A 57,671-nucleotide genomic window follows, 5' to 3' on the forward strand; every position below is an offset into this window, starting at 1 on the left:
CCCTTAGTGTGCCAGCACACCCACAACCACCACGGAATACCAACGAAAAACCCACCTCAAAACCCAGACCCCACCAAAGTGTCACGAGTCAGGAGACAATGGTGTAGAGGCCGGGGCCGGGCGCCGCATGGGCATCCGACCCCATGAGCGGGCCATCGCCCGGCCCCGCGAAGAAGAAGACGACGCAGCCCGGCGAACTGTCATCCGGGTCGGTCACCACCGCTCACCGCTAATAACCGACGGCGGCCTGACACTCCTCCTGTTCGCCTCGTCCTACTCTCGGGGGCATGCGCCCGGCAGGCACCCGCCCCAAGCCGGCCCGCACGAGCCCGGTCGGCAGAAGGCGGAGAGGATGAGGAGCTGATGACCGACCATCGTCGCAGCGGCCATGTCGAACCACCCGCGCCCGGGGAGGCGAGCCGTGAGCGCACTGCGCTCATCGGGTTGCTCGACTCCGGGGTCACCGCGATCACCGATGGGGGCGGTCTCGTCTCCGCGGTCCTCGATCCCATATCCGGCACCGACGTCGTAGCGCGCTTCTTCGTGGGCGTCTATGAGCGCCAGCCCGATCTTGTCGTCCGAGAAAAGCGGGTCAACGGCCAGCCGGACATGAGACCGGTACTCATCAGCCCCTGTCATCCTTGGACACTTTGAGGCACGAAGGCCGAGACCGGGGCGCTCTCACCCCACCGGCACATCGCGTCGAGGACCGGCTGCAGCTGCCGTCCGAGATCGGTGAGCTCGTAGACGACGCGCGGCGGAACCTCGGGGTAGGCCATTCGGGTCACAATGCCGCGGGACTCGAACAGCCGGAGCCGGTTGGTCAGTGTGTGGGCGCTGATTCCCGGCAGGGCGTCGCGCAGCTCTCCGAAGCGCTGCGGCCCGTGCAGGAGCTCGCGCACGATTAGCGTCGCCCACGGCCCGTCGAACAGCAGCAGGAACCGGGCCACCCCGCACTCCGGAAGATCGGTGTCACTCACAATCAGGATCCTACCCCATTAGTGCAGTTGACGTAACTGATGCTATTTATGCACTAATGGAGTCATGGCGTACATCGTTCACGGCGCAACAGGCGCCCAAGGCTCTCCCGTCCTGTCCGCACTGGCCGCCGCGGGCGCACCGGTCGTGGCGGCGGTCCGCAATCCCGATGCCGTTCCCGACGGCGTCCCCGCGCTGGCGGTCGACCTGGCTTCCGCGGACTCCCTCGTCCCGGCCTATGAGGGTGCCGACGGCGTGTTCGTCCACCTGCCCATGGGGCCGCCCGAGGCTGCGGGCGCCCAGGCGCGGGCCGTCGTCGAGGCGGTCACCCGGGCCCGGCCCGGTCGCGCGGTGGTCTCCGCCAGCGGGCAGGTCGTCGACCAGCCGGACTCGTCTCTGATGGCGGCTGCGGACAGCCCCATTATGATGCTCATCCGCGGGCTTGCGGACAGCGGCGTCCCCACCGCCGTCGTCGCCCCGCGCCTGTACCTGGAGAACCTGCTCCTGCCCGTCGTCGTCGGCCCCGCATGTGAGGAGGGTGTTCTGCGCTATCCGCTGCCCGCCTCCTTCCCGGTCTCGTGGAGCTCACATCTGGACGTCGCCGACGTCGTTGTCCGCCTGCTCACCGAGGCCTCCGCCATCGGCGGCGCGGGTGCGGCCGGTACAACCGGCACTGCCGGCACGGTCTCGGTCGGGCACCTGCCGGGACTGACGGGCCCGGATCTCGCCGCTGCCTTCTCCACCCGCCTGGGATGCGACGTCCGCTTCGAGGCTATTGCACCCGAGGAGTTCGGCGAGCTCATCGCACCGCTCTTCGGTGCGGCGGCCGCGTCGGTGGTGGAGTTCTATCGGGCCCTCGGAGCGCAGGCCGGGTGCGTCATTGACCGGGGCACCAGCGCCCAGCGGCTCCTGGGGCTCAGCCCGCATCCGGTCGAGCGGTGGCTCGCAGACATGTCGGTCTGAGGCTGGGCGGGCGCAGTCGCGCGGGACGACGGCGACGCCTGCGCAGGAGGCTGCGATACTCCAACGACCTTCAGAAAAAAGGGTGCTCCCGCGCCCGCACAATCAGCTCCGATCACGTGCGGGCAGCGGGACCATGGTCATGTGCAAGGAGGAGCCTGAGGGCGGGTGTCCGTCAGAATGACATGAGTTCTCTCGCCTGTCACACACCTCGGAGCGACCCTTGCAACCATGCGGTTGTCTGCCTGCAACCCAACGACGCGGACGACCCCGCACAGCGGCACCGCGCACCGGGCCCGCTCGGGTGCGCGACGAGCCACGGCAGCACCGTACGGGCTGATGCCGCACCCGCTGAGCCTCAGCGGGCACCGCCGTCGGCGCCCCCGTCCTCACCCCGCCGCAGCCGGGCCTCGACGCGCTCGACCTTGGCCGTCATCTGGCCCGTCCGGCCAGGCCGGATGTCGGCCTTGAGGACGAGCGCCACGCGCGGGCTCACCTGCGCCACCGCCTCGCAGGCGGCCTTGACCACCGCCATGCACTCGTCCCACTCGCCCTCAAGGGTGGTGAACATCGAGGTGGTCTCATTGGGCAGGCCGGAGTCGCGCACAACGCGCACGGCGCGCGCCACCGCCTCGGAGACCGAGCCGTCGGGGTCGTCGGTCGTGGCGGGGGACACGGAGAAGGCAACAAGCATGCAGCCAGGCTAGCGCGGCCCGCCTCCGCGCGGCGCTGCGGCTCGCCCCGCCCGACGACGTCCGCCGCTCTTGCCTTCGAGCGCGCTCGAAGCCCTACGGTCGCCCCATGAGCCCCATGAACGATGTCGACGACGCCCGCCTCCGCGCGGCGCTGCGGCTCGCCCCGCCCGACGACGTCGGCCCGTCGGACCCGGCCGGCGCCGCAGGTTCCCCGCACGCGACCACTCCCGACGGCGGCCCGGCCGACGAAGGCGCCGACTGGGACATCACCACGACGGCCCGCCACCTCGGCGTCAGCACGCACACCCTGCGCTACTACGAGCGGATCGGGCTCGTGCGGGTGGGCCGTAGAGGCTCCGGGCACCGCCGCTACGACGCCGCTGCTGTGCGCCGCCTGGTGTTCCTGACCCGGATGCGGACATCCGGTATGCCGATCCGCGACCTGCGCCGCTACGTGAAGCTGGTCGAGGCCGGCCGGGACACGGCGCCCGAGCGCCTGGCCATACTCACCGGGCACCGAGAGGCCCTGCGCGCCCGGATCGCCGAGCTTCGGCTCGCCCTGGCCGCCACCGAGTACAAGATCGGCGTCTACACCACCAGCATGCGCGACCACGAGGCCGAGCGCGCAGACGACACCAGCACGAAGGAGACCCGCCCATGACCGACAAGACCGCTACCACCACCGGCGCAGTCACCACTCCCGCCCGTCCCCAGCACGACATCGACAGCCCGGAGAACCTCGCCCGTCGCGAGCGCGGCCTGGCCGTCCTGGCCTCGATCGACGGCGACGCGGGCCGCTCCGTCATCGACTCGCTGACCGACGTCAGCCCCGCCTTGTCCCACCACATCGCGGCCTTCGCCTTCGGGGACGTCTACGACCGCCCCGGCCTGGACCCGCGCAGCCGCCAGCTCGTCACCATCGGCGTCCTCACGGCGCTCGGCGGCTGCGAGTCGCAGTTGAGAGTCCATATTGGAGCGGCCCTTAACGTAGGGCTCACCCGCGAGGAGATCATCGAGGCGATTCTCCACTCCTGCGTGTACGCGGGCTTCCCCCGCTCTCTCAACGCGATCTTCGCGGCCCGGGAGGCCTTCGCCGAGCGCGACGACGCCGGCTGACCGTGTCACCCGACCGTCCCACGCTAAGAAGCTGGACCCCTTTCCCAGCACGCCCCGGACGGGCCCACACCTCCATCATCCCCGGCCCGCGACCGCGCGATGCCCACACACCTGCATGAGGCGCGCGGGCCCCACCAGACAGCTCGACCCACCTTGCCGACGATTCGTCCCCGTCATACGATCTGCCGGGTCCCGCAGGAATCAGGGTCCGGTCGTGACCTGGCAGAGGACCGAAGAACCTGAGAAAAAGCAGCAGGATGCCCAGCATGGCAAACCGGATCCCCGACAAGCCCGTGGGCAACTACGGCGTGGACGCGATCCTCGAGGCCGTCGGGCTCAGCCTGGGCGCCCTGGCGCTGCTGTCCGGCACCATCGCCGGTATCGCCTACTCCGCACCTGTCTGGACCTGGTTGCTGACGGGAACGGGCGCCATCACCCTGGGATACTCGGCGATCACCTTCTGGTACGCCACCCTGCGCGGGAAGTTCCTCGTCTGGGCCAGGCTCCTGGACTCCCTGCGCCTGAGGGGTGATGAGACCTGCCTGGACCTGGGCTGTGGTCGCGGGGCCGTCCTGATCGCCACCGCGCTGCGGGTGCCGCACGGCCACATTACGGGGATCGACCTGTGGCGCAGCCGGGACCAGTCGGGCAACTCGGCCGAGGCGACCCGCACGAATACCGAGCTCAACGGCGTGGCCGACCGGGTCACGCTGGAGACCGGCAACACGACCCGGCTCTCCTACGAGGACGCCTCATTCGACCTGGTCACCGCCAGCATCTCCATCCACAACATCCCCAATGCCAAGGGCCGGGGGCGCGCGGTGTCCGAAGCGCTGCGCGTCCTGCGCCCGGGCGGCTGGCTCGTTATCGCGGACCTGGGCAGGACGAAGGAGTACATCGAGGTGCTCAGGAACGCCGGGGTGCCGTTCACCACCACGTCCGCCGACTGGCAGATGCAGTGGGGGATGCTTCCCACCACCCTCATCCAGGCGCAGAAGAGCACCCGCTCCTAAGGAGGCTCCTCGCCACCGGCCCGCCGAGGCTGAAGGCGGCGGTACCGGGCAGACCTGCTCCCTTGCGCAGGTCCGCTGAGGTCGACGTTCTCGCCCGCGCACTCGTCCGGCTGGTTCTTACCCGCGGGGCGCGAGGTGGTGGCTGCGCGAGCCACGAAGTCGAGATCTGATGGACACCCAGTTCGGCCTGAGTGTCTCAGCGTTCCAGGCTCACTGCTCCAGGACGCAGGCGGAGGCGCAGGGAAACAGGGAAAGCGGTGGAGTCCGGGAGGGACCTGCGCCCAAAAGAGGTGGAGCGCGGACGACGGCGCGGCCACAGGCGGTCAATTGACGGATCGGCGTTCCCCACAGAACTGGTGGGGAACGCCAATCTCAGTGAGGCGGCTGACGACGCCGAGGGGTGACGTCGCCGGTTGCCATCAGCCGCTGTCAGCCGCTGCAGGCGATTACTACGGGCGTGCCACGGCTGTGCAGTGGTCTGCCAGCCCAGGGGAGTGGTGGGCCGGGTGCTGGCGGCAGGTGATCGCAAGGGGCGCAGGGGCTGGCTCCTTGTGGTCAGGGCCGGGGCTGCGACGCCTCGGGCGGGCGCCCGCCGGGCTGCCGCGCGTCACCGCGCCCTCGCGGCCGCAGGGGGGCGGGCGCGTGGACCGCGAGGCGGTGCACACCCGCCCGCGCGCGCCCAGGGCCCACCAGGCCACGGCCCCGCCGCAAGAACCCGGCACCACCGCCCACCCGGGGCCAACAGGCCGGGAAAGCAGACGAGCGGCCGATACCGACCTGTACCCGCACCCGGGAAGAGGGCTCGACCCATCTGGCACCCCCTCGGGCCGCGGCACCCCGGCACACCCCCACCCAGCACCGCCCAGCACCTGAAGGACCACGGCACTCGCCCCTCGGCGGGAAGGACCGGGCCGCGCCGGGCGGGCGCCCGAGCAGAAGCCGGCGGACGCGACCCTCAAGGAGCCACAGAGCCCACGCCGATGGTCCACCCCACAAGAAAGAAGACCATCCATTCAGGCCGCAAGTCCACAGGAACAGCAGGCGTAGTCCTGTGTTCCGCATCCGGTCTGCCTACTACTAGTGTCCCGCGCCTTTAATTCGCTCTGATTGTCTGGTAGTGGCTTTGAGGGTCTTCTGGTCGGTCTTAATCTGTTTGAAGGATTCAGGGTTATGGTTACGGGTGATCTCGGCGAAAAGGCGCCTATGCCCGCTTGATCCGCAATGAGCAGGTAGGACCGTGGGGCGCGTGGAAGCGGGGCGGCGCTCGGGAGCAGCGCTCGGAGGCGGGGCATCATGGGGAAGGTCGGCCGGCAGCGCGGCAGACCGCCCGCCCCTGCCGCTGCAGAAAATGATTACCCCACGCACCTTTAAGACGATCAGCGGCTTCGGGCCCGACGGGAATCGGCATGATTCCGCGGTTCCGCAGTTCCGCAGTGCGGGTCGGGCGATGCGGGACGTTAAAAGCGCGTGGGATGATCACTTTCCGGGCCGCAGCGGCATCCGACAGGAGCCTCGGACCGATCTCGACGCGGAACTCGACCGATCTCGGCGACGGAGAAGAAGGCGCGCCCCGGCGACGCCGCCGGCCAGACCGACCCTGGGCGACGCCGCCGGCCAGACCGACCCTGACAGACCCTGACAGACCCTGTCTGCGTCACAGCCCGCGGCGGTAGGTTGACGGGACACCGATGACGAAGGAGAGCTCATGGCCAGCAGGTCAATTCCCACCACTCCCACCACTCCCACCATCACCCTCAGCAACGGCGTCGCGATCCCGCAGATCGGCTACGGGGTCTTCCAGACCCCGCCGGAGGAGACCGAGCACGCGGTGCGCGAGGCCCTCGAGGTCGGCTACCGCCACATCGACACCGCGCAGGCCTACCGCAACGAGGAGGGGGTGGGCGCCGCCGTCGCCGCCTCCGGCCTGCCGCGCGAGGAGGTCTTCCTGACCACCAAGATCTGGATCACCAGTTCCGGGGAGGAGCGCGCGGCCCGCTCCATCGACGACTCCCTGCGCCGCCTGGGCACCGACTACATCGACCTCCTCCTGGTCCACCAGCCCTTCGGCGACTACTACGGCACCTACCGCGCCATGGAGAAGGCCCTGGAGGTCGGAAGGACCCGCGCCATCGGCGTGTCCAACTTCCACCCCGACCGCTTCGTGGACCTGGCCGAGAACGTCGAGGTCGTGCCGGCCGTCAACCAGATGGAGACCCACGTCTTCAACCAGCAGGCGAACAGCCGCACCTGGTACGCCAGGTACGGTACGGCGCTGGAGGCCTGGGGCCCGCTCGCCCAGGGCAGGAACAACATCTTCACCCACCCCGTGCTCTGCGCCATTGGGGACAAGCACGGCAGGACCGCCGCCCAGGTGGCCCTGCGCTACCTGCTGCAGCGCGACGTCATCATCATCCCCAAGTCCGTGCACCGCGAGCGCATGGTCGCCAACCTGGACATCCTCGACTTCCAGCTCGACGACGCCGACCTGGCGGCCATCGCGGCCCTGGACGAGGGCAAGAGCCTGTTCATCGACCACACCGACCCCGAGTCCGTGAAGTTCCTCCTCGGCTATCTGTCGAACTGACCCCCGGCCGACCATTCATTCGCCCGACGACGAGTCCGGGCGGAGGCGCCCGCCCCGCCGGAAGGCCCCGGCCCCCGCCCCGGCGGCGGGGAGGCCCCGGGTCCCGCCCCGCCGGGAAAGCTCACGCCCCACGCCTCACGCCGCCACCAGCACCTGCACCATGACGATCTTGACCACGATCGCCAGCGCGAAGAGCGTGGCGTACCCGGCCTCGACCCGCTCGTCGTCGTGCCTGGACAGGGCGAAGGCGAGGATCGCCGGCTGTCCCACGAGGCCCGCGAGACCCCCGGCTGCCCGCGGCGCGCTCACCCCGGCCCACCGCGCCCCGGCCAGGAGCACGGCGGCACTGACCGCCACAATGAGCGCGGCGAGCCCGCCCACGGCCAGGCCGGTGCGGGAGAAGGCGGCGGCCGCGAAGTCGGGCCCGCTGGCCAGCCCGATGGCGGCCAGGAAGAACAGCAGGCCGAGCTGGCGGATGGTGGCGTTGGCGGCGTGCGCCAGCCCCCAGACGAAGGGGCCGGTGCGGCCGACGCGCCCGAGCACCATGCCCACCACGAGCGGCCCGGCGGCCACCCCGAGCCTGAGGGTGACGCCGCCGGGCAGCGGAATGGCGACGAGCCCCACCAGCACGCCCAGCGCCATGCCCAGCCCCACGGAGAAGGCGTCGATCTGAGCGATGGATCGCTCAGAGTCCCCGAAGTAGTCGGCAGCCCGCTCCAGCTCGTCACTGGGCACGACCGCCAGCACCCGGTCGCCCAGCTCCAGGACGAGGTCCTCGCGGGCGAGCAGGTCCAGGTCGCCGCGCCGCACCCGGGTGATGACGCCCCGGAAGCGGCCGGGCATGTCGAGCTCGGCGATGGTGCGCCCGGCCACGCGCGTGCTGGAGACGGTCAGGCGCCGGTAGTCCACGGCGGTGCGGTCCTTGGCCAGGCACCGCTCCAGGCCCGTGCCCAGCTCGTCCACGGCGGCCTCGACGGCGGCCGGCGCGCCCACGATGACGACCTTGTCCCCGGGCAGCAGCTCCTCACGGGGGTGGACCACCCGGGTGAGGCCGTCGCGCTCCAGGTAGGAGATGCGGATGCGGCCGGCCCTGAAGGCCTCCATCTCGCCCAGGGCGACGCGGCGCAGAATGTGGGCGCTGGTGGCGGTGATGCCGTCGGCCGACGCTGGGCGGGGGTCGCGCCGCCCCGGCCAGTCCCGGTTGATGACGGCGGCGACGATGAGGATGGCGACGGCCACGCCGACCGGGTAGGCCAGCGCGTAGCCGACAGCGGGCTCCTGGGTGCCGGCCGCCTCAATGGCGGCGTCGAGTACGGGGGAGGTGAGCGCCCCGGCGTAAGCGCCGGCGTCCATGGCGGGGGAGATCCCCGTCAGGCGGGAGTAGAGGGCCCCGGCGCCGCCGGCCGCCACGAGCGCGGCCGCGCACAGGCTCATGAGTGGCAGCTGGCGGCGCAGGTCGCGGAAGAAGGTGTTGCCCGCGCCAATGCCGACCGTGTAGCAGAACAGGCCGAGCCCCAGGCTGCGCAGCAGGGTCAGGTCGGCCCCCAGCCGCGGGTCGAGCGCCCCGACGGCGAGCCCGACGAAGAGCGCGCCGGCGGCCCCGAAGCGGATGGGGCCGAAGGGGATCTGCCCGACGGCGGTCCCCAGCCCGATGACGAGGAAGACGGTGAGCAGCGGGGCGGCGGCGAGGATGTCGACGACGGGGCGCAGGAGGTCGGGCACGCCCCCAGGCTAGACGACGCCGAGATCGGTCGAGTTCCGCGTCGAGATCGGTTAGCAACCGATCTCGACGAAGCCCCGCGTTCCGTAGCCCGCTACAAGCCCCACTACAATGGGCTGGTGAATGACGCGCACAGCACCCCCGGCGCCCCCGCTCGCCCCGTTTTCGACGACGGCGCAGCCGGGGCCGCCGACCCGGACCGGGAGAACCTCACCTGGGACCTCTTCGGCGCCGCCGAGCGCGAGCTGTCCGCCCAGATCGTCGCCTCCGGCTGGATCCCCGACCTCATTATCGCCATCGCCCGAGGCGGCCTCATCCCCGCCGGCGCCATCGGGTACGCCATCGGGGTCAAGGCCATGGGCGCCATTAACGTCGAGTTCTACACCGACGTCGGCCGGACCCTCGACGAGCCCATTATCCTGCCCCCGCTCATGGACGCCTCCGGGCTGCCCGGCAAGAAGGTCCTCGTCATCGACGACGTCGCCGACTCCGGCAAGACCCTCCGCATGGTCATGGAGATGCTCAGCCACCAGGGGCTGGACCTGGGCGGGCGGACCGTGAGCGTCGATGCGCGCAGTGCCGTCGTCTACCGCAAGCCGCGCTCCATGTTCGAGCCGGACTACTGCTGGCGAGTGACCGACAGGTGGATCAACTTCCCCTGGTCGGTGCTGCCGGTCATCACTCCCGCTCCGGCCCCCGCCTCGGAGGGGAGGCGCCCCGACGACGGCGCCCCCGCCTGAGGCCGTCCCCGCGTCTCAGCGGGACTGGGGCCGCGCGCCGACGCCGGCCTCCTCGTCCCCCTTGTCCAGGACCCTTGAGTCTGGCTTTGTACCACACCGACGCTCTACCCTGGAAGGCGGCACGGCGGATCGCGTCGTGCATCCCCACACTCAGCGACGAGAAGTGACCCTTCTATGGACACCCAAGAACAGACAGAGCTCCCCTCGTACACACCCGAGGAGGAGCGCCTCATTATTCGCAACAAGAACGGCGTTCCCGTCGGCATCAGGCCCCACCACAAGTGGACGCCCAAGAGCATCGCCGTCTGGGCCGTCGTCACGGCCCTGGGCGTGCTGGGCTGGTGGATGCTGGCGGTCGTCCGCGGCGAGAGCGTCAACACCATATGGTTCGTCGTCACCGCGATCTGCACCTACGCCATCGGCTACCGCTTCTACGGGCTCTACATCCAGCGCACGATCATGCGGCCCGACGACTCCAACGCCACCCCGGCCGAGCGCATCAACAACGGCCGCGACTTCGATCCCACCCACCGCGTGGTCCTCTACGGCCACCACTTCGCGGCCATCGCCGGCGCGGGTCCGCTCGTGGGCCCCGTGCTCGCCGCCCAGATGGGCTACCTGCCCGGCACCCTGTGGATCATTATCGGCGTGGTCGTGGCCGGAGCCGTCCAGGACATGCTCGTCCTGTTCTTCTCCATGCGCCGCGGCGGACGATCGCTCGGCCAGATGGCCACCGACGAGATCGGCAAGGTCGGCGGCATCGTCGCCACCGTCGTCGTCTTCGTCATGCTCATGATCGTCCTGGCCGTCCTGGCCATGGTCTGCGTCAACGCCCTGGCCGCCTCCCCCTGGGGCGTGTTCTCCGTGGGCTGCACCATCCCGATCGCCGTGTGCATGGGCCTGTGGCTGCGCTTCGTCCAGCCCGGCAGGATCACCCAGGTCTCGATCGTCGGCTTCACCATTCTCATCGGCGTCATTATCGGCGGCCGCTGGGTGGCCCAGTCCTCCTTCGGCCACTACCTGCACCTGTCGCCCACCACGCTGGTGTGGGCCATGATCATCTACGGCTTCCTCGCCGCCGTCCTGCCCGTGTGGGTGCTGCTGACCCCGCGCGACTACCTGTCCACCTTCATGAAGGTCGGCACCATCGTCGTCCTGGCCGCCGGCATCCTGATCGTGCGCCCCGTCGTCGAGATGGCCGCCGTCACCGAGTTCGCCGCCAACACCGACGGCCCGGTCTTCGCCGGGAAGCTCTTCCCCTTCCTGTTCATCACCATCGCCTGCGGCGCCCTGTCCGGCATGCACGCCATGGTCTCCTCAGGCACGAGCCCCAAGATGATCCAGAAGGAGACCCAGGCCCGCATGATCGGCTACGGCGGCATGCTCATGGAGTCCTTCGTGGCCATTATGGCCCTGGCCGCCGCCGTCTCCCTGAGCCCCGGCATCTACTTCTCCATGAACACCCCCGTTGACACGCTGAGCAACCTCGCCGGCCCCGACGTCGTGGCCTCCACGCCCTGCGACCCCTCCAACGACCCCGAGTATCACTGCGAGGACCTGGCCGCGGCGGCCGTGGAGAACCTGGGCGTCACCGACGCCCACGGCAACAGGATGAACCCCCGGTGGGACTCCTGGGACGAGGACGGCAACCCGAAGACCTACACCGGCGCCGAGGCCCTCAAGCAGCTCGCCAGCGACGTCGGCGAGCCCAACGTGGTCGCCCGCACCGGCGGCGCCCCCACCCTGTCGGTGGGCATGGCCCACATCCTCCACCAGATCGGCGGCGGCCGCACCATGATGGGCTTCTGGTACCACTTCGCCATCATGTTCGAGGCCCTGTTCATCCTCTCCGCCGTCGACGCCGTCACCCGCGTGGCCCGCTTCCAGCTCTCCGACGCGCTCGGCAACGCCTTCCCGCGCTTCAAGGACCCCTCCTGGCACGTGGGCGCCTGGGTCACTACCGCCGTCGTCGTGGCCGCCTGGGGCTCTCTGCTGCTCATGGGCGTAACCGACCCGCGCGGCGGGATCAAGACCCTCTATCCGCTGTTCGGCATCGCCAATCAGCTCATCGCCGCAGTGGCCCTGCTGGTGGTCACCGTCATGGTGGTGCGCAAGGGCTATACGAAGTGGGCGTGGATCCCCTTGATCCCACTGGCCTTCGACACGGCGGTGACCTTCGTGGCCTCCTGGCAGAAGATCTTCTCCCACGACTCGCAGGTGGGCTACTTCCAGCAGCACCGCAACGCCCTGGCCAAGCTGGACACGCTCTCCGACCCGGCGGCCATCGACGTCCAGCGGGCGATCGTCCGCAACACCATGATCCAGGGGACGCTGTCGATCATCTTCCTCGTCCTGGTCGCCTTCGTCATGGTCTGCGCCCTGGTGCGCGTCATCCGGACGATCCGCTCCGGCGACACGACGACCTCGGAGGACCCGTACCAGGAGTCGAACTTCTACGCCCCGGAGACCATGATCGCCTCCAAGCTCCAGAAGAAGCTCGTCGCGGAGTACGAGAAGGTCGGCGACCCCGACCTCATCCCGGGCCGCTCGCACGCCCCCGCGGACAGTGCGAGCAGCTGAGGGCCGCGTGGGCAACCCGCTGGAAGATCGGCCGCGCCGATCGACGACGGCGAGTGCGGCGCCGGGCCGGGGCGCTCCCGGCCCGGCGCCCGGGGCCGCACAGCCCGGCCCGGCCTTCGCGCAGCCCGGCTCGACGGCGGGCGCCCTCAGCGGCGCCGGCCTGTCCACCGGGTTCGCGCGCCTGCGCGCCGGCCTGGCCCGCGCCCGCTGCCTGTGGCGCGACTTCACCGGCGAGTCGGCCTACGACCGCTATGTCGAGCGGCACCGGCGCAACCACCCCGACCACGAGCCAATGAGCGAGCGCCAGTGGTGGCGGGCGCGGGCGGAGCACGACGAGCGCAGCGTCTCCACGGGCTGCTGCTGAGCGACGCGCTCCCGCCCTCGGCGTCCCGCCCGTCCTCTCCCGCGCCCCCTTTCGCCGAGATCGGTTCACTTCCGCGTCGAGATCGGTCGTATTCCGGCTCGAGATCGGTTCGATGTGTTGGCCAGCTGGTGGTCTGGCGCGTCCTGGGCGTGCTGCGCTGTCCGGCCCGTGGCGTGGTGGGCCGTGGAGTCATGCCGTTCTCTACGGGCTCGGTGCCGTCTGGCGTCTCGGAATGTGCGTGGGTGATCGCTTGTGGTGCCCTGATGCCGGTCGTCGGGGCGACCGGCACCGGGGCGGCTGGGCCCTGTCGCGGAGGTCGTCGGGGCCGGGGGTCGGGGGTCGTCGCCGGTGGCGTGTGCGGTGGCCTGGCCGAAAGGAGGGGGCCGCACGTGGGAGCGGGGGAGGGGGAGCCCACCCGGGGCGAGCGCGAGTCTTCCGCGTGCGTCCCCGCCCGAGCACCCTCCCGGCCGAACCCGACCACGAGCCCACGGCCGCGAGCCGGCGCCTGGACGGAATTGCGTGGCCGAGCGGCGCTGCGCGGCGGACAAGGACGACGCCGTCAGGCTCCCGGGCCCGGCAGGTGCACCGGCCGCCGCCGAGCCCGCAGGCCGGGTGCGACGCCAGTGAAACCGAATCGATCTCGACACGGAGCTCGACCGATCTCGACGAGGGGGGCCGCGGACGCCCGGCGCCCCGGAATCGAGCGTCTACCGAGCGCGTCGGTCCAGGAGCATCTCCAGGGCGTTGCCCACGTGGTCGGAGACCATCTGCCAGTCGTGGTCGGCCTCGTCGTCGGGCTCGTAGACGACGGTGACTCCGCGCTCGGCCGCCAGGCCGGCGAGAAGCGGCGTGTCCTCGACGTCGACGTCCGGGGACTGCCCGCCGACCGTGAGGTAGAAGCGCAGCCCCTTCCTGACCTCGAAGTACGGATCGGCCAGGTAGTCGGCGGGCGACTGCTGCGCGTACTCGTCGTCGTCGGCGAGCAGGGGCGCGGCGTCCGGGCCCGGCTCGCCGTAGTCGGCCATGGCCGCGGCGGAGGAGAACATGTCCTGGTGCTGGAAGAGGAGGTTGGTGGCGCAGAACGCCCCCATGGAGAAGCCCATGAGAACACGGTGGTCGGCGTCCGCGTATGTGCGATACGTCTCATCGACCCAGGGGACGACGTGCTTTGTGAGATAGGTGTCGATGAGTGGGCCGCCGGTGGTGGAGTCCAGGCAGCGCGTGTCGGACACCTCGGGGGTCGAGATCTCCGGGGAGACGGCGATGACCGGCGGGATCGTGCCGTCGTTAATCAGCTGGTCGAGGCGGTCGGCCAGGGAGGCCCCGACGAACCAGTCCGACGACTGCCCGGGGGTGCCGTGGAGCAGGTAGACGACCGGATAGCGGGTCGAGGACCGAGGGTCATAGGTAGGCGGCGTGTAGACGAACGTCATGGAGTCCGCCGTCCCCAGATCTGCATCGCCATCGACCGCCACAGCGGCCACGGAGCCCGCGTCCACGCCGTTGCCGGTCACGACCACGCTCTGAGCGATCGCCTCCTGGGCTGCCATGGGATCGGTCACGGACGTGTGGTCCTGAAGCAGGACGGAGACGATGCCCGAACCCCGCGGACCCCCAGTGTTCAGGGCATCGCCCTGGACGCCCACGCTCCACGCGCACAGCACCAGGAGAAGAATGCCCACCGCACTGTAGACGCGGCGTCTGCTGACGAATCGCTTCTGACTCACCCGACAATTGTCCGCCTACTGGACCCGACGGCGGTTGTGTGTCCTGCCACGTCCGCATGTTGACCAATAGCAGTACTCGTCCGGCTAGCCTCCCGACCATGACCCGCTTCCGCACCATCTGCCGCGTCGCCGCGGGGTTCTACCTCGTGGTCGTCCTGTTCGCCGTGCTATGGGACTCCGGCGCCCAGATCGCCATGCTCAAGGAGTCGCTGGGTCCGTGGTTCCTCGACGCCGTCGGCAAGGACATCGTCCTCAACCTGGTCATGCTCGCGCCCCTGACCTTCCTCGCCCACCTGGGCTGGCCGCGCGTCGCCTGGTGGCAGTGGGCCCTGGCCGGCTGCGCCGTCGGCGTCGGCGCCGAGCTCGCCCAGTGGGCGCTGCCCTTCCTGACCAGGCGACCGGCCTGGGCCAATATCGCCGAGAACGCCGTCGGCGCCTGGACCGGCGCCCTCGCCGCCCACGCCCTGTGGTGCCTCCGACGCCGTCCACCGGTCGGGACGCAGAGCACCCGCCCACGTCCGGGGCTAGGCGGGCGGACCGGGCTCATCCGCGGATCGCGCCCGGAGCGCCCCGAGTGCGGCGCCGCGTAGCTCGGGCGGGCAGCGGTTGGTCGGCGGGCGCGTACCCGACGGCGGCGGGGCTGCGCGGCCCGGACGGGCAGCGGACCGATCTCGAGCCGGAAGCGGACCGATCTCGGCGCGGAACTCAACCGATCTCGGCGTCGGGCGCGCACCCGCGACGTGCCCGCCCGCGCAGCGGGCCCGCGCCACGCGGCACGGAGCGGCAGGCCGCAGCGCACCCGCGCAGCACGGCGAAGGGCCCGGGCCGCCGAATCGTCGTCGGCGGGCTCCGGGCCCTTCGTTCTTCGTGCGCGGGGGGGGACTCGAACCCCCATGATCGTGAGATCACACGGACCTGAACCGTGCGCGTCTACCAATTCCGCCACTCGCGCGAGAAGCGAGGACGACGATAGCCGCCCTGAGGTCCCGGCGTCCACTTCGTGTCACCGATCATCGGGTGAGACCGCTCACCCTCGCCCGTCGTCGGCTCCCGATATGGCGCCCGCCTGGGACATTTCCTATGGTTACAACACAACCACGGCTGGCACTACCCGCCCTAGGGGCCACAGCCGTTACGATGGGCGTGGCTCGCCTGGCGCCACCGTACCGCCCGGCATCACGGCCACCGCGGTCACCTCGGACCGCGCCGAGCACACGGGGAGGTAGTCCATGGGCATCCTGGACAAGTTCGAGAAGGGCGTCGAGAACGTCACCAGTCGCGCCATGTCTCGTTTCTCGGACGATGTCGAGCCCATCGAGATCGCCTCGAAGCTGCGCGAGACAATGGACAAGCGCGCCGCTTCCTTCGCCCGCGACCGATCCGTGGTTCCCAATGTCTTCCGCATTCACCTGGCGCCCAGCGACGTCTCCCGCATCGAGGGCTGGGGGATGGACGAGATGATCCGCCAGATGGAGGAGGTGGCCACCAGCCACGCCTCCGAGCAGGGCTACTCCTTCGTCGGCCCGGTCAAGGTCACCTTCACCCCCGACGGCGCCCTGACGGCCCCCGCCATTGAGATCGAGTCCTCGACACGCCGGGGAGGCGCCGCCCCGGCGGCGTCCGCCAGTGCGACGCCGAGCCACCCGATCCTCGACATCGACGGGCAGAGATACCTGCTGACGGGCCCCGTCACCGTGATCGGCCGAGGCTCGGAGGCCGACATCATCGTTGACGACTCCGGCGTCTCCCGCCGGCACCTTGAGATTCGTCTCACACAGGGTCACGCCATCGCCACCGACCTGGGCTCGACCAACGGCACCTTCGTCGAGGGGCACCGCGTGGACGCCGCCACTCTCCTGGACGGCAACACGCTCACGGTCGGCCGCACCCGGATCATGTTCTGGGACGGCTCTCAGAGCGCCGAGGCAGGCGTGTGAGCGAGCTCGCCTTCACCATCGCACGACTGGGCTTCCTGGTCCTGCTGTGGATCTTCGTCCTCTTCGTCGTCCGCACTCTGCGCCGCGACACCGCCGAGGTCTCGGCGCCCGCACCCCGCCGCCGCGCCAACCGCGAGAGCGGCTCGTCCGCGCCCCACGGACGTCGCCGCGGCGCCACTCGCCTCATCATCACCGAGGGCCCGCTCGCAGGCTCCATGGTCCCCCTGACGCCGACGTCGATCACCATCGGCCGGGACCAGAACTGCACGCTCGTCCTCAACGACTCCTACGCCTCCTCCCACCACGCGCGCGTCTTCCCCAAGGACGGCTCCTGGTGGCTGGAGGACCTCAACTCCACCAACGGAACGACGCTGGCAGGCCGTGCGGTCCACGGCGCCGTCGAGTTGCCAGTCGGTGTACCAGTCCGAATCGGCCAGACCACTTTGGAGCTGCGTCCATGACAATCTCACTGCGATACGCGGCGCGTAGCGACGTCGGCCTGGTGCGAGCCTCCAACCAGGACTCCGGGTACGCCGGCCCCCACCTCGTCGTCCTGTGCGACGGCATGGGCGGGCCGGCCGGCGGGGACATCGCCTCGGCCGTCGCCATTGAGCACCTCGTCCCGCTGGACGCCGACTCCCACCAGGCCGGCGAGCTCCTCGGACTGCTGCGCGAGGCCGTGCAGGAGGCGCACACCGAGCTGGTCACGCTGTCGGCCGGCAACCCCGACCTGTCGGGGCTGGGCACCACCTGCATCGCGCTCATGCGCAGCGGCAACAAGCTCGCCATGGTGCACGTGGGCGACTCGCGGGCCTACCTCCTGCGCAACGACGAGCTGACGCAGGTGACGACCGACCACACCTTCGTGGAGTACCTGGTCGAGACCGGGCGGCTGACCCGCGAGCAGGCCCGCCGCCACCCCCAGCGCTCCGTCCTGCTGCGCGTGCTCGGCGACGCCGAGGGCGACGTCCAGCTCGACGAGTCCATACGCGAGGCGATCCCCGGCGACCGGTGGCTGCTGTGCTCGGACGGCCTGAGCGGGCCGGTCACCGGCGAGACCATCGCGGAGGTCCTCTCCAGCGTGGAGGACCCGGGCCAGGCCGCCGACCAGCTCATCGACCTGGCGCTGCGGGCCGGCGGGCCCGACAACGTCACCGCCGTCATCGTCGACGTCGTCGAGGACGAGCACCAGCCGCAGACCGACCCGCAGATGGTCGGCTCCGCCGCCAACCGCCGCGCGCACCTGAAGCAGGCCGCCTCCGGAGACTCCCCGACCTCACCGGCCTCCGCGGGGGACACCATGGTCGCCTCGACCCCGGCGGCCAAGGCCGCGGCGCTCGTGGCCAGCCTGGAGGACTCCGAGGACGGCTCGGCGTCGCCCAGCCAGGAGGAGGCCATCGCCGAGGAGGTGGTCGCCCAGAAGTCCCGGCACAAGCGGCGCCGGCTCCAGTCCCTGATCGCCTCGGCGATCCTGGTGCTGGCGCTGGGCGGAGCCGCCTTCATGGGCTACCGCTGGACGCAGACGCAGTACTACGTCACCATCGCCGACGGGAAGGTCGCCATCTACCAGGGCATCCCCCAGCAGCTCGGACCGCTCACCTTCAGCCACCTGGTGGACACCTACGACAAGCCCGCCCCCGACGACCTGGACGACCTCATGCGCGAGCGCCTGACCGAGACGGTCAGCCGGCCCTCGTTGGAGGCGGCCCGCGAGTACGTGGATGTGACCGTCGCCGCGCACGTCAGCACCCCCGCGCCTGCACCGGCCCCCACACCGACCCCGACCGCTGCACCGACCCCGACCGCCCAGCCGTCGGCGCCCCCCTCCCCCGAGGAGCAGGCGCCCCCGATCGACTCGGACCAGTGACGGGCGCACCATGAGCAGCACGCGCTCGGCAGCGCATCCCGCGGCAGCATCCTCGATCGCGCCCCGCCCCAGCGGCCGCGCCACCGGGCGCTGGGCCGAAGTGGGTCTTCTCGTCGTCGCCCTGGTCATCGGGCTGGGCGGCTTCGTGCTGACCGCGCTGAACCGCACCGGCTCCTCCCCGGCGCAGATTCTCCAGCTCGGCGGGGCCCTCGTGGCCGTCGCCGTCGTCGTCCACCTGTGGGTGCGGCGCACGGCGCCGTGGGCCGACCCGGTTCTCCTGCCCACCGCCGTCGCCCTCAACGGGCTCGGGCTGGCCATGATCCAGCGGCTGGACCTGTCCTACGCGCGCCTGGGCCAGGCCCACGACTACGCCCCCAAGCAGGCCATGTGGACCGGCATCGGTGTCGCGCTGTTCTGCGCCGTGCTCGTCGTGCGCGACTACCGCCTGCTGCGCCGCTGGGACCGCTGGGCCATGTGGCTGGGCCTGGCCTTCCTCATCCTGCCCTTCATCCCCGGCCTGGGCCAGAACATCAACGGCGCCCAGATCTGGATCCGCCTGGGCCCCATGTCCTTCCAGCCCGCCGAGCTGACCAAGGTGGCGCTGGCGGTCTTCTTCGCCTCCTACCTGGTCTCCAACCGCGACAACCTGGCCCTGGCCGGGCGGCGCATCCTCTTCCTCAACCTGCCGCGCGTGCGCCACCTCGGCCCCCTCATGGTCGTGTGGGGCGTGAGCATCCTGGTGCTCGTCGCCCAGCGCGACCTGGGCTCCTCGGTCCTGCTGTTCGGCCTGTTCGTCGTCACGCTCTACGTCGCCACCGACCGGCCGAGCTGGCTGATCCTGGGCGGCCTGCTGTTCGTGCCCGCCGCCTGGTTCGCCGCCACCCACCTCAACCACGTCCAGCAGCGCATCACGGCGTGGATGAACGCCATGGATCCCGACGTCTACAACGCGCCCGGCGGCTCATGGCAGCTGGTGATGGGCCTGTTCGGCATGGCCTCAGGAGGGGTGCTCGGCTCGGGCTGGGGCGCCGGCTACCCGAACCTGGTCACCTTCGCTAACTCCGACTTCATCGTCGCCTCCATCGGCGAGGAGCTGGGGCTGACGGGGACCCTCGCCATCCTCATGCTCTACCTGCTGCTCATCGAGCGCGGACTGCGCACGGCGATGAGCCTGCGCGACGGCTTCGGCAAGCTGCTCGCCGTCGGGCTGTCCTTCACGATCGCGATCCAGGTCTTCGTCGTCGTCGGGGGCGTCACCCGCCTCATCCCGCTGACGGGCCTGACCACGCCCTTCCTCGCCTACGGCGGGTCCTCCCTGGTGGCGAACTGGATGATCCTGGCCCTGCTGGTGCGGCTGTCGGACGCCGCCAGGCGCCCGGCGACGACGGCGCCTCGCTTCGTCGACACCGCCGAGCTGCCCACCGGCATCCGCAAGCACGTGCTCGACGCCGGTGCCGACTCGGACTCGCCGGGCACCGCCCCGGAGGGCGGACCTGGCCGTTTCGCGGGCTCGGCCGACCCCACCGGCGTCATCAGCCCCGCCGACTTCGACGACCCCGCCGAGCCCGCCGGCTTCGAGGGTTTCGACGACGACGGCCGGCCCGCCGGCCCGCCCACGCCCGTCAAGCCCGCGACCCCCGTCAGGCCCGCCGCGCCCGTGCGCCCCAGCGGCGCTCCCGGCGACGGCGGCTTCGCCGGCTCCAGCGCCCCGGGCAACGGCCCGTCCGGCTCCGGCCGCCCGGCCCGGCCCGGAGGCCCGGGGGGCTTCGCCCGACCGAACGCCTCCGGCCGCCACAGCGCCCGCAGCGCCCAGAGCACTCCCGGCGGCTTCGCCGGCCCTGTCGGCCCTGTCGGCCCCGCCGCACCCGCCAGCCCCTCGGCCGCGCCCTCGCCGCCTCACGCGGCCGGGCCCGGCTACCCCGACCCGCCCCGGAGCGCTGCGCCGGGCCGTACCGGCTCCTTCGAGCGCCCCCGCCGCCCCGGGCCCCCACCGGACGACCCCTACGCCACCACCTTCATCGACACCGAGGAGGAGCAGCCGTGAACCGACAGATCCACCAGGTCACCGTCCTGGTCGTCATCATGTTCCTGGCGCTGTCAGCCTCCTTGACGAGCGTGCAGGGGCTGGCGCGCCCGGCCCTGTGGGAGTCCTCCAGCGCCCAGGGCACGCTGGTGACCGACTCTCGCAACTCCCGCACGGTCTACGCGGAGTTCGGCACCGACCGCGGCCAGATCATGGTCGGGGGGACCGCCGTGGCCGACTCGGTGAAGTCGGACGACGCCTACTCCTACCAGCGCACCTATCCCGGCGGGGAGCTCTACGGCCCCCTGACCGGCTACTTCTCCACCGTCTTCGCCTCCATGACAGGACTCGAACGCGCCGAGAACTCGGTGCTCAACGGCCAGGACCCCTCCCTGTTCTCCAGCCGCGTCAAGGCCGTCATCACCGGGGAGTCCCAGCAGGGCGGCGCCATCGAGCTGACCATCGACCCCACGGTGCAGCAGGCCGCCTGGGATGCCCTGGGGGGCCGCCGGGGGAGCGTCGTCGCGCTCAACCCGTCCACCGGCGCCATCCTCGCCATGGTCTCCTCCCCCTCCTACGACCCCACCCAGATCGCCTCCCACGACGGCGGCACCGCCCAGGCCGCGTGGGACACCCTGAACAACGACGCGGGCAAGCCCCTGGTCAACCGCGCCATCGGCGGCGACCGATACCCGCCGGGATCGACCTTCAAGATCCTCACCGTGGCCGCCGCCCTGCGCAGCGGGAAGGCTGACGCGAACACCGAGGTGGAGGCCCCCGACACCCTCACCCTGCCGGGCACGACCCACGCCCTGTCGAACTACGCCGGCGAGTCCTGCGGCAATGGGAAGGTCACCCTGTCCTACGCCTTCGCCGAGTCCTGCAACACGCCCTTCGCGCAGCTGGCCATGGACGTGGGCGACAAGGCCCTGTCCGATGAGGCCACGGCCTGGGGATTCGGGGAGTCCGAGTCCATCCCCCTGGACGTGACGCCCTCGACCTACCCCGCCACCTCCTCCGACGCCGAGACGGCCATGGCCGGGATCGGGCAGGCCTCGGTCCGGGCCACGCCGCTCATGATGGCCCAGGTCGCCGAGACCATTGCCAACGGCGGCAAGCAGATGAGGCCCTACCTCGTGTCACAGACGCTCGACCCGGACCTCAACGTGGTGAGCACCACCAGCCCGAAGGAGGCCCGCGCCCCGATCTCCTCGCAGACCGCGCAGACCCTGTCCTCCCTCATGCAGCAGGCCGTCAGCGACGGCACGGGCTCCAGCGCCCAGGTCGCCGGGGTGTCCGTCGCGGGCAAGACCGGCACGGCCGAGACCGGCTCGGACGAGGGCGGTCCCGTCACCTGGTTCGTCGGCTTCGCCGGGACGGACCTGAACAAGCCCTCGATCGCCCTGGCCGTCGTTCTCGACGGCGGGGAGCAGACGGCGGCCAACGGCACCGGCGGCTCGGTCGCCGGGCCGATCGCGGCCAGCGTCATCGATGCGGCGGTGGACCAGTGAAGCCCGCCGTCGGGCTGGAGCTCCAGGGACGCTACCAGCTGGTCGAACGGATCGCCCTGGGAGGCATGGGGGAGGTCTGGCGCGCCACCGACCTGCGCAGCGGGCGGGCGGTCGCCGCCAAGATCCTGCGCCCCGAGCTGGCGGGCGACGAGATCTTCCTGACGCGCCTGCGGGCCGAGGCGACGAACTCCCGCGGGCTGCGCCACCCCAACCTCGCCGTCGTCCTGGACGCTGGCGAGCGCGACGGCTCGGGCTGGATCATTATGGAGCTCGTCCAGGGGCGGGCGCTGTCCGACATCATCGCCGAGAAGGGCACCCTGCCGCCCGCCCAGATCCTGCCGATCCTCGCCCAGGTCGCCCGGGCCCTCCAGGTCGTGCACGACTCCGGCGTCATCCACCGCGACGTCAAGCCCTCCAACATCCTCATCAACCGGGAGGGGCTGGCCAAGCTCACCGACTTCGGCATCTCCACCGGCGTCAACCAGCGCCCGCTGACGGCCACCGGCATGGTCATGGGCACGGCCCAGTACCTGGCCCCCGAGCAGGCCATGGGCAATATGGCCACCGCGGCCGGGGACCTGTACGCGCTGGGGATCATCGCCTACGAGGCCCTGGTCGGCCACCGGCCCTTCACGGGCACCACCCAGGTGGATATCGCCTTCGCCCACGTCAACGAGCCGGTCCCGCCCCTGCCCGCCTCGATCCCGGCCGAGGTCAGCGACGTCGTCATGGACCTGCTCGCCAAGAGGCCCGCGGACCGCCCCCGCACGGCCCGCGAGGTCGCGCGGCGCCTGGACCGCATTGTCGTCAACCTGCCCGCGGACTCATGGGACCCGCGGCAGACCCCGACCTGGGCCTCCACGGGGCGCCGCGTCGACCGCTCCCGCCCCGAGAGCGCCACGCCGACCCGCCGCGCCGCGGGCGCACCCGACTCGGGCCCCCGGTCCGCTTCTGCGCCGCGGCACCGGCGTCACGCCCGCCACGCCGGCGACGAGCACGGCGAGCCCGCCCGCCGCACCGGCAGGCGGGTCGCCTCGAGCACCCCGGCGTCCCCGGGCGCGGGAGCCCCGCGCGCGGGCGCCTCGGGCGCCCCCGGAACCTCGACCCGCGCCATCCCCGCCGCCGAGCGCACGCGCACAGCGGCGGCCAGCGCCCTCGAGATCGACCCCTGCCCAACGCGCCACGCCTCCGGGCGCGGCCTGTTCGGTCTGCCCCTGGTCCACGTCCGGCTGATCATCATTGTCGCGGTCGCTGTACTGACTCTTCTCGCCATTGCCATTACCGCGGGTACCCTTACGTCAGCACAGTCGGACACTCCCCGCGGGCAGGCCGTCGGGTCCGTCATCCCACCACAGGAGGCACTGTGACCGGTCAGTTCCCCCAGGTCCTCGCAGGCCGCTACGAGATCCGAGACCTCATCGGACGCGGCGGCATGGCCGAGGTGCACCTCGGCTACGACAAGCGCCTGTCACGCATTATCGCAATCAAGTTGCTGCGCTCCGACATCGCCGGCGACCCCACCTTTCAGGCGCGCTTCCGCCGCGAGGCCCAGTCGGCCGCGGCCCTGAACCACCCGACCATCGTCGCCGTCTACGACTCCGGCGAGGAGGAGATCACTGCGCCCAACGGGGCGACCCGCTCGGTGCCCTACATCGTCATGGAGTACGTCGAGGGCCACACGGTCCGCGAGCTCCTCGGCGACGGGGACGCCGTCCCCATCCCGGAGGCGGTCGAGATCACGACGGGCGTGCTGGACGCCCTAGAGTACTCCCACCGCGCGGGCATCGTGCACCGGGACATCAAGCCCGGTAACATCATGCTGACCTCCACCGGCGCGGTGAAGGTCATGGACTTCGGCATTGCGCGCGCCATGGAGGACTCCTCGGCGACGGTCACCCAGACGCACGCCGTCGTCGGCACCGCCCAGTACCTCTCCCCGGAGCAGGCGCGCGGCGAGGTTGTCGACGCCCGCTCCGACCTGTACTCCACCGGCTGCCTGCTCTACGAGCTGCTGACCGGACAGCCGCCCTTCACAGGGGACTCCGCGGTCGCGATCGCCTACCAGCACGTGCGCGAGATCCCCAAGCCGCCGTCGGCCCTGGCAGCGGACGTGCCCGAGTCCCTCGACCGGGTCGTCCTGAAGGCCCTGGCCAAGGCCCGCGACGACCGCTACCAGGACGCCGCCCACATGCGCAACGAGCTCCTGGCGGCGGCGCGGGGCATGGCCGTGAGCGCGCCCGCCACCGACACCTGGCAGGCCCCCGCCGCCCTGTCCTCGCCCTCGACGACGGCGCTCTCGCCCGCTCCCGCCCCGGGGCCGCCGAGCCCCGCCCAGCCCCCGGTCAGCCCCGATCGGAGTACCGAGAACAAGCAGCCCCGCCGTCGCTGGTGGGTATGGGTGCTGCTGCTCATCCTCCTCATCCTGGTGGGCAGTCTCATCGGCCTGGCCGCCTCTGGCCTCATAGGGGGCAAGCCCAGCCCCACGCCCACACCGACGGCGACCGCCGCGACCGTGCCGGACGTGTCCGGCATGACGGAGGACGATGCCAAGAGCGCCATTGAAGGACTCGGCCTGACCTACAACAGGGGCCAGGACGTCCCCTCGGACACGGTCAAGGAGGGCCTGGCCGTCTCCTCCGACCCGGGAGCCGGCACCTCGGCCGTTCTCGGCACCGAGATCACCGTGAGCTTCTCCTCGGGCGCGGCCACGGCCGAGGTCCCCAACGTCGCCGGCATGAGCCAGTCCGAGGCCCGCAAGAAGATCGAGGAAGCGGGCCTGGCCTGGGGCGACGTCACCACCGAGGACTCCCCGAGCACGCAGGAGGGCAATGTCGTGCGCACCAACCCGGCCGCGGGCACCTCGATGTCGCGCGGGGAGACGGTATCGATCGTCGTCTCCTCGGGGCGCACGACCGTGCCCGACGTCGTCGGGAAGAGCCAGGACGAGGCCCAGGCCGCCATTGAGGCCGCGGGCCTGACCTACAACACGACGACGAACGACACGAAGACCACCGATTCATCGAAGAACGACCAGTACATCGTGACCGCGATCGACCCCCAGGCGGGCCAGAGCGTCAATCTGCAGTCCTCCGTCACCCTCACGGTGACGCACTACGTCTACGAGACCGCGCCGAGCCCGAGCCCGACCCCGACTCCCACTGCCACCGGCGGTGCATTGACGCCTCCCAACAAGGGTGACGACAACGGCGGCGGCAACGGTAACAAGGGCGACGGCAAGAACAACCACGGATAGTCCGACGGGGTCGTCTTCGTGGGGCCGGCCGGTCACGCCCGATGCGTGACCGGCCGGCTCCGCGCCAGCAAGCCCGACCACTCCCGCTCGTCACCCCTCCTTTCGCCGAGATCGGTTCAGTTCCGCGCCGAGATCGGTTCTGTGTATCAGGCTTCTCACGAGTCCCGTTAACCACAACGTGCGCGTCGCCGAGTACGGGCCTCTCGACTGCCCCTGATCGCGGTCGAGAGGCGGCCCTCTACGCCCTCCTCACCCCGGCACCCCGCAAGTGCAGGTCGCAGGCCGTAGCGGCGCGCGGCCCGGGTGTCCATCAGAATGACATTAGAGCCCCCAGGCGCCGTCCCCCTCGACGACGCCCTTGCAATGACGCGGTTCTCCGCCAGCACCTCAACGATCCGGGCAGCCAATGTCATTCTGACGGACATCCGCGCACCCCGACACGCCCGGCGCATCGTCACCCGACCCGGCTCTCGCCGGACAGGCCCCCACCCCGCGACCCCCACCTACGACCACGAGCCCACGCCTACGACTGAGTGAAGGGCGACGCGCCCACTCGCGGCCCCCGCCGTCGTCACCGAGATCGGTCCGCGGAGCCTGCCGGTCATCCCCGGCCGCCCCGGAGTCGGTCACGACGACAGACCCCGGGACGCGACAAAGCGATCACCCCACGCACATCTAAGACGGCCAGTGACGCTGAACCCGTGGAGAACCGGCGTGACTCCATGGTTCCACAGAAATGCGGCCCCTCGCACCCGAGGGCGTTGACCGACTCACGGTCGCGCGGGATAATCACTCTCCCAACCAGCAGCGCGCCCCACCCCGGGCCCGCTCGTCTAGACCGTGGCCTCCCCGGAGATGTTCCAGGTGGTGTTGGCCCAGGGGAAGACGACCTCGAAGAGGAAGAGCACCACGATCACCGTCAGGGCCAGGGCCTCAATGGCCTTGAACCAGGCCGGGCCGGGCAGGTGGCGCCAGATCCATCCGTACATCAGTTGACCTCCGGGTCGTTGAGGACCGAGGCGGGGCGCCCCTCGGACCGGGGCATCCAGTAGGAGAACTTCCCGTGGACGACCCACCGGTGGTCGTTGCCCCACTCCCCGGTGGTCAGGGAGTGACAGGTCGTCAGCGTGATGTAGCGATCCACGGGCTGGGCCTCCGGGTCGCCCGGCACCGGAGCGATGACATCGACCTGCGTCGGCTCGACAATGTCGTGAGAGGTGACCGTGTAGACGTACCAGGTGTCCTTGGTGGCGACAATGATCTCATCGCCCTCTTCAAGGGTGTCGATGCGCAGGAAGGAGTTGCCGTTCGTGCGGCGGTGGCCGGCGATCGCGAAGTTGCCGACCTCACCGACCTGCTGGGTGTCCGGGTAGTGGCCGGCCGCCGCCTGGTCCAGGACGTCGGGGCCGGTCCCCTCAATGACCGGCATATTGTTGTTCGTCACGCCGTACCACTTGGGGACGATGAGCATGCCGATAGTCTCGCCGTAGCTGACGGCCTCGAACTCCGGGGGAGGATCGGTGTGCTTGGTGCCCTCCTTCTTGGGAGACTCCACCTGCGTCTCGTGGAAGGCCAGGGTACTGGCCTCGGCTTTCTGGTTCGCGGCGATCCCGGTCCACCACAGCTGCCAGACCAGAAAGAGCGCCACAACGATCCCGACGGTGATGAGGAGCTCCCCGAACCCCGACAGGACCCGATCGAGTGCAGAACGACGACGACGGGGCGGCGGAGCCGCCCTGTGGCGATGAGCTGCCATCAGCCCTCCTGGTGGCCTAGACGTCATGTGCTGTCGGCCAGTCTAGGGGTTTGCGCACCCCGATCACGACTCCCGCACGGTAGATGTCGCCTTATCATCCAAATGATCGATTCCAATAGGACGTGAGCCTGGCTCACGGCTCCCCCTTCGCCGAGATCGGCAGGTCTCCGCGTCGAGATCGGTTCGAGGCGCCGGTCCGCACGGATCCGGGGCTCTCACCCCCTTCCAGGGGCGGGCACGCGGCCCGCAACACGCCCGGCCGGCCGAGGCCGAAGACCTGTCCGACCTCGTCACCCCCGCCGTGGTCGTAAAACGTACGCCCACGCCCCCGAGGTACGCCCACGGGGCTGAGGTACGACCGCGCCGACCGGACAGAGACGAACACCCGGACTCAATCATCTAGGCTAGTCAGCAGGCCCGGCAACGAGTCCGGCTCCCCGTCGTCCCGCCAGTGAGGAGGCCCGCGTGGCCCAGTCGAAGAAGTCCGACTCCGAGAGCCCCAAGAGCTCCAAGAAGAAGTCCGAGAGCCCTAAGAATCCCAGGCGCTCGGGAAACCCCGCCAAGGCGGCCGCGTCGAAGAAGGAGAGGCAGGAGTCGCGGGCCGCCGCGAACCGGGTCTCCCGGGTCCCGGTCAAGGTCAAGCGCACCGGCAGCCCCAACTGGTACGCGCCCACCATGGTGACCCTCATGGTCATCGGGCTGCTGTGGGTCGTGGCGACCTACCTCTTCCAGGGCAAGTATCCGCTGCCGTACTTCCGGTCCCACCACGAGCACGACTGGCTGGCCAACGGCAACCTCTACGTGGGATTCCTCATTATGATGCTCGGCTTCCTGGGGCTCCTGCGCTGGAAGTGAGCGGCGAGAGCAGCATGCGCGGCGCCTAGACCTCCTGCACCCGGTCGGGGTGCGAGCCGGTGCGCAGGCCCCGGTCGAGGGCGTCCAGCGCAGCCATCTGCCCGTCCGACAGCGCGAACGAGAACACGTCGGCGTTGGTGACCATGCGCTCACGGTGCGTCGTCTTCGGAATGACCACCAGGTCGTGCTGCAGGTGCCACCGGATGACGATCTGAGCGGGCGTGACGCCGAGCGCGGCGGCCATGCGAACCACAACCGGATCGTCCAGCAGCCGACCACGCCCCAGGGGCGACCAGGACTCGGTGACAACGCCGAGGCTGCTGTGCAACGCCCGCAGCGGCTCCTGGGAGAGATAGGGGTGGAGCTCAATCTGGTTGACCGCCGGCGTCACCCCAGTGGCCTCGATGATCGTGCGCAGATGATCGGCCTGGAAGTTGGACACGCCGATGGCGCGCACACGGCCCGACTCCAGGATCTCGATCATGGTGCGCCAGGTATCGACCAGGTCGAGACCGGGGGAGTCGGCCATCGGCCAGTGAATGAGGAACAGGTCGAGCACATCCAGGCGCAGGTCGCGCATGGTGGCCTCGAAGCTGCGCAGGGCGTCGTCGCGCCGATGGTTGGGGTTGTTGAGCTTGGAGGTCACCCACAACTGGTCGCGGGGCACTCCCGAGCACGCGATGGCGGCGCCGACGCCGGCCTCGTTGCGGTACATCTGGGCGGTGTCGATATGCCGGTAGCCGACGTCGAGGGCGTCGCGGACCACGCGTTCGACCTGCTCGACGCCGACCTTGTAGGTGCCCAGACCCAGCTGCGGCATCTGCAGGGGAGCGGACTCGTTGGTCCCCCGAATCAGGGAGGCCGGGGGCGTGGGGACGACGGTGTTCATGCTCTTAAGCCTATTGTCCAGGATCTGCGCAGGTCGCCCCAGGCTCGGCGGTGTCCCGCACGACCTGTGCGGGACACCGCCGAGCGTACTCCGGGACGGCCCTCCTGGCTGCCCTACTCAGCCTGGGCCGCGGACCCGCCGTCCTCGTCCTCGGCGGAGTCGGCCCAGTACTCCTCGGCCCACGGGTCCTCCACGGGCTGGCTGCGCCGCCACACGACGTATGCGGCGCCCGCTGCGGCACCGGCCAGCACGAGCCAGCCGAGCGTCTTAAGGACGGGGTGCTTCTTCTTCACGGGAACCTCCGGAATCTCGAGCGCCGCGTTCTTCGCGGCGACGGCGATGCGCTGAGCACGCTCGGTGAGCGTACCCTCTGTGCCGGCCGCGGCCTGAGCGGCGACGGCGGCCCTGTGAGCGGCCGGGGCGTAGTCCTCGACCACCCGGGTACGGGCCTCCTCGACGACGGGCTGTGCGCGCAGCTGGGCCTCCTTGGCGGCCTTGACGACCTCGGTGCGGGCCTTGCTCACGCGAGGAGCCGCCCAGACGGCGGCGCGCTCGGCTCGAGCCGCAATGTTCTCGGCGAGGGCGGCCGCCTCCTGCCGGAGCTGGTCCGTGTCGATCTTCTTGTCGAAGGTCTTGCAAGCCATGATGGTCTCCCTGCTCGGAACGATGAGGTCGCTTGGGGCCCATCGTTCCACTCACAGGCCGTTCGCACCCGCAATCCGGACAGGCGTTTTGCCTGGGGTGAACAGGTCAATCCACAACCGAGCGTCTCAGCGCCGCCGGTGGTACGCGTGCGACGATTGCGGTCATGGAAGCGACACTGCACACCAACCTCGGCGATATCCGCCTCGATCTCTTCGCTGACCAGGCCCCTGAAACGGTCTCGAACTTCGTGGGTCTGGCGACCGGGGAGAAGACCTGGACAGACCCTCGCACGAAGGAGCAGTCCAACGCGCCCCTGTACTCCGGCGTGATCTTCCACCGCGTCATCCCGGGGTTCATGATCCAGGGCGGCGATCCTCTGGGCACCGGCACCGGAGGACCCGGCTACACCTTCGATGATGAGATCGACCCGTCGCTGACCTTCACGCAGCCCTACGTCCTGGCCATGGCCAACGCCGGGCGCCGCCTGGGCAAGGGCACCAACGGCTCCCAGTTCTTCATCACCACGGCGCCCACCGAGTGGCTGCAGGGCAAGCACACGATCTTCGGGGAGGTCGCCGACGACGCCTCCCGCGAGGTCGTCGACAGGATCTCAGCAGTGTCCACCGACCCCCGTGACCGCCCCGTCGAGGACGTCGTCATCAGTTCCGTCACCGTGACCAAGTGACCCGCGCCCCCACCACGCGCTGCACCTCGACGCCGTCGGCCTGCTACGGACCGACGGCGTCGCCGCACTCGCGCCCTCTCCAACCCGCACAGCCCGACAGGAGCACCCATGACTCAGCCCCGCACCAATCCGCCGGATAGTGCCCCGGTGTGCCCGAGACACCCGGACCGGGTCGCCTATGTGCGCTGCCAGCGCTGCAACCGCCCCACCTGCCCCCAGTGCCAGGTGCCGAGCGCCGTCGGCGTGCACTGCGTGGACTGCGCCCGCAGGAGCGCCGCATCCCGTCGAGGCGTGCGCTCCCTCCTGGGCGGGCGGGTGGTGACCGACACCCTGGTCACCAAGGGACTGATCGTCGCCTGCGTGTTGATCTACCTGGCACAGAGGGCCGTGCCTGAGCTCGGCGTCCAGCTCGCCTTCGTGCCGGCGCTGGCGGCCGACCAGCCGTGGCGCTTTATCACGACCGCCTTCCTGCACGCCTCGCCTATGCACCTGGCCTTCAACATGTGGGCCCTGTGGGTGCTGGGCAGCGCCCTGGAGCCGGTGCTGGGACGGTGGCGCTTCACCGCTCTGTACATGCTGAGCGCCGTAGGCGGATCGGCCATGATCTACTGGCTGGCCTGGCCGACGACGCCGTCGGCCTGGGCGGGTCTGACGGTGGGCGCCTCCGGGGCGGTCTTCGGCCTGTTCGCGGCACTGTTCATTATCCAGCGGCGCTTCGGCAGGGACACGACGATGATCGTGGGTCTGCTCGCCCTCAACCTGGTCATCTCCTTCCTGGGGGCGAACATCTCCTGGCAGGGGCACCTGGGAGGGCTCGCGACCGGGGCGCTCGTGTCGACGCTGTACGCGTGGGCCCCGCGGGACAAGCGCACCGTCTACGGGGTGTGGGGGACGGCGGGCATCGCCATCGGACTGGTGGGCCTGATCCTCCTGCGGGCGGGGCTGACGTGACTGGTACGACCACTCGCAGCGCGAGCCTCGAACAGTTATCCACAGGTTTGTTCGAGGCTGTGAATCTGGGGAAGCACACCGCTGTGATTCATCCACAGCTGTGCGCACACCTGTGGAAACACAACGGCGTTATTTTCCACAGGCCCACCCACAGGTGGGGAAAACCCAGCACTGAGGCCGCACGTCTCTCCACCGCTGTGAACACCGCCCGGTGTGCTCGGTTGTCCACCGCTGTGCGTAGAAGCAGATAAACCTTGTGATTTCCTGAGCGTTTGCCCCCAACTACCCGTTACCTTGTTGGTGGTCCGTGGGCCGGCCCGCCGCCATCGGGGCCCCTGGGGCGTGACAGTGACCTGGGACACGGGGCTGACGGTGGGCTGCCTGCCGGAGTGCGTCGGTGCGCCGCGTCGCCGACCTGACGCCCCGGGGGTGCCGGGACCGGCACGCGTGACGCGGCAGTGACCGCCCAGGCCGCCAGGACCGCGCCCCACGCCCTGAGAGCCGTCACCAACTCGGAGGAGGACACCGCGGTGCCGAGCATACTCACCGCATCCGGGGCCTGGGCGCACGCGGGCCCCGCCCCGGGCCCTGGAGAAGGCCCTGGGGCCGCACCCGGGGCGCGACGCGGTCCCGGAGGTCATCGCCACCTGGCGCCGCGCCCGCCAACCTGAGCACTGCCGGACCGACCGGGATCGCCGCCGGGCTCAAGGAGCACAGCCGCCGCCACAGCGCCTGGGCCCAGCAGGCCTGCGACGCCCCGGAGAAGCAGACCGCGGCCCTCACCGGCACCGACGCCGCCGGCGCCGTCCGGCCCACCCGGCTCGCCTTCCTGCACGCCCAGCGGGCCGAGCACCGCGACCGGGCCCGGCGCCCTGGCGGGCGGATCCGCCCTCTCCCGGCCCCCACCACCCGCGACCGGCACCAGGGCCCCGACCACCGCAGCACTCCTGGCCGAGACACCGAGCAGGACCTCCACCACCGCCCACCCGACCTCCCGCACCCGGCCCGTCACCCGTCACCGGAAGACCGGGAACCTCCATACGGGCGAGCATACGGGGCGAGCACGTCTCCACGCCGGCAGCAAGAGACTCAAACGAGCCCTGCTCGACCCCGCCCTCACCTTCCTGCGCCCCGACCCCGTCAGCCGCGCCCACCACCAGCGCAAACCAGACCAGGAAAACACCCGGACCAGGCCTGAGGTGCTTGGTGCTTCTCAGACAGTGGTGGAAAGAGCACTGTTCTTGGGCGATGAGGGTGGAATCTGATAGGGAAGGACCACCCGGAGTCCGCTGAGGCAGAGGTGAGCCCGGAGGCGGTGCGCACCGCCCGTGCGCTCCCAGGGCCCGCCAGTCCGCGCAGCCCCGCCGCAAGGACCCGGCGCCACCGCCCCCGGGCCGCGACAGCCAGTACACCGCCGCCCGGTACCTGGAGGGATACGGCACTCGCCCCTCGGTGGGAAGAACCGGGGTGCGCTGGGCGGACGCCTGGGCGGAGTCCTTCAATGCGACACTGAAGAACGAGAGAGTCCACCAGATGGTCCACCACCGCAAGAAACACCGCAAGAAACACCGCAAGAAACAAGGCCATCCGGGATACTGCCTCCTGAATCGAACTGGAATACAATCAGAAACGTCTCCACTCCGCCCTGGGTCACAGGACACCCGGCGAGGCCGACCAGGAGCACCGAGGAACAGGACAGGCATCCTGAAACACAGCTCTTAAAGCCACCCGAGACACGCCCGGCAGTCCGCTGACCAGGCGCTCTGCCAGCGCATCGAGATCACCGAAAACGAGGAGGCGGCGAGCCGACTCGCCGAGCCGCTCGCGCCCTCACCCCCGCGTCCCCAGAGGATGCCGGGTGCTCTACTACGTCATCAATTGTGGAGCTAACGGGACTCGAACCCGTAACCCCCTGCTTGCAAAGCAGGTGCGCTACCAATTGCGCCATAGCCCCTGGGAGGTCGGCAGTGATGCCGACGGCGAGTCATCTACTCGACCGGGTCAGTGACCTCGGCCCATGCGGCGCGCTCGGCGCGCGCCGCCTCGATCCTCAGCCACACCGCGTAGGACACGATTCCGAGGAATGAGAAAACCGCGGCTGACACGAGCAACCGGTTCCTCATGAACCCTCCTCATCGTCCACCGCGGGGGTGGGCCTAGCTGGACTCGAACCAGCGACCTCATCCTTATCAGGGATGCGCTCTAACCAACTGAGCTATAGGCCCGGTGACGCGGAAGAGGGTATCCCACCGCGTCGACCGCCTCCAAATCGAGTCAGTCGTCCGCCAGTGTGAGATGAATCCCACCGACGAGTGTCGCGGTCAGGTTGTAGAGGAACGCCGTCACCGTGGACAGGGCGGTGGTCAGAGCCACGTTCACCACACCGATAATGGTGGCCATTGAGACCGTCTGCTTGAGGGCCAGGTACTGCAGGAGCGTCGTGTAGGCGTTGTTGTCGGTCTGCATGATCGTGCTGGCGAGCTCCTTGATGGTGGAGAACACGTGCAGGGCGTCGAGCATGTACCACACGAAGATGGCGGCGACCACGAACATAATGCCCGCCGCCACGCTCAGCATGAAGGAGACCTTCATGATCGACCAGGGATCGACACGGGTCAGGGACAGCCGGACACGTCGCGGACCGGCGATCGTCTTGGCTGACTTACTACCGGACTTCCCGGTGCTCTGGGAAGCGCTGTCTCCCCCCATGGGCGGGAAGGACTCCGACTGGCTCATGCCTGGACCTCACTCTCGTCGTCGCCCGAGCCTACCGCCTCAGCCTCACCCGGCGCAGCGGTGTTGGCAACTGTCATAGCCGAGTCCTCTCCGGCGGGCTCCCCGGCCGCGGGCTCCCCACCCACAGCCCCGTCCCCAGCCCCGTCCCCGGCCGCGGGTCCGTCGCCCTCGAGCTCGCGCTCGGTACTGCGGGCCACGGCGATGATCCGGTCGCCGTCGTCGGGCTTGGCGAAGGTCACGCCCTGCGTGGCGCGCCCGGTGCGGGAGACCTCGGCCACGGCCGAGCGCACCACCTTGCCCGAGGCCATAATGCACAGGACCTCGTCGCGGGGCGCGGTCACCAGCGCCCCGACCAGGTCGCCGCGTGCCTCGACGAGGTTGGCGACCTTGACCCCCAGTCCGCCGCGCCCCTTGGTGGGGTAGTCGGCGACGGCGGTGCGCTTGGCGTAGCCGCCCTCGGTGACGACGAACAGGTCGGCCTCGGCCCACTGCGGGTCGATCACGCCCATGGCCAGCAGTGAGTCGCCCTCCCGGAAGCGCATACCGGTGACGCCGGAGGTCGCCCGGCCGGTGGGCCGCAGGGTCTCGTCGTCGGCGTGGAAGCGCAGCGACTGGCCGTGGCGGGAGACGAGCAGGAGGTCCTGGCCGGCGCACAGCAGGGAGGCGGAGACGAGCTCGTCGCTGACCCCGTCCCCGTTCGCGCGCAGGTTGATGGCGATGACGCCGCCGGAGCGGTTGGAGTCGTACTCGCCCAGGCGGGTCTTCTTCACCAGGCCGCGGCGGGTGGCCAGGACCAGGTAGTCGGCCTGGCCGTAGTCGCCCAGCTCCATGACCTGGGCGATCTCCTCGCCGGGCTGGAAGGCCAGCAGGTTGGCCACGTGCTGGCCCTTGGCGTCGCGCCCGCCCTCGGGCAGCTCGTAGGCCTTGGCGCGGTAGACGCGGCCCAGGTTGGTGAAGAACAGCAGCCAGCGGTGGGTGGTGGTGACGAAGAAGTGGTCGACGACGTCGTCCTGGCGCAGCGCGGCGCCCCGGATGCCCTTGCCGCCGCGGTGCTGGGAGCGGTAGGCGTCGGTGCGGGTGCGCTTGGCGTAGCCGGAGCGGGTGATGGTGACCACCACGTCCTCCTCGGGGATGAGGTCCTCCATGCTCATCTCCCCGTCGAAGGGCACGATGCGAGTGCGGCGCTCGTCGCCGTACCTGCTCACGATCTCGGCCAGCTCCTCGGAGACGATGGCGCGCTGGCGCTGCGGGGAGGCGATAATGTCGCGCAGGTCGATGACCCTGGCCCGCAGGTCCTCACTCTCCTGCTGGATCTTGAGGCGCTCCAGGGCGGCCAGGCGGCGCAGCTGGAGGGAGAGGATGGCCTCGGCCTGGGCCTCGTCGACGCCGAGCAGGCCCATGAGGCCGACCCGCGCCTCCTCGGTGGTGGGCGAGCGGCGGATGAGGGCGATGACGGCGTCCAGGGCGTCGATGGCCTTGAGCAGGCCCTCCAGAATGTGGAGGCGCTCCTCGGCCTTGCGCAGGCGGTAGCGCGAGCGGCGCACGATGACATCGATCTGGTGGGCGACCCAGTGGCGCACGAAGCCGTCCAGGCTCAGGGTGCGCGGCACCCCGTCGACCAGGGCCAGCATGTTGGCGGGGAAGTTGTCCTGAAGCTGGGTGCGCTTGTACAGGTTGTTGAGGACGACCTTGGCGACGGCGTCGCGCTTGAGGACGATGACGAGCCTCTGGCCGGTCCGCCCGGAGGTCTCGTCGCGGATGTCGGCGATGCCGCCGACCTGCCCGTCGCGCACGAGCTGGGCGATCTTGTCGGCCAGGTTGTCGGGGTTGACCTGGTAGGGCAGCTCGGTGACCACCAGGCACTGGCGGCCCTGGATCTCCTCGACGCTCACCACGGCCCGCTGGGTGATGGAGCCGCGCCCAGTGCGGTAGGCGTCCTCGATGCCCCGGCGGCCCAGGATGGTGGCGCCGGTGGGGAAGTCGGGGCCGGGGATGCGCTCGATGAGAGCCTCCAGCAGCTCCTCGCGGGAGGCGTCGGGGTGCTCCAGGAACCACTGGACGCCGGCGGCGATCTCGCGCAGGTTGTGCGGGGGGATGCGCGTGGCCATGCCCACCGCGATGCCCTCGGAGCCGTTGACCAGGAGGTTGGGGAAGCGCGCGGGCAGGATGACCGGCTCCTGGTTGCGCCCGTCGTAGTTGTCCTGGAAGTCGACGCTCTCCTCGTCGATGTCGCGGACCATCTCCATGGCCAGCGGCGCCATCTTGCACTCGGTGTATCGGGGGGCGGCGGGCCCCAGGTTTCCCGGCGTGCCGAAGTTGCCCTGCCCGGCCACCAGCGGGTAGCGCAGCGACCACCACTGCACCAGGCGCGCCAGGGCGTCGTAGATGGCGGCGTCGCCGTGCGGGTGGTAGTTCCCCATGACCTCGCCCACGACGCGCGAGGACTTGGAGAAGGAGGCGCTGGGGCGGTAGCCGCCGTCGTACATGGCGTACAAGACGCGGCGGTGGACCGGTTTGAGGCCGTCGCGCACGTCCGGCAGGGCGCGCCCCACGATGACGCTCATGGCGTAGTCGAGGTAGGAGCGCTGCATCTCCATCTGGAGGTCGACCGGCTGGATGCGGTCGCGGGCGGGCTGCTCGAGCTCGGTGGTGGTCTCGTCGCTCAACGTGTGTCCTTTGGTGTCGTGAAGTCAGGGAGTCGATCGGTGCGTGCGCCCGACGGCGGGGGCCTGCCGGGCCGCCCGGGCCCGGCAGGCCGGGTCCTCAGATGTCGAGGAAGCGCACGTCCGCGGCGTTGCGCTGGATGAAGGAGCGGCGCTGCTCGACGTCGTCGCCCATGAGGATGGAGAAGGTCTCGTCGGCGTCGGCGGCCTCGTCGAGGGTGACCTGCTTGAGGATCCGGGTGGTCGGGTCCATGGTGGTCTCCCACAGCTCGTGGTCGTTCATCTCGCCCAGGCCCTTGTAGCGCTGGATGCCGCCCTCCCTGGGCAGGCGGCGCCCGGCCTCGACCCCGACCTTGAGCTTGTCGTCGCGCTCGACGTCGGAGTAGGCGAACTCGTGCTCGGCGCCCACCCATTTGAGCCGGTACAGCGGGGGCATGGCGATGTAGGTGTGGCCGTTCTCAATGAGCGGGCGCATGTAGCGGAACAGGAGGGTCAGCAGCAGGGTGGCGATGTGCTGGCCGTCGACGTCGGCGTCGGCCATGATGACGATCTTGCCGTAGCGCAGCTTGGAGATGTCGAACTCCTCGCCGATGCCGGTGCCGAAGGCGGTGATGAGGCTGCGGATGGTGTCGGAGGACAGGGCCCGGTCCAGGCGCGCCTTCTCCACGTTCAGGATCTTGCCGCGGATGGGCATGATGGCCTGGTGCTCGGGGTCGCGCCCGCCGACGGCGGAGCCGCCGGCCGAGTCGCCCTCGACAATGAAGATCTCGCACTCGGCGGCGTTGCGGGAGGAGCAGTCGCGCAGCTTGCCGGGCATGGAGGCGGACTCCAGGACGCCCTTGCGGCGCGTGGCCTCGCGGGCCTTGCGGGCCGCCAGACGGGCGGCGGCCGCCTGGGTCGCCTTGGCGATGACGGCCCGGGCTTCGACGGGGTGGGAGTCGAACCAGTCGCCGAGCCGGGAGTAGACGGTCTGCTGGACGAAGGTGCGGGCCTCGGTGTTGCCGAGCTTGGTCTTGGTCTGGCCCTCGAACTGCGGCTCGGTGAGCTTGACGGAGATGACGGCGGTCAGCCCCTCGCGGATGTCGTCGCCGGTGAGGTTGTCGTCCTTGTCCTTGAGCAGACCCCTCTCCCGGGCGTACTTGTTGACCAGGGTGGTCAGCGCCGTGCGGAAGCCCTCCTCGTGGGTGCCGCCCTCGGTGGTGTTGATGGTGTTGGCGTAGGTGTGGACCGACTCGGAGTAGGCGGACGTCCACTGCATGGCGATCTCCAGGCTGATGCCGTGGGCGTCGCCCAGGGTCTGCTCGGCCTCGAAGTCGATGATCTCGGGGTGGACGAGCTCGACCTTCTTCGACTTGTTGAGGAAGGCGACGTAGTCGCGCAGGCCGCGGACGTACAGGTAGGTGTCCGAGCGGTGCCCCACCACCGGCTCGTCGGCCGGCCTGGTCTCGTCGCCGGTGATCTCGTCGCCGACGTCGGTCACGCCGGCGCGCTCGTCGGTCAGGGTGATGCGCAGCCCCTTGTTGAGGAAGGCCATCTGCTGGAAGCGGCGTCGCAGCGTCTCGTAGTCGAAGACGACGGTCTCGAAGATGGCGGGATCGGGGTAGAAGGTCTGGGTGGTGCCGGTGGCGGTGGTCTCCTCGCCCTTGACCAGGGGGGTGGTCGGCTTCCCGCCGTCGCCGAAGCTCATGCGCCACACGTGCCCCTGGCGGCGCACCTCGGTGTCGACGCGGGTGGACAGGGCGTTGACGACGGACACGCCGACGCCGTGCAGGCCGCCGGAGACGGCGTAGCCGCCGCCGCCGAACTTGCCGCCGGCGTGGAGGATGGTCATGACGACCTCGACGGTGGGCCGGTGCTCGGTGGGGTGCTCGTCCACGGGGATGCCGCGGCCGTTGTCGACGACCCTGAGGCCGCCGTCGGCCTGGATGGTGACCTCGATGTGGTCGCAGTAGCCGGCCAGGGCCTCGTCGACGGCGTTGTCCACGACCTCGTACACCAGGTGGTGCAGCCCGCGCTCGCCGGTGGAGCCGATGTACATGCCGGGCCGCTTGCGCACAGCCTCGAGCCCCTCAAGGACGGTGATGTCGGAGGCACCGTATTCGGCCGATCCTTGACCGATGTGGGACTCGGCGGCGGTCACAGGCTGGTCCTGGTCAGACACGTGTCAGCTGCTCCTCTTTCTGTGCGCCGGGCGGTCCCGATCCCTCTGGACGCCAGCTGGCGGGCTCGGTCCCGCGGCGTGTAGGTGGGTACCTGCGAATGGCCCAGGGCGCACCATGGGCGTTTCTGAGTCGATTCTAGCGTGAATCGGCATGGAAACCCTTGTCAGACGACGCCTGTCGGGCGTGTGCAACGTCACCAGCGCAGTCACCAGCGCCCCATCCCGTGCGCCCGCCCCGCGACCCGCGCCTTGACAGGCACTCGGAGACGGGATAGTGATTCTCATACCATTAGGTTCGCCTAATCTCGACCTAGAAGAAGGGTGGCCATCTCCCATGTCCGCAGATCCCAAGACTCCCGCGACTCCCACTGCCTCCGCGACATCGACGCCCGCAGCCACGGGTACTGGGCCATCTGGGCCGTCGGGGTCCTCGGCCGGCCGCTCGCTCAAGCCGAAGGACCTCATTACCGTCGGCATCTTCACCGCCCTGTACTTCGTCGTCTTCTTCGGCTTCGGCATGCTCGGCTTTTTCGGGCCCGCCGTTCACGCCGTCGGCATTGTGCTCGGCAGCCTCGCCAACGGCATCGTCTTCGCCCTCTACGTCACCCGCATCCGCAAGCCCGGAATGGTCTTCCTCACCGCCATCGTGTCCTCCCTGCTCATGGTGCTGACCGGCCACGCCTGGACCACGCTGCTCACGGCGGCCGTCTTCTCCGCGCTGGCCGAGCTCGTCCTGGCCGGCGGACGCTACCGCTCCGCCCGCGCCTCGGTGATCGCCTACGGCGTGTTCTCCCTGTGGGTCGCCGGCCCGATGCTGCCCCTGTACTTCCAGCACAACGCCTACATCGCCAACATCAGCAAGCAGATGGGCGAGGACTACGCCCGGGCCTGGGACACCCTGTTCTCCCCGACCTTCATGGCCGGGCTGCTCGTCCTCGTCTTCCTGGCCTCCTGCCTGGGCGGGCTGCTGGGTCAGAAGATGCTGCGCAAGCACTTCGTGCGCGCCGGCATCGCCTGACATGCAGATCCTCGCGGCCTCCGCGCACAGGGGGCGGCTCCGCCTCGACCCCCGCACCAAGCTCCTGCTCGTCATGGTGGTCAACATTGCGGCCCTGACGCGGGTCGATCAGACGGCCTCCCTGGTGGCCTTCGTCTGCGCGGCCCTCCTGCTGGCCACCATCGGGTCATGGCGCGCCCTGGGAATCCAGGCCCTGATCTTCATGGTCTGCCGCGGCACCCAGCTCCTGGGAACGCAGGTCCTGGGCGGGCCGGTGTGGCACACCGTGGGGGCGGTCGGCTTCTTCATGGGCAACTTCGTCACGGTCCTGACCATGGGCGTCTACCTGGTGCGGTCCACGACCCCCTCCGAGCTCATCGAGGGTCTGCGCCGGCTGCGAGCGCCCGACGCCGTCGTCATCCCCCTGGCTGTCATGCTGAGGTTCTTCCCGACCCTGGCCGAGGAGCTCACCGCCGTCGTCCAGGCGGTCAGCCTGCGCCGTCTTCACACGAGCCAGTGGGGGTTCCTGCGCGAGCCGCTGACGACGGTGGAGCACATTATGGTGCCCTTCCTCGTCTCGGCGACCCGGATCGGCGACGAGCTGGCCGCCTCAGCGCTCACCCGGGGCCTGGGCGGGACACGCTCGCGCACCACCATCACCGACCTGCGCTTCCGCACATCCGATGTCGTGGGCCTGGCCATGTCCTTCCTCATTATGCTCGTCTTCGTCAGGGGGGTGATGTCATGACCGACGCGCCTGATACGACCGATGCCCCGACAGACATGATCGGCATTGACCACGTGTCCTTCTCCTACGGCTCTGAGGACGCCGCCGAGAGTCTCAGGAGCATGGTGCTCGGGCTGGAGGACGTGAGCCTGCGCGTCTCACCGGGCGAGTGCGTTCTGCTGTGCGGCCCGAGCGGCTGCGGAAAGTCGACGCTGCTGCGCCTCATCAACGGCCTGGTGCCCAACTTCCACCCCGGCGCCCTCACCGGTGACGTGATGGTCGCGGGGATCAACGCCCCCGCCTCGCCGCTGGACGTGACCGGCCGGCGGGTCGCCACGGTCTTCCAGAACCCCCGCACCCAGTTCTTCACCTCCGAGGTGCGCAGCGAGCTCGCCTTCGGCCCGGAGAACTTCGGAATGGCCCCGGACACGATCCGTGCCCGCCTGGCCGTCTCGGCCAGGCGCACGGGAATCGACGACCTCCTGGACGCCGGCCTCTTCCGCCTCTCGGGCGGCCAGAAGCAGCTTGTGGCCTGCGCCTGCGCCATGGTCGTCGAGCCTCGGGTGCACCTGTTCGACGAGCCCACCTCGAACCTGTCCGCGGAGTCGGTGGACCTTCTGCGCAGCGTGCTCTCCGACCTGCACGCCTCAGGCGCGACCATGGTCATCGCTGAGCACCGCCTGTCCTACCTGCGCGGCATCGTGGACCGCGTGATCCTGCTCGACGGCGGCGGGATCGTGCGCGAGATGCCCGCCGAGCGCCTGTGGGCGATGAGCGAGCAGGAGCGCACCGGCCTGGGGCTGCGCTCGCTCCGCCCGGTGACGCCCATACGCCCCTCCGTCGTCCTGCACGACGCCGGCACCCACGACGCCGGCACCGGCGGGGGCGAGGAGAGGCCGGGGACGAGCACGTCGGACGAGCCCGCCGGCGCGCCGTCGTCCCAGGGCGGGCTCGAGCTGGAGAACCTGCGCTTCTCCTACGGCTCCCACCGGGTTCTCGACATCCCGCGCCTCAGGCTGCCGCGCGGCCGGGTGACCGCGCTGGTCGGCCCCAACGGGGCCGGCAAGTCGACCCTTACGCGCGTGCTGGTCGGCCTGGAGCGGGCCAAAGGGGCGATCCGCCTGGACGGCCGGGTGCTGCGCGCCAAGGAGCGCACAAGGCTCGGCTACGTCGTCATGCAGGACGTCCACCGCCAGCTCTTCGCCGCCGAGGTGCGCGAGGAGCTCGCCCTGGGCGTGCCCGCCGACAAGCTCGACGAGGACCGCATTGAGCGTATCCTGGCCGACCACGGCCTGGCCGAGGTGGCCGGGCGCCACCCCATGTCGCTGTCGGGCGGTCAGAAGCAGCGCCTGGTGATCGCCGCCGCGCAGATGGTCGACAAGGAGGTCTACGTCTTCGACGAGCCCTCCTCGGGCCTGGACTACCGCCACCTGCGCTCCACGGCCCGCACCATCCGCGACCTCGCCGGGTCCAGCAAGGTGGTCGTCGTCGTCACCCACGACGAGGAGCTGCTGGACGCCTGCGCCGACAGCGTCGTTCAGATGCGCCCACTCGCCCCCGCCTGAGCCGCCCCGCGCCGTCTACCCGTAGGTGTCCCGGGGCCCGCGGCCGCCCCGGGCGGCGCCGAAGCGGCCGCTGCGCCAGGTCGGTCCGCCCGGGCCCATGATCCGGATGTCGACCGCGCCGCCGCCGCGCCCCAGGGCCTCGGTCACCCGCCGCTCAATGGTGGGCAGGAGCAGGCGCAGCTGCTGCGCCCAGGCGCTGGAGGAGGCGCGCAGCGTCAGTCGTCCCGGCTCGAAGCTCTCGACGACGGCGTGCTCGGCGATCCGTGCCCCGACGATCTCCTGCCACCGCACCGACACCGAGGCCACGGCCAGGTGCCCGGCCCAGCCGTGTCTCTCGGCGTAGCGCCGCAGGTCGCTCTTGCCGGTGCGCGGGTCGAAGCGCGTCGGCCCGGGCCGGTCGCGCCCGGGCGGCAGGCCGGGGCCCCGGTCGCTCGGGTCGCCCTCGCCGGAGCCGCGCGCCGCGCGCCGGGCGTCCCAGGCGGCGACGCCGTCCTCACCCGACGCCTGGCGCGACAGGGCCTTGCGGATCTCGCCCGCGTTCCACGCATGGCCCCGCTCCCGGGCCAGCGCCCGCATGGCCAGGGCGTCGCCCGCCTCAGCCACGGCTGACTCCCGAGGCGGAGACCCGGTAGCGCGTGCCGGCCAGCGCGGCGGGCACGTCGTCGTCCACGGCCGCGGTCAGCAGCGCCTGCTGCGCCCCGGCGACGACGTCGGCCAGCGCCGCGCGCCGCCCGGCGTCCAGGGAGGCGAAGACGTCGTCGAGAATGAGTACCGGCTCCCCGTCGCCGCCGTAGGCATCGACGTCGTGGCGCAGCATCTCGTAGGAGGCCAGCCGCAGCGCCAGCGCCAGGGACCACTGCTCGCCGTGGGAGGCGAAGCCCTTGGCGGGCAGGTCGCCCAGGTGGAGGATCAGGTCGTCGCGGTGCGCGCCGACCAGGTTGGCCCCCCGGTCGATCTCGCGGCCGCGCATCCCGGCCATGGCCGTCTCCAGGCGCGCGGCGGTGGTGGCGACGTCGGCCAGCTCGGCCTCAGCAGCCGTGGCCGCCTCGTCGCGCGGACCGGGCTCCGGGCGGCCCTCGTGGAGCAGCAGGCTGGAGCGGTAGGACAGGCGCGCGGCCGACTGGCCCTGGCTGACCCGCTCGTAGGAGGCGGCCGCCCACGGGCGCAGCCGGGCGACGACGTCGGTGCGCGCGGCCATGAGCCGGGCGGCGGCGGCGGCCAGCTGGGCGTCCCACACCTCCAGGCTGGAGATCATGGAGGCCGGCACGCCCCCGGACCGGCGGGCGGCGCGGGCCGCCTTCAGCAGGCTGGCGCGCTGGGAGAGGATCTTGTCGTGCTCGGCGCGCACCCCGGCCAGCGCGGGGCGCAGGGTCACGGCCAGGTCGTCCAGGAAACGACGGCGCACCCCCGGCTCCTCGCGCACCAGGGCGAGGTCCTCTGGGGCGAAGACGACGGCGCGCAGGATGCCCAGCAGGTCGCGGGGCCGCGCGGCGCCGCGGTTGAGCCGGGCGCGGTTGGCCCTGCCGGCGATGATCTCTATCTCCAGGACGCTGGGTCGCCCGCCGTGGACGACCTTGGCCCGCACGACCGCTCCGCCGGGCTGCGGCTCGCCCGGCGGGGCACGGCGCACCAGGGCGGTGTCCGCGCCGGCCCGGTGGCTGGAGAGGGTCGACAGGTAGGCGACCGCCTCGACGAGGTTGGTCTTGCCCTGCCCGTTGGGCCCGATGAAGGCCGTGGGGCCGGGCTCCAGGGCGAGGACGAGCTCGTCGTAGGAGCGGAAGTCACTGAGTGCAAGGTCTGAGACGTACACAGGCGTCCACGGTCGCGCCCGTCCCGCTCAGGCGCCGAACCGGATCGGCATGAGCAGGTAGCGGAAGGACGCGTCCTCCTCGCCGTCAATGGCGCTCATGCCGGTCAGGACCGCGGGCTTGGACGGGTGGGTGAAGTCGATCTTGACGTAGGGCTGCGTGATCGCGCCGAGGCCGTCAACCAGGTAGCTGGGGTTGAAGGCGGTGGTGATGTCCTCGCCCTCCAGGTGGGCCATGAGCTGCTCGGAGGCCTGGGCGTCGTCGCCCTGACCGGCGTCCAGCGCCAGGTTGCCGTCGGTGAAGGCCATGTGGATGGGTGTGGAGCGGTCGGCGACCAGGCTGACCCGGCGCACTGCGCCTATGAGCTCCTCGCGCCCCACGGTGGCGTGGATGGTTGTGGACTCCGGGAACAGCCGCAGCACCGGCGGGTAGTCGCCGTCGGTGAGCAGGCTGGTGGTGCGGCGCCCGCCGGCCTCGAAGCCGATGAGGCTGGAGGTCGCCGAGTCGGGGTCGGTCAGCGCCACCGTCACCTTGCCGGTGGAGGTCAGCGACTTGGCGACGTCGGACAGGGTGCGGGCCTTGAGCAGCGCGTGCGTCGTCAGGCCGGCGTCCTGCGGGGACCAGGTCATCTCGCGCACCGCCAGGCGGTAGCGGTCGGTGGCCATGAGGGTCAGGGACTCGCCGTCGACGTCCATCTGCACACTGGTGAGCAGGGGGAGGGTCTCGTCGCGCGAGGCGGCGATGGAGACCTGGGCGACCGCCTGGGCCAGGTCATGGGCCTCGACCGTGCCGGCCACCCCGGGCATGACCGGCAGGGCGGGGTAGTCGTCGGCGGCCATGGCGGCCAGGGAGAAGTGCGCGGCGCCGCAGGAGACGGTCACCTTGGTTCCCTCGACCTCCATGTCCACGGGCTTGGAGGGCAGGGCCTTAGCGATGTCGGCCAGCAGACGGCCCGAGACCAGGACGACACCCTCCTCCTCGACGTCGGCGGCGACCTCGCACCGCGCCGAGACCTCGTAGTCGAAGGAGGCCAGGATGAGGGAGGCGGGCGTGGCCTCCAGGCGCACACCGGCCAGGACAGGAACGGGCGGGCGAACGGGCACCGAGCGGGCGGTCCAGGTGACGGCCTCCGCCAGGACGTCGCGGTCGACCCTCAGCTTCATAGGGCGCCTCCTTGTGTGAGCATGCGGTTCGGTCTCCCGGTCAGGGGCAGAACTATCCAGGTGGAGTCTAGACGTATGAGGGCCGGGCGCGTCCACATGCCGGATACCGGTGTGCTCGGGGTCGGTCGGTCCTCTCGTACGGGCTGTGGAGATGGATCGTGTAGATGAGGTTCAGTAGGGGTATTAGGAGGTGTGGATTCTGGGGATAAGTCCGATCCGGCCCGGAACGGCGCGGGTGCGGGGTGTGGAACCACAAGAGAGTGGTTCGGTGGAGCCGGCCGGTCGGCGGTGGTTTTCCCCCGGCACCTGTCTGCGAGCCCACATCCCGGGCGGCCGCCGTCCACATCAGGAGGCCGGTTGTCCACCGGAGCGCGCAGGTTCGTCCCCAGGCCGGTGGAGCGGGGTGTGGGACACGGACGCCCCGCTCCACCGGGGTGCGGGGAGGGACGGCGGCGCGGGCCTGGACTGAGCAGAGGCCCTCGACGACGGCGCTCGGCGTGGCCCGGCCGCCTGGGCGGCCGGCCCCCTCCGTCCCGCCTGGGCGCCGGCGCGCGGGGTCTCTCCCGGCGCCCGGCGGGGCCCTGTGGCTCCGGGCCGGCCGGGCCACGCGGGTCGCCCCCGGCCCTCAGCGGGGGGCCTGGGCGGCCTGCTTGATGCGGGCGGTGATCTCCTGGACCTGGTTGTAGGTGTCGCGCCGCTCGGCCATCTGCGTGCTGATCTTGCGGCTCGCGCTCATGACGGTCGTGTGGTCCTTGCCGCCGAACTCCTTGCCGATCTTGGTCGTGGACATCTCGATGAGCTCGCGGCACAGGTACATGGCGATGTGGCGGGCGTGCACCATGGTCTGGGCGCGGTCCTTGGAGCGCAGGTCCTCGATGGTCAGGCCGAAGTAGTCGGCCGTCTGCGTCATGACCAAGGCGGCGGTGATCTCGCCGCCGCCGGAGCTGGCGATAATGTCCTTGAGCACCATCTCCGCCAGGGTCTGGTCGATGGGCTGGTCGGTCAGGGAGGCGAAGGCGGTGACGCGGATGAGCGCCCCCTCGAGCTCGCGGATGTTGGTGGTGACCCGGCTGGCGATGTACTCCAGGACGGGCAGGGGCAGGTCCACGCCCTCGGCGCCGGCCTTGTTGCGCAGGATCGCGGTGCGGGTCTCCAGGGTCGGGGGCTGGACGTCGACGGTCAGCCCGGACTCGAAGCGCGACAGCAGGCGCTTCTCGAAGCCCTTGAGGTCCTTGGGGGGCAGGTCGGAGGTGAGCACGACCTGCTTGTTGGCCATGTAGAGGGTGTTGAAGGTGTGGAAGAACTCCTCCAGGGTCTGCTCCTTGCCGCCCAGGAACTGGACGTCGTCGACCAAGAGGATATCGACGTCTCGGTAGCGGCGCTTGAAGTCGTTCATCGTGCCCTCGGCCACAGAGGAGATGAAGTCGGAGACGAACTCCTCGGAGGAGACGTACTTAATGACCATGTCCTGGTACAGGGAGCGGGCGTGATTGCCGATGGCGTGCAGCAGGTGAGTTTTACCCAGGCCCGAGCCGCCGTATATGAATAACGGGTTATAGGCGCCGGCGGAGCGGTCGGGGTCTGGGTTTCCGGGCTGCTCGGCCACCTTGAGCGCGGCCGCGAAGGCGAAACGGTTGGAGTCGCCCATGACGTAGTTGTCGAAGGTGTAGCGGGGATTGAGGTGGGAGCTCTTGTCGAAGGCCTGAGGGGTCTCGGGCCGGGCGAAGGCGGCGGCGGGGTTGGTGACGTAGGACGGTGCTCCTGAGCGCGTCGAGCGCGAGGACTGCAGGGCGTGCCGGCCGGCGGTCCCGGCGGCTCCGGGAGCCATGGGGGGCTCGACGGCGGGCGGACGGGCGCGCACGACGGGCTCGGGCGCGTCGGACTCGGCCAGGGTCGAGGACAGGTCCAGGCGGGGCTGGACGGGCCGTGCCTGCGGGCGCGTGACGGTCATGGTCGGTGCGGGCGCCCCGGCGTCCAGCGAGGTGTCGACGGTCACCTCGAAGGGAACCTTCCGGCCCCAGACCTGTGTGAGTGCCCGGCTGATGGTGGCGCGCGCCTCCTCGACCTTGCTCTTGGTGAAGGGCGAGCCGGCGACGAGCACGAGGGTGCCGTCGACGTCGATGACGCGCGTCATCCGGATAATGGAGAGCTTGCCGGTGCTCAGCTCGGTGGAGTCCGACAGGATCTCCAGGACCGACTGCCACTTGAGTGTCGTTTCGTCTGGCACGGCGTGCTCCTGACGGGTGGGGGCGATGGAGGTTCACATCATGGGGTTTTTCCACAGGGTTGTCCACACTTGTGTCTATCCACAGGATCATCCCCACCTGGGGACAGCGCGGGCGGGACGGCGCCGCGTGTCCTGTCTCCGGGGGCCGTGCGAGCGCCGGCGGCGGATGAGCGGCAGACGGACGGCGACGGCGTGTCGGGACTCTCACCGCCGATGCCGCAGGATCGTTTGACCCTGCGGAAAAGACGGCCGTATTGTGGTGCGGACGTTCGCACGGAGTCACGTCCCGGTCCATGGGGCAGCCGGTGCGGGCGACCGTGTCGCGATCCCGTGATGCACGGTTCCGATCATCCGACCAGGAGTACACCCGTGAGCAAGCGGACCTTCCAGCCGAACAACCGCCACCGTGCTAGGGTGCACGGCTTCCGCAAGCGCATGAGCACCCGCGCCGGCCGAGCGGTTCTCGCCGCGCGCCGCCGCAAGGGCCGTGCACGTCTCGCCGCCTAGCCGGTTAAGAAGGTGCTTCCGGCGGCGCACCGAATGCTGCGGAGTGAAGACTTCTTCACCGCGGTACGGTTCGGCGTGCGCACCGGCAGCCGCAGGCTGGTGATCCACTACCGCGCCGGCGAGACCGGGGAGACCACTCCGGCGCTCGTCGGCGTCGTCGTCCCCAAGAAGCAGATCTCGCGGGCCACCCACCGCAACCGGATCAAGCGCCGTGTCCGCGCGCTCATGAGCGCGCGCGTGGACGCCATCGAGCCGGGGGCGCGAGTCGTCGTGCGGGGCCTGGCCGGGGCCGAGGGCGCCACGAGCGACGAGCTGGGGGCCGACCTCGATCGTCTGCTCACCCGCAGCCGTGAGGCGGCCCGCCGGGGCCGGTGCAACGACCGGCCGGGGCGGGGCCGAAGATGAGTCCGTGGGCGAGCAGGTCTGGGACTCGTGATCGGGTTCATGATCGCGCCGCACGCGTGGTCACCGCTCCCGTGCGCTTCTACCAGGCGTGCATCTCCCCGGCCCTGCCGCGCCGGTGCCGGTACTACCCGACCTGCTCCGCGTACGCCGTCGAGGCGGTCCGCGTCCACGGGGCGCTCAAGGGCGTCCTGCTGGCGGCCTGGCGGCTGGCGCGGTGCAACCCCCTGACCCCCGGCGGCGTCGACCATGTGCCCGACCCGGGCCGGTGGCGCTACCACTATCCCCATGACGTTCCCCGATTCGAGATCGACCAATCCGCCGGATGACCCGCATCGGGAGCAGGCCGGACATCCCGGTCGGCGGGGCCGCACTGCCGGCGCCCGCCACGCCTTACAGCTAGGAGTGCAATGGACACGATCCTGTGGCCCCTCAAGGTCGCCGTCGCCTGGGTCATGGTCTACATCCACAAGTTCCTCTTGCTCATCGGTCTGCACGATGGGCCGGGCGTGGCCTGGGTGCTGTCGATTATCGGCCTGACGATCTTCGTGCGCATTCTCATTATGCCGCTGTTCGTCAAGCAGATCCGGGCCAGCCGCGGCATGCAGCTCATGCAGCCCGAGCTCCAGGCGCTGCAGGCGAAGTACAAGGGGAAGAAGGATCCCGCCTCCAGGCAGCGCCAGCAGGAGGAGATGATGGCGCTGTACCGCAAGCACGGGACGAACCCGTTCTCCTCGTGCATGCCGATCCTCATTCAGATGCCGATCTTCTTCGCCCTCTTCCGGGTGCTGGCGAATCTTCAGGCGATTGCCGAGGGGACCTACGAGGGGCAGGACTCGATCGGCCCGCTCACGGCCGAGCTGGCGAATGACGTCCAGCATTCCACCGTGTTCGGGGCGAGCCTGTCCTCGTCCTTTATGAACTCCTCGGACCTGACCGTCAAGGTCGTCACGGTCATTATGATCATTGCCATGAGCGCCACCCAGTGGTACACGATGGCGCAGCTGAGCATGAAGAACATGCCCGAGTCCTCCAAGAGCTCGGACAATCCCATGATGCGCTCTCAGCGCATGATGATGACGGTCATGCCGCTCTTCTTCGCATTCACCGGCGTGCAGTTCCAGATCGGCGTGCTGATCTACTGGGTGACCTCGAACCTGTGGACCATGGGGCAGCAGTTCTACACGATCAATCGCATGCCGGCTCCCGGCTCGGAGGCGGAGAAGAAGTTCCGCGCCCGTGAGAACGCCAAGCGGGCGCGCAAGGGCCTGCCGTCTCTTGAGGAGGAGGAGCGGGCCAAGGCCGAGGCCGATGGGACCGCCAGGGCCGGCGGCCAGCGGTCGCAGCCGGTGCGCAAGGACCGTCAGAAGAAGGGAGCCGGACGGGCGTCGTCGGGTGCCGCGGAGGGGCGCGAGGGCGCCGATGAGGCCGACGACGCTGCTGACACTGCCGGCACCGCCGCCGGGGGCTCGTCGTCACGCAGGCCGGGGGGCCTGACGGATGAGGAGATCGCGCGGCGCCGCTACGAGAGGCGCGCGCGTGAGCGAAAGCGCGCCGCGCAGCGTCGCAAGGCTCAGAAGAAGAAGCGCCGGAGCTGACCCGCAGCTCCGAGATTTGATTTGAGGAGAACGGACCCGCCATGAGCGACAACACCGCCCCGTCCAGTAGTACCGTCAAGCGCCTTGAGGAGGAGGGCGAGGTCGGCGCCGACTACCTCGAGGAGCTTCTCGATATCGCCGACCTCGGTGGGGATATTGATATTGACATCGATCATGGGCGCGCCTCCATCGCAGTGGTCGCCTCGGAGGAGGGGGACGCTCGCGAGCTCGCCGACCTGGTGGGGCGCGACGGCGAGGTGCTCGAGGCCCTGCAAGAGCTGACCCGCCTGGCGGTGCAGGCCCGCACCGGCAACCGGTCGCGCCTCATGCTCGACATCAATGGCTATCGCGTCGCGCGTCGCACCGAGCTGGCGAAGATCGCGCAGGAGGCCGTCAAGCGGGTCCTGGCCACCGGTGAGACCGTGTCGCTGGAGGCCATGAACCCCTTCGAGCGCAAGGTCTGCCACGACGTCGTCGCCGCCGAGGGCCTGTTCTCCGAGTCCGAGGGGGTCGAGCCGCACCGCCATGTCGTCGTCATGCCCGCCGATGAGGATGACGACGAGCCCGATGCGGACCAGGCCGTCGATGATCGGGCCGAGGCGTCCGAAGGGGACTGATATGGGTCAGGACGTGAACGGTGGGGCGGCGGGTGCGGGCTCGATCGGAGACCCGGGCGGGAACGCGGTCGAGGTGGAGCAGCCTACGGATGAGATGCATGAGCTCTTCGGGCTCGCCTTTGCCGGCGCGGAGCGCTTCGCCGAGATGCTTGGCGCCGAGGGCGAGCTGCGTGGACTGGTGGGGCCGCGAGAGCTGCCTCGGCTGTGGACTCGCCACATTGTCAACTCCGCCGCGCTGACGCCCTTCCTGCCCAGGCGCGGGACGGTGGTCGACGTCGGCTCCGGCGCGGGATTCCCCGGGGTTGTCGTGGCGCTTCTGCGCCCCGATCTAGAGGTAACGCTTATAGAAACAATGGAGCGGCGGGTCGAATGGCTCACGTACGTGGTGAGCGAGCTCGATCTGGACAATGTCACCGTGCACCGGGCCCGTGCCGAGGAGGTCCGGGACCGGTTCGACGCCGTGACCGCCCGCGCCGTCGCGAATCTGACCAAGCTGGTGCGCCTGACGGCGCCTCTGCTGCGTCAGGGAGGCAGACTGCTGGCGCTCAAGGGGGCCAAGGCGGAGGAGGAGGTCGAGGCTGCGAAGTACGTCATTAAGAAGGCCAGGTTGAAGCCGGCGGTCATTCACGAGGTCGTGACACCGGGCGAGGAGGTCACGCGTGTCGTCGAGGTGCGTCGTCCCAGGCGGTGAGGGGCATCCCGGCTGGCGCGGTATACGTGCAGGATGGCGGCCGAACCGGGGACTCGGCGGCGGCGCGGGGTCACAATCCGAGGAAACGCCATTAATGCGTGACGTGCGCGGCGGGGCTCGTCGTCGGCGTCGTCCGGCTCACGTAGACTGAAGTGCCCGGGCCGTGAACGCGGTCGGGGATGTCGTCCGAGGAGAACAGTTTTGTCGGGATCGTCTATCTTCGAGCAGCTGCGTGCCGACCACTCGGCGCTGGAGGAGTTCGCTGGAGTGCGCTTCCCGCATCCGGATCAGACTCGTATTATTGCCATCGCCAATCAGAAGGGCGGGGTCGGCAAGACCTCGACGACGGTCAATGTCGCGGCGGCATTGGCGGAGGCCGGGCTTCACGTGATGGTCATCGACGCCGATTCCCAGGGCAATGCCTCGACGGCGCTCGGTGTGGCCCACGATGATGATCAGGTGTCCATTTACGACGTCCTCGTCGATGGGACCCGGATCGACGAGGTCGTGGTGGCGACGCAGTTCTCGCAGACCCTGCTGTGCGTCCCCGCGACGATCGACGTGGCGGCGATCGAGATCGAGCTCATCAGCACCCCGGAACGCGAGTCGCGCCTGCACCACGCCTTGCAGGAGTACCTCGCCAGCAGGGAGGCCGCCGGTCTGCCCCGACTGGACTACGTGCTCATCGACTGCCCGCCGAGCCTGGGACTGATGACGATCAACGCCTTTGTCGCAGCGGGGGAGGTCCTCATTCCCATGCAGGCCGAGTACTATGCCCTGGAGGGTCTGGCGCTGCTCACTCGCTCGGTGGACCGCATTGCGCGGATTCACAACCCGGCGCTCGCCGTGTCCATGATCGCGCTGACCATGTTCGACAAGCGCACGACCCTGGCTCGGGACGTCGAGGAGGAGGTCCGGACCTATTTCCCCAGTGCGGCGCTCCACACGCGCATTCCGCGGTCGGTCCGTGTGGCCGAGGCGCCGTCCTTCGGCGCGCCCGTGGTCTTCTGGGATCCGCGCTGCTCAGGCGCTGTGGCCTACAAGCAGCTCGCCCAGGAGATCGCTCAGCGCGGGGTGGCCGGCTGGGAGAAGACCTCGGCAACGGTCGGCGGCAATGACGCAAATGACGCAGACGACACCGATATCGCAGATACCGCAGACATTGCGGGTATCGCAGACGACGTACAGGAGGCGTGACGATGGCGCAGAAGAGGCGCGGGCTTGGACGGGGACTTCAGGCCCTTATCCCTGAGACGCAGACGGAGACGCCGTCGGCGCGTCCCACGGACGTCTTCTTTCCCGAGTCGCGGGACGAGCCCTCCGCGGAGAGCGCCACGACGCCCACAGGCGGTGAGACCAACGAGGAGTCCAGGGGCGGAGATGCTCGGCGCACGTCGGACGATATCGCGGCGACGCTCCTGGCGCCTCCAAGGAGAACGAGAAGATCGACGTCGAGGGGGACGGGGCGGCGGGCCACGGCCGGGAGCTCGCAGTCCGACGGCGCGGAGAAGAGGACCGCGTCGAGGACGAAGCGCAACCGTGCGACCGGGGGAGTTTCACGTGAAACATCGGCGAGCGAGCCCGCCGAGGAGCCCGCGGCCCACCCGGGTGGGTCTCGAACGGCTGCCGCCTCCGCCGTCGTGGAGAAGAAGGAGCCGGAGGCCGCGAAGACAGCCGACGGGGCCGCCGAGGCCGACGGCGGAGAGCAGCAGACGCTCGTTCCGGTCCCGGGGGCGACCTTCGCGGACTTGCCCGTGGACGCGATCACCGCCAACCCGCACCAGCCCCGGCAGGTCTTCGACGAGGACGACATCTCCGAGCTCGCCGCCTCGATCAAGGAGGTCGGCCTGCTCCAGCCCATCGTCGTGCGCCGGCGCGAGGGCAGTGACGGCGACGACGGCGATGCCGGCTACGAGCTGATCATGGGCGAGCGGCGCCTTCGGGCGGCCAAGGAGGCCGGGCTCGAGACGATCCCCGCCGTCGTCCGTTACGCGGCAGATGATGAGCTGCTGCGGGACGCACTTCTGGAGAACCTGCACCGCGTTCAGCTCAACCCGTTGGAGGAGGCGGCCGCCTATCAGCAGCTTCTCGAGGACTTCAACTGCACGCATGCGGAGCTCTCGCAGAGGATCGCGCGCTCACGCTCGCAGATCTCGAATACGCTGCGTCTCATGAAGCTGCCGCCTCTTGTGCAGCGACGACTCGCCGCCGGAGTGCTGTCCGCCGGGCACGCCCGGTCCCTGCTGGGGCTTCCCGACGCTGCGGCCATGGAGCGTCTGGCTCAGCGCATTGTGGCCGAGGGGCTCTCGGTGCGGGCGACGGAGGAGCTCGTGGCGCTGCACGACGAGCCCGATGCGCGGCGTACCAGGCCACTTCGGACGCGGTCGGCGACTCTTCCGGCCCTGTCGACGCGGCTCTCGGATGCTTTCGACACCCGTGTCAAGGTGACCCGTGGGGCCAAGAAGGGGCGAATCACAATCGAGTTCGCCGGTGACGACGATTTGGCGCGCATTGTCACCGCACTCGCTCCGGGGACCTCTCTGGACGAGGACTGAGCGCGGCCGGTCGGGCCGCGGTGCCGCGAGGGCTCCACGTGAGTGGGCTTTTCGCGAGTGTACTCCTCATGCTTGCGCTGGGGCTGCACGACGTGGTGATGCGAGTCGTGTCGATCGGGTACGTGGGCCGGGGATGCAGTGCGGTTGTGTGCGCTGAGCACATAAGTTGGCATGGTGGAGCGCACTCGATGAGCGGTAGAGGAGTAGCCGTTACGCATGCTTATTTCTGTGCAGCGCACGTGGCATGCACCTGGCGTGCACGTGGCGTGCATGTGGCGTGTGACGCGGCGTGGCGCTGTGAGGGCGGGAAGCGGCTTTCCGGTGGGACATTCGACGGGCGGATGCCCGTGCGCATATGCTCGGTTCATTTCGGGCGGTCTGCGCCTTCTCGCCGGCGCTGGGTTCTGTCCGCCCGAATCCGCGCCGCATCAGTCCGGCTGGGACTGGCTGTGCGGCCTGTGCCCGCTTTCGCAGCGGGGAGACTCGTGTGCGGGACTGCGTCAGATCTTGGGGGCAGCTTTGCCTGCCGCTCGGGCACGACGCTGCTCTCCTGGCCCCGGCCGGTTGCAGCTCCACGTGGTGCGCCGTCGAGGCCAGGCCGTTGCGATGCTGTTGGTGAGCGTGCTCGGTCGCAGTGGCCGGCGGAAGCAGAGCGGTCTGCGGCCCTGGCTGGCGGCCGAGCCCCGGGTCGTGGCGACCCGCTCATGTCGGTGCTGCTCGGGGAATCGCCGTTGAGTTCATAGTCGACCCGCGTGAAACTGTTCCTGCTGGGGCCGATGCGGAGCATGGGCTCTGTGAAAGCGGTCCAGCAGTTCTAGAAGAGTCAGCCTGAGGCCTGCCGGGATGAGAAGGCGGTTCGGTCTACCCGGACTACCGGGGGTCCTCCGAAGCATGTCTCTGCGTTTTCCGTCTGTCGGAGGCGAGAGAGCAGAGATGCGTCACTGGGCTCGCATCCGGTCGCGGGCCTCGCCTGCAGAGGGCGTCGGAAGCAGTGTCCGATAGCTCTTACTGGCCTGGAGGGCTGCCCGTCCGTGTACACGATGACATCCGCACTGTCGGTCACAGGAGGGTGGTCCTGGTCCCACGTCGGCAATAGGGCGTTGACTGACGGCGGTGTGGCGCCTGTTCCCCGTGCATCGTGAGACGGCCGGGGAATCGGCTCGACCAGGGCTGGAAGCCGCTGCTCTCCTTGCGCATGGTAGGGCATCGGGTCATCGGTCTCGATTGAGCGGCGATGCAGCGGTTTCACGTGAAACATGGTCGTCGTCTTCGGTCTCCGAGACCGGTCTGGGGGGCGTGTCTTCCCCATGTGGTTCGAGACGGGGAGCAACGGCGGTAGGAGTAATCCGTTAGCGGGACGATCGGTGTCCACCAGTGTTCGATGCTGTGGACACGTAGAGTCTCGTGCGTCGCGCAGCGCGCGCCATTGCTTGAATGATCGGGAGCGAATTTGAATAGCACAGGCCTCCATGTCGAGTGCCAGACAATCGACTTCGAGGCCGGTTGCGCTGCCGGTTGGGAGCATATGACCCTTGCGCACCTCTGAGACGTCCGGCGATCTTAGAGCGGGAGTGGTCCGGACTCCAGGAGGCACTGGGCGGTCTTGGGTGGGGGCGACCTCACGACTCCGCGACTCGGCGGTGCGGGCGGACCGGACAGTCTGAGAGACTGAAGATGCGTTGTGTCTTGTCGTCAGTCAGTCGCGGAGGAGAGGAGCGACCGCAGGTCCTGCGGAATCTCGTGACACCCTTGCCGTTGGCTGCGTGATGGCAGATTGTCCGCGGGTATCGGTGTTTCACGTGAAACACGGACCATTGTTCGCATGGGGTCCGCAGATGCTCAGAGGCTCCGGCAACGGTTGGTGTCGCTGCGGGCGGCGACCTGCCTGTGAGCATGTCTCACCCTGCACCTGGAGGCCGGTGAGAGGGGTGGACCGCATGGGGTCCTAGGCGGGGTCGTCACCATGGTTCCGCATTCACAATATGCGACGGAAAGGCAGGATCATGGCCGTTCGGACGGTCCAGCTGTGCCGCAACTTAGCAACAAGGCGCCCCAGATCTCGCGACCCGAGTCATGTGACTCCAGGGCGTCCGAAGTCCAAATGCACAGGACCGAGGCGCGAGGAAGGAGTCATTTTCCTGGGAGAAGCAATGCAGAGGTTTCACGTGAAACAGGGCCCGGGCGCGAGTGCAGCTTCGAGTCACGTGAGCCTCAGCGCAACTGAGTCGACTTGAATGACTGCTGCGATATGGAAGTGACGACAGCCGCCGAGGCAGAAGCAGGGGCTGCTCAGACCATGTCTTGTCCGGAGCAACTGCTCGGCACATAAGGCTGCGGGCTACCCTGGAAGATGAGCGGCGGTCCGCCACCGGATACGGCGGGCGGTAGAGGAGTGCTGGGAACGCTTCGATGACCAGTGCGCGGAGAGCCGGCAGACAAGGGGCGCACTCACTTGCTGTATTGCGCAGGTCTGAGTCTGGCGACCAGCGGATCGAGATGTACACGATGGTCGTGGAACCAATCGAATACGGTTGACACCCGTAGGCACATGGCCTGCTGATCGCGATGGATTCCGATCACGCCCCGGCGACGAGGGGCGTGCTCTTCTCCAGAAGAAGCTGGTTGAGGACATGTGTTTCACGTGAAACAGATTCAGTCTCTGCCGCGGACGTGTGCGAGGTGGCGTGCTACGCGGACCGGGACGATTGACAGGACTGGACTACGATGGCCTCTCACTCTCATTCTGGACAGCTGCGTAGGAAGGGGAGGGATGCTGCCGCCAGCTTCCTGACACTGAGCGAGACGCACGAGAACATATGTCGACCGCCGTCCTGCTCGAGGACAGGCGCAGTACACGTGTTGCGGATTCCGCTGCGCCAAGAGCCGCCCTGACAGACCGCCGTCGGCGTCGAGGGCTGCCTGCTCGCACACGGGGAGCGACAAAAACCCCGCGGTGCGCTTCAAACGGGTCGTGGGAGCACGGCGTGGGCAGCATTGCCTCAGGTACAGGGGCCTCTGCTGCACCGACCTCCTGCGGAAAAGGGAACGCAGAGCATTCGGAAGAGTCGTCGATACTGCTTCCGCCGCGCGTCCTCTCACAGGAGTCGGAGGTGCCACTCATACGGCGGCCTGCCGCCAGCACCCACCCCCGCTACGGGCGACCGAGAGCGCTTGCAGGAGCGCTCAACAGCGCAGTGACGGACTCTCCTAGATCACCGACCTCAGGTGTCGAAGAAGAACAGCTGTCGCCACGGGACTCCATGGCGACTAGCCATGTACGCTTCACCGGTCCCAGGGCGGAGTGAGTTTCACGTGAAACATAGCGCGCTGTCCGGCCCAGAAAGGCGCGCCGAGGCGGACAGCGTTTCCGCGGAACGGGTCGATAGTGACAGCTCTGGTGGACATCCTGGTGCCGGTCGAAACCCTCTGCTGAGGGGCATGTCCTATCGAGTACCATGGGAGCGGTTCGATTCATCGGTCTTCTGGGCGTATGGCTCGACGTCTGCAGTTCCCGGCTCAGGACGCGGCCTCTACTCCGTTGTGCACTCCTCCTCAGGAGCCGGTGACCAGAGTGTGCGGGAACCTACGTCGGGTACGTTCGGTTTCACGTGAAACCGAACGGGCGCAGCGGCACTGCGACGAGGACATGAAGGCCTGGTGCATGCTGGATCAATGTCGTGGTGACGCCGTCTGTGGTGTCTCAGGAGACCTGAGGCACTCGGATGTCGTGACATCGGTGACAGTGGTGGCATGGGAAATGAGCTGTCGCCTGGTCGGCGTATGGAGACTGTCGGGTTCAGTCCTGCTGTCAGTGGTGAGAGCGTCTCGGGGTTCTGTCGGCGGGTGGGGAGATTTCGAGGGCGTCGTGCTACCGGGTCCGTCGTGTGGCTGACGAGCAGGGACGGGCGCGGGCCCTGGCAGCGGCCTCCAGGGCTCCCAGGACGCCGGTGCGCAGGTGGGGCGCAGACACCGACGCTGCTGTCACGCGGATCCGCAGGGACCTGGAGGCCCAGGGCAAGGAGCCCGGCGCCTGGAGCGTGTGGTGGGTCCTGCCCCGGGGCGGTAGCCGACAGGCACCCTCGCGGTCCACCATCGCCCGCAGTTGCATGGAGCGCATATCGTCGGCAGGCCGAAACAGGGCGGCATTCATACATACGCTGCCGCTACTGACTTCATCGTGCGACCCGGGAGGGAAATCCTTCGCTGGTCGCAACACGATCCCAATGAGCCTGTCAGGAGCCGTCCTTCGCCGCACGTTTCACGTGAAACAGGGTAGCCGCCCATCGACGACGGCACTGGCGGCCTTCACGTGGGAGTTCTCGAAGGCAGATGGTCTAATGGCCTGCGCGGGGAACAGCCCAGACCATTCAGTCATACAGAGGTGGATAGAGAATGCGGGTGACTG

General features: G+C 69.7%; 48 protein-coding genes and 3 tRNA genes. 31 read left to right on the top strand and 20 right to left on the bottom strand.

The features are described 5' to 3' along the window. Window positions 1–88 precede the first annotated feature (88 nt). Complete coding sequence (locus tag O145_RS19530; protein WP_267489912.1) at window positions 89–217, bottom strand: hypothetical protein; 129 nt, start codon at window positions 215–217, stop codon at window positions 89–91. Between the two features lie 146 nt (window positions 218–363). Here O145_RS19530 and O145_RS17940 point away from each other — a divergent pair, with 146 nt between their 5' ends. Beyond that, window positions 364–654 (top strand): sigma-70 family RNA polymerase sigma factor family protein, encoded by a 291-nt coding sequence (locus O145_RS17940; protein WP_156966596.1) that lies wholly within the window; start codon window positions 364–366, stop codon window positions 652–654. Here the strand turns inward: O145_RS17940 and O145_RS04030 are convergent. Further along, window positions 636–980 carry a winged helix-turn-helix transcriptional regulator gene (locus O145_RS04030; RefSeq protein WP_229118338.1) on the bottom strand — a complete coding sequence of 115 codons (345 nt, stop codon included), beginning with the start codon at window positions 978–980 and terminating at the stop codon, window positions 636–638. The genes O145_RS17940 and O145_RS04030 overlap by 19 nt on opposite strands. 64 nt (window positions 981–1,044) lie before the next feature. Between O145_RS04030 and O145_RS04035 the strand changes: the two genes are divergently transcribed. Continuing rightward, entirely contained in the window at window positions 1,045–1,941 is an 897-nt protein-coding gene (locus O145_RS04035) for an SDR family oxidoreductase (RefSeq protein ID WP_043560083.1), read from the top strand. Window positions 1,942–2,296: 355 nt separating this feature from the next. Here O145_RS04035 and O145_RS04040 read toward each other — a convergent pair whose 3' ends face one another. After that, complete coding sequence (locus O145_RS04040; RefSeq protein ID WP_043560085.1) at window positions 2,297–2,632, bottom strand: MTH1187 family thiamine-binding protein; 336 nt, start codon at window positions 2,630–2,632, stop codon at window positions 2,297–2,299. Window positions 2,633–2,748: 116 nt separating this feature from the next. Here O145_RS04040 and O145_RS04045 point away from each other — a divergent pair, with 116 nt between their 5' ends. The 4 genes from O145_RS04045 to O145_RS04060 all read left to right on the top strand — a co-directional run bounded on the left by O145_RS04045 (window position 2,749) and on the right by O145_RS04060 (window position 7,346). Continuing rightward, window positions 2,749–3,294: a MerR family transcriptional regulator gene (locus tag O145_RS04045; RefSeq protein ID WP_411265944.1), complete on the top strand. Its 546-nt coding sequence runs from the start codon at window positions 2,749–2,751 to the stop codon at window positions 3,292–3,294. Then, window positions 3,291–3,749 (top strand): carboxymuconolactone decarboxylase family protein, encoded by a 459-nt coding sequence (locus O145_RS04050; protein ID WP_052374649.1) that lies wholly within the window; start codon window positions 3,291–3,293, stop codon window positions 3,747–3,749. Before O145_RS04045 ends, O145_RS04050 begins: the two co-directional genes overlap by 4 nt. Before the next feature lie 266 nt (window positions 3,750–4,015). Further along, window positions 4,016–4,762, top strand: coding sequence for a class I SAM-dependent methyltransferase (locus tag O145_RS04055; RefSeq protein ID WP_043560092.1), 747 nt, complete (start codon window positions 4,016–4,018; stop codon window positions 4,760–4,762). A 1,705-nt stretch (window positions 4,763–6,467) separates the two neighbouring features. Beyond that, window positions 6,468–7,346, top strand: a complete 879-nt coding sequence (locus tag O145_RS04060) for an aldo/keto reductase (RefSeq protein WP_052374650.1) — start codon at window positions 6,468–6,470, stop codon at window positions 7,344–7,346. Between the two features lie 135 nt (window positions 7,347–7,481). Here the strand turns inward: O145_RS04060 and O145_RS04065 are convergent, their stop codons facing one another. Then, entirely contained in the window at window positions 7,482–9,068 is a 1,587-nt protein-coding gene (locus O145_RS04065) for an aspartate:alanine exchanger family transporter (protein WP_043560095.1), read from the bottom strand. Window positions 9,069–9,185: 117 nt separating this feature from the next. Here O145_RS04065 and O145_RS04070 point away from each other — a divergent pair, with 117 nt between their 5' ends. The 3 genes from O145_RS04070 (at window position 9,186) to O145_RS18900 (ending at window position 12,750) form a co-directional block, all read left to right on the top strand. Beyond that, window positions 9,186–9,806 carry a phosphoribosyltransferase gene (locus O145_RS04070; protein ID WP_052374652.1) on the top strand — a complete coding sequence of 207 codons (621 nt, stop codon included), beginning with the start codon at window positions 9,186–9,188 and terminating at the stop codon, window positions 9,804–9,806. A 174-nt stretch (window positions 9,807–9,980) separates the two neighbouring features. Continuing rightward, window positions 9,981–12,386: a carbon starvation CstA family protein gene (locus O145_RS04075; protein ID WP_043560098.1), complete on the top strand. Its 2,406-nt coding sequence runs from the start codon at window positions 9,981–9,983 to the stop codon at window positions 12,384–12,386. Window positions 12,387–12,393: 7 nt separating this feature from the next. Continuing rightward, the gene (locus O145_RS18900) at window positions 12,394–12,750 is read left to right on the top strand and encodes a YbdD/YjiX family protein (RefSeq protein ID WP_229118339.1); all 357 of its coding nucleotides are present in this window, start codon (window positions 12,394–12,396) and stop codon (window positions 12,748–12,750) included. Window positions 12,751–13,457: 707 nt separating this feature from the next. Here the strand turns inward: O145_RS18900 and O145_RS04085 are convergent. Continuing rightward, window positions 13,458–14,477: an alpha/beta hydrolase gene (locus O145_RS04085; protein ID WP_043560100.1), complete on the bottom strand. Its 1,020-nt coding sequence runs from the start codon at window positions 14,475–14,477 to the stop codon at window positions 13,458–13,460. Window positions 14,478–14,575: 98 nt separating this feature from the next. Here O145_RS04085 and O145_RS04090 point away from each other — a divergent pair, with 98 nt between their 5' ends. After that, the gene (locus tag O145_RS04090) at window positions 14,576–15,067 is read left to right on the top strand and encodes a VanZ family protein (RefSeq protein ID WP_229118340.1); all 492 of its coding nucleotides are present in this window, start codon (window positions 14,576–14,578) and stop codon (window positions 15,065–15,067) included. 278 nt (window positions 15,068–15,345) lie between these two features. Here O145_RS04090 and O145_RS04095 read toward each other — a convergent pair. Next, window positions 15,346–15,429: transfer RNA gene (locus tag O145_RS04095), tRNA-Leu, on the bottom strand. A gap of 277 nt (window positions 15,430–15,706) precedes the next feature. Here O145_RS04095 and O145_RS04100 point away from each other — a divergent pair. From O145_RS04100 to pknB, 7 genes are read left to right on the top strand one after another with little or no spacing between them, the layout of a single operon-like run. Next, window positions 15,707–16,414, top strand: coding sequence for an FhaA domain-containing protein (locus O145_RS04100; RefSeq protein WP_043560102.1), 708 nt, complete (start codon window positions 15,707–15,709; stop codon window positions 16,412–16,414). Then, the gene (locus O145_RS04105) at window positions 16,411–16,875 is read left to right on the top strand and encodes an FHA domain-containing protein FhaB/FipA (RefSeq protein WP_043560105.1); all 465 of its coding nucleotides are present in this window, start codon (window positions 16,411–16,413) and stop codon (window positions 16,873–16,875) included. The genes O145_RS04100 and O145_RS04105 overlap by 4 nt, the downstream gene beginning before the upstream one ends. Beyond that, window positions 16,872–18,281 (top strand): PP2C family protein-serine/threonine phosphatase, encoded by a 1,410-nt coding sequence (locus tag O145_RS04110; protein WP_043560107.1) that lies wholly within the window; start codon window positions 16,872–16,874, stop codon window positions 18,279–18,281. Before O145_RS04105 ends, O145_RS04110 begins: the two co-directional genes overlap by 4 nt. 10 nt (window positions 18,282–18,291) lie before the next feature. After that, on the top strand, window positions 18,292–20,325 hold the full coding sequence (locus O145_RS04115; RefSeq protein WP_043560110.1) for an FtsW/RodA/SpoVE family cell cycle protein: 2,034 nt from the start codon (window positions 18,292–18,294) through the stop codon (window positions 20,323–20,325). Beyond that, a complete protein-coding gene (locus O145_RS04120; RefSeq protein ID WP_043560113.1) occupies window positions 20,322–21,815 on the top strand; it encodes a peptidoglycan D,D-transpeptidase FtsI family protein in 1,494 nt (497 codons plus the stop codon). The genes O145_RS04115 and O145_RS04120 overlap by 4 nt, the downstream gene beginning before the upstream one ends. Beyond that, window positions 21,812–23,182, top strand: coding sequence for a serine/threonine-protein kinase (locus tag O145_RS04125; RefSeq protein ID WP_043560116.1), 1,371 nt, complete (start codon window positions 21,812–21,814; stop codon window positions 23,180–23,182). Before O145_RS04120 ends, O145_RS04125 begins: the two co-directional genes overlap by 4 nt. Further along, window positions 23,179–25,068 (top strand): Stk1 family PASTA domain-containing Ser/Thr kinase, encoded by a 1,890-nt coding sequence (gene pknB / locus O145_RS04130; RefSeq protein ID WP_043560119.1) that lies wholly within the window; start codon window positions 23,179–23,181, stop codon window positions 25,066–25,068. Before O145_RS04125 ends, pknB begins: the two co-directional genes overlap by 4 nt. A gap of 833 nt (window positions 25,069–25,901) precedes the next feature. Here pknB and O145_RS18575 read toward each other — a convergent pair. Further along, window positions 25,902–26,057, bottom strand: coding sequence for a hypothetical protein (locus O145_RS18575; RefSeq protein WP_043560122.1), 156 nt, complete (start codon window positions 26,055–26,057; stop codon window positions 25,902–25,904). Beyond that, on the bottom strand, window positions 26,057–26,824 hold the full coding sequence (locus O145_RS04140) for a class E sortase (RefSeq protein ID WP_043560124.1): 768 nt from the start codon (window positions 26,822–26,824) through the stop codon (window positions 26,057–26,059). The genes O145_RS18575 and O145_RS04140 overlap by 1 nt, the downstream gene beginning before the upstream one ends. A gap of 465 nt (window positions 26,825–27,289) precedes the next feature. Between O145_RS04140 and O145_RS04145 the strand changes: the two genes are divergently transcribed. Then, window positions 27,290–27,679 carry a cell division protein CrgA gene (locus O145_RS04145; RefSeq protein ID WP_043560126.1) on the top strand — a complete coding sequence of 130 codons (390 nt, stop codon included), beginning with the start codon at window positions 27,290–27,292 and terminating at the stop codon, window positions 27,677–27,679. 25 nt (window positions 27,680–27,704) lie between these two features. Here O145_RS04145 and O145_RS04150 read toward each other — a convergent pair whose 3' ends face one another. After that, complete coding sequence (locus tag O145_RS04150) at window positions 27,705–28,568, bottom strand: aldo/keto reductase (RefSeq protein ID WP_043560128.1); 864 nt, start codon at window positions 28,566–28,568, stop codon at window positions 27,705–27,707. Window positions 28,569–28,681: 113 nt separating this feature from the next. Then, window positions 28,682–29,212 carry a hypothetical protein gene (locus tag O145_RS04155; protein ID WP_052374655.1) on the bottom strand — a complete coding sequence of 177 codons (531 nt, stop codon included), beginning with the start codon at window positions 29,210–29,212 and terminating at the stop codon, window positions 28,682–28,684. A 164-nt stretch (window positions 29,213–29,376) separates the two neighbouring features. On the opposite strand from O145_RS04155, the gene O145_RS04160 reads away from it, so the two are divergent. Further along, the gene (locus O145_RS04160; protein WP_043560132.1) at window positions 29,377–29,898 is read left to right on the top strand and encodes a peptidylprolyl isomerase; all 522 of its coding nucleotides are present in this window, start codon (window positions 29,377–29,379) and stop codon (window positions 29,896–29,898) included. Window positions 29,899–30,006: 108 nt separating this feature from the next. Further along, the gene (locus O145_RS04165; RefSeq protein WP_043560134.1) at window positions 30,007–30,849 is read left to right on the top strand and encodes a rhomboid family intramembrane serine protease; all 843 of its coding nucleotides are present in this window, start codon (window positions 30,007–30,009) and stop codon (window positions 30,847–30,849) included. A gap of 1,881 nt (window positions 30,850–32,730) precedes the next feature. On the opposite strand, the gene O145_RS04175 is transcribed toward O145_RS04165, so the two are convergent. The 6 genes from O145_RS04175 to gyrB form a co-directional block, all read right to left on the bottom strand. Continuing rightward, window positions 32,731–32,803 (bottom strand) — tRNA-Ala (locus O145_RS04175). Window positions 32,804–32,837: 34 nt separating this feature from the next. Beyond that, a complete protein-coding gene (locus O145_RS18905) occupies window positions 32,838–32,972 on the bottom strand; it encodes a DLW-39 family protein (RefSeq protein WP_229118341.1) in 135 nt (44 codons plus the stop codon). Between the two features lie 28 nt (window positions 32,973–33,000). Further along, window positions 33,001–33,074: transfer RNA gene (locus tag O145_RS04180), tRNA-Ile, on the bottom strand. A gap of 49 nt (window positions 33,075–33,123) precedes the next feature. Next, on the bottom strand, window positions 33,124–33,585 hold the full coding sequence (locus O145_RS04185) for a DUF3566 domain-containing protein (protein WP_043560139.1): 462 nt from the start codon (window positions 33,583–33,585) through the stop codon (window positions 33,124–33,126). Beyond that, the gene (gene gyrA, locus O145_RS04190; RefSeq protein ID WP_043560142.1) at window positions 33,582–36,251 is read right to left on the bottom strand and encodes a DNA gyrase subunit A; all 2,670 of its coding nucleotides are present in this window, start codon (window positions 36,249–36,251) and stop codon (window positions 33,582–33,584) included. The genes O145_RS04185 and gyrA overlap by 4 nt, the downstream gene beginning before the upstream one ends. Window positions 36,252–36,348: 97 nt before the next feature. Then, entirely contained in the window at window positions 36,349–38,409 is a 2,061-nt protein-coding gene (gyrB, locus tag O145_RS04195; protein ID WP_411265942.1) for a DNA topoisomerase (ATP-hydrolyzing) subunit B, read from the bottom strand. Window positions 38,410–38,743: 334 nt separating this feature from the next. Here gyrB and O145_RS04200 point away from each other — a divergent pair, with 334 nt between their 5' ends. Genes O145_RS04200 through O145_RS04210 form a run of 3 tightly spaced genes read left to right on the top strand, consistent with a single transcriptional unit; the run spans window position 38,744 to window position 41,698 of the window. Next, window positions 38,744–39,427: an MptD family putative ECF transporter S component gene (locus O145_RS04200; RefSeq protein WP_043560145.1), complete on the top strand. Its 684-nt coding sequence runs from the start codon at window positions 38,744–38,746 to the stop codon at window positions 39,425–39,427. Window position 39,428: 1 nt separating this feature from the next. Beyond that, window positions 39,429–40,154, top strand: a complete 726-nt coding sequence (locus O145_RS04205) for an energy-coupling factor transporter transmembrane component T family protein (protein ID WP_043560147.1) — start codon at window positions 39,429–39,431, stop codon at window positions 40,152–40,154. After that, the gene (locus O145_RS04210; protein WP_229118342.1) at window positions 40,151–41,698 is read left to right on the top strand and encodes an ABC transporter ATP-binding protein; all 1,548 of its coding nucleotides are present in this window, start codon (window positions 40,151–40,153) and stop codon (window positions 41,696–41,698) included. The genes O145_RS04205 and O145_RS04210 overlap by 4 nt, the downstream gene beginning before the upstream one ends. A gap of 15 nt (window positions 41,699–41,713) precedes the next feature. Here the strand turns inward: O145_RS04210 and O145_RS04215 are convergent, their stop codons facing one another. From O145_RS04215 to dnaA, 4 genes are all read right to left on the bottom strand, one after another. Continuing rightward, window positions 41,714–42,301, bottom strand: coding sequence for a DciA family protein (locus O145_RS04215; RefSeq protein WP_043560153.1), 588 nt, complete (start codon window positions 42,299–42,301; stop codon window positions 41,714–41,716). Next, window positions 42,294–43,508 carry a DNA replication/repair protein RecF gene (recF, locus tag O145_RS04220; RefSeq protein ID WP_043560155.1) on the bottom strand — a complete coding sequence of 405 codons (1,215 nt, stop codon included), beginning with the start codon at window positions 43,506–43,508 and terminating at the stop codon, window positions 42,294–42,296. The genes O145_RS04215 and recF overlap by 8 nt, the downstream gene beginning before the upstream one ends. A 27-nt stretch (window positions 43,509–43,535) precedes the next feature. Continuing rightward, entirely contained in the window at window positions 43,536–44,669 is a 1,134-nt protein-coding gene (gene dnaN, locus O145_RS04225) for a DNA polymerase III subunit beta (RefSeq protein WP_043560158.1), read from the bottom strand. 625 nt (window positions 44,670–45,294) lie between these two features. Then, a complete protein-coding gene (gene dnaA, locus O145_RS04230) occupies window positions 45,295–46,896 on the bottom strand; it encodes a chromosomal replication initiator protein DnaA (protein WP_043560161.1) in 1,602 nt (533 codons plus the stop codon). Window positions 46,897–47,265: 369 nt separating this feature from the next. On the opposite strand from dnaA, the gene rpmH reads away from it, so the two are divergent. The 8 genes from rpmH (at window position 47,266) to O145_RS04265 (ending at window position 53,266) form a co-directional block, all read left to right on the top strand. Further along, on the top strand, window positions 47,266–47,403 hold the full coding sequence (rpmH, locus tag O145_RS17055; RefSeq protein ID WP_084682357.1) for a 50S ribosomal protein L34: 138 nt from the start codon (window positions 47,266–47,268) through the stop codon (window positions 47,401–47,403). 12 nt (window positions 47,404–47,415) lie between these two features. Then, window positions 47,416–47,808, top strand: coding sequence for a ribonuclease P protein component (rnpA, locus tag O145_RS04235; RefSeq protein WP_084682358.1), 393 nt, complete (start codon window positions 47,416–47,418; stop codon window positions 47,806–47,808). Then, complete coding sequence (gene yidD / locus O145_RS04240; protein WP_052374657.1) at window positions 47,805–48,134, top strand: membrane protein insertion efficiency factor YidD; 330 nt, start codon at window positions 47,805–47,807, stop codon at window positions 48,132–48,134. Before rnpA ends, yidD begins: the two co-directional genes overlap by 4 nt. Before the next feature lie 81 nt (window positions 48,135–48,215). Beyond that, a complete protein-coding gene (gene yidC / locus O145_RS04245) occupies window positions 48,216–49,403 on the top strand; it encodes a membrane protein insertase YidC (protein WP_043560167.1) in 1,188 nt (395 codons plus the stop codon). Between the two features lie 41 nt (window positions 49,404–49,444). Then, window positions 49,445–50,020, top strand: a complete 576-nt coding sequence (locus tag O145_RS04250) for a Jag family protein (protein ID WP_043560168.1) — start codon at window positions 49,445–49,447, stop codon at window positions 50,018–50,020. Window positions 50,021–50,114: 94 nt separating this feature from the next. After that, a complete protein-coding gene (gene rsmG / locus O145_RS04255) occupies window positions 50,115–50,711 on the top strand; it encodes a 16S rRNA (guanine(527)-N(7))-methyltransferase RsmG (RefSeq protein WP_229118352.1) in 597 nt (198 codons plus the stop codon). A 201-nt stretch (window positions 50,712–50,912) separates the two neighbouring features. Then, window positions 50,913–51,908 carry a ParA family protein gene (locus O145_RS04260; RefSeq protein ID WP_043560171.1) on the top strand — a complete coding sequence of 332 codons (996 nt, stop codon included), beginning with the start codon at window positions 50,913–50,915 and terminating at the stop codon, window positions 51,906–51,908. Between the two features lie 2 nt (window positions 51,909–51,910). Further along, window positions 51,911–53,266: a ParB/RepB/Spo0J family partition protein gene (locus O145_RS04265; protein ID WP_043560176.1), complete on the top strand. Its 1,356-nt coding sequence runs from the start codon at window positions 51,911–51,913 to the stop codon at window positions 53,264–53,266. The last annotated feature ends 4,405 nt before the right edge of the window (window positions 53,267–57,671 follow it).

The sequence above is a fragment of the Actinomyces israelii DSM 43320 genome (genome assembly GCF_000711965.1).
GTDB classification, from domain to species: domain Bacteria; phylum Actinomycetota; class Actinomycetes; order Actinomycetales; family Actinomycetaceae; genus Actinomyces; species Actinomyces israelii.

What these genes read in the sequence shown, in the direction of transcription:
- yidD (WP_052374657.1), top strand. Translation starts at nt 47,805, where the DNA reads ATGAGTCCGTGGGCGAGCAGGTCTGGGACTCGTGATCGGGTTCATGAT.
- O145_RS04060 (WP_052374650.1), top strand. Translation starts at nt 6,468, where the DNA reads ATGGCCAGCAGGTCAATTCCCACCACTCCCACCACTCCCACCATCACC.
- O145_RS18575 (WP_043560122.1), bottom strand. Translation starts at nt 26,057, where the DNA reads ATGTACGGATGGATCTGGCGCCACCTGCCCGGCCCGGCCTGGTTCAAG.
- O145_RS04045 (WP_411265944.1), top strand. Translation starts at nt 2,749, where the DNA reads ATGAACGATGTCGACGACGCCCGCCTCCGCGCGGCGCTGCGGCTCGCC.
- rsmG (WP_229118352.1), top strand. Translation starts at nt 50,115, where the DNA reads ATGCATGAGCTCTTCGGGCTCGCCTTTGCCGGCGCGGAGCGCTTCGCC.
- O145_RS04115 (WP_043560110.1), top strand. Translation starts at nt 18,292, where the DNA reads ATGAGCAGCACGCGCTCGGCAGCGCATCCCGCGGCAGCATCCTCGATC.
- O145_RS04110 (WP_043560107.1), top strand. Translation starts at nt 16,872, where the DNA reads ATGACAATCTCACTGCGATACGCGGCGCGTAGCGACGTCGGCCTGGTG.
- O145_RS04250 (WP_043560168.1), top strand. Translation starts at nt 49,445, where the DNA reads ATGAGCGACAACACCGCCCCGTCCAGTAGTACCGTCAAGCGCCTTGAG.
- O145_RS04075 (WP_043560098.1), top strand. Translation starts at nt 9,981, where the DNA reads ATGGACACCCAAGAACAGACAGAGCTCCCCTCGTACACACCCGAGGAG.
- O145_RS04090 (WP_229118340.1), top strand. Translation starts at nt 14,576, where the DNA reads ATGACCCGCTTCCGCACCATCTGCCGCGTCGCCGCGGGGTTCTACCTC.
- O145_RS04265 (WP_043560176.1), top strand. Translation starts at nt 51,911, where the DNA reads ATGGCGCAGAAGAGGCGCGGGCTTGGACGGGGACTTCAGGCCCTTATC.
- O145_RS04140 (WP_043560124.1), bottom strand. Translation starts at nt 26,824, where the DNA reads ATGGCAGCTCATCGCCACAGGGCGGCTCCGCCGCCCCGTCGTCGTCGT.
- O145_RS04200 (WP_043560145.1), top strand. Translation starts at nt 38,744, where the DNA reads ATGTCCGCAGATCCCAAGACTCCCGCGACTCCCACTGCCTCCGCGACA.
- O145_RS04035 (WP_043560083.1), top strand. Translation starts at nt 1,045, where the DNA reads ATGGCGTACATCGTTCACGGCGCAACAGGCGCCCAAGGCTCTCCCGTC.
- O145_RS04160 (WP_043560132.1), top strand. Translation starts at nt 29,377, where the DNA reads ATGGAAGCGACACTGCACACCAACCTCGGCGATATCCGCCTCGATCTC.
- O145_RS04185 (WP_043560139.1), bottom strand. Translation starts at nt 33,585, where the DNA reads ATGAGCCAGTCGGAGTCCTTCCCGCCCATGGGGGGAGACAGCGCTTCC.
- O145_RS04165 (WP_043560134.1), top strand. Translation starts at nt 30,007, where the DNA reads ATGACTCAGCCCCGCACCAATCCGCCGGATAGTGCCCCGGTGTGCCCG.
- O145_RS04150 (WP_043560128.1), bottom strand. Translation starts at nt 28,568, where the DNA reads ATGAACACCGTCGTCCCCACGCCCCCGGCCTCCCTGATTCGGGGGACC.
- O145_RS17940 (WP_156966596.1), top strand. Translation starts at nt 364, where the DNA reads ATGACCGACCATCGTCGCAGCGGCCATGTCGAACCACCCGCGCCCGGG.
- O145_RS04040 (WP_043560085.1), bottom strand. Translation starts at nt 2,632, where the DNA reads ATGCTTGTTGCCTTCTCCGTGTCCCCCGCCACGACCGACGACCCCGAC.
- O145_RS18905 (WP_229118341.1), bottom strand. Translation starts at nt 32,972, where the DNA reads ATGAGGAACCGGTTGCTCGTGTCAGCCGCGGTTTTCTCATTCCTCGGA.
- O145_RS04210 (WP_229118342.1), top strand. Translation starts at nt 40,151, where the DNA reads ATGACCGACGCGCCTGATACGACCGATGCCCCGACAGACATGATCGGC.
- O145_RS04205 (WP_043560147.1), top strand. Translation starts at nt 39,429, where the DNA reads ATGCAGATCCTCGCGGCCTCCGCGCACAGGGGGCGGCTCCGCCTCGAC.
- O145_RS04155 (WP_052374655.1), bottom strand. Translation starts at nt 29,212, where the DNA reads ATGGCTTGCAAGACCTTCGACAAGAAGATCGACACGGACCAGCTCCGG.
- yidC (WP_043560167.1), top strand. Translation starts at nt 48,216, where the DNA reads ATGGACACGATCCTGTGGCCCCTCAAGGTCGCCGTCGCCTGGGTCATG.
- dnaN (WP_043560158.1), bottom strand. Translation starts at nt 44,669, where the DNA reads ATGAAGCTGAGGGTCGACCGCGACGTCCTGGCGGAGGCCGTCACCTGG.
- O145_RS04050 (WP_052374649.1), top strand. Translation starts at nt 3,291, where the DNA reads ATGACCGACAAGACCGCTACCACCACCGGCGCAGTCACCACTCCCGCC.
- O145_RS04055 (WP_043560092.1), top strand. Translation starts at nt 4,016, where the DNA reads ATGGCAAACCGGATCCCCGACAAGCCCGTGGGCAACTACGGCGTGGAC.
- O145_RS04100 (WP_043560102.1), top strand. Translation starts at nt 15,707, where the DNA reads ATGGGCATCCTGGACAAGTTCGAGAAGGGCGTCGAGAACGTCACCAGT.